Origin of the sequence: Bradyrhizobium cytisi (assembly GCF_008123515.1) — a bacterium.
Taxonomy (GTDB): Bacteria; Pseudomonadota; Alphaproteobacteria; order Rhizobiales; family Xanthobacteraceae; genus Bradyrhizobium; species Bradyrhizobium cytisi.
Map to the genome: position 1 here is coordinate 115,344 of NZ_VSSR01000021.1, position 57,671 is coordinate 173,014.

47 protein-coding genes and 1 pseudogene (2 of these 48 cut by a window edge) are annotated in these 57,671 nt (G+C 64.6%); 31 read left to right on the top strand and 17 right to left on the bottom strand.

Features of this window, described 5'->3' with window-relative positions:
- From ahcY to FXB38_RS13105, 4 genes are all read left to right on the top strand, one after another.
- Positions 1–378, top strand: partial view of an adenosylhomocysteinase gene (gene ahcY / locus FXB38_RS13095; protein WP_148751264.1) — the 3' portion only. The gene continues 1,044 nt to the left of window position 1, outside the view; the window shows 378 of its 1,422 coding nt (coding positions 1,045–1,422); the start codon falls outside the window, past its left edge; it ends in the stop codon at positions 376–378.
- Positions 379–538: 160 nt separating this feature from the next.
- A complete protein-coding gene (locus tag FXB38_RS13100) occupies positions 539–1,999 on the top strand; it encodes a flavin-containing monooxygenase (protein ID WP_148751265.1) in 1,461 nt (486 codons plus the stop codon).
- Between the two features lie 193 nt (positions 2,000–2,192).
- Positions 2,193–2,348 carry a hypothetical protein gene (locus tag FXB38_RS42695; RefSeq protein ID WP_187434840.1) on the top strand — a complete coding sequence of 52 codons (156 nt, stop codon included), beginning with the start codon at positions 2,193–2,195 and terminating at the stop codon, positions 2,346–2,348.
- Positions 2,349–2,492: 144 nt separating this feature from the next.
- Positions 2,493–3,422 (top strand): aspartyl/asparaginyl beta-hydroxylase domain-containing protein, encoded by a 930-nt coding sequence (locus FXB38_RS13105; protein ID WP_148751266.1) that lies wholly within the window; start codon positions 2,493–2,495, stop codon positions 3,420–3,422.
- 70 nt (positions 3,423–3,492) lie between these two features.
- Here the strand turns inward: FXB38_RS13105 and FXB38_RS13110 are convergent, their stop codons facing one another.
- Positions 3,493–4,320: an amino acid kinase family protein gene (locus tag FXB38_RS13110; RefSeq protein ID WP_148751267.1), complete on the bottom strand. Its 828-nt coding sequence runs from the start codon at positions 4,318–4,320 to the stop codon at positions 3,493–3,495.
- An 11-nt stretch (positions 4,321–4,331) separates the two neighbouring features.
- Positions 4,332–5,144, bottom strand: a complete 813-nt coding sequence (locus FXB38_RS13115) for an amino acid kinase family protein (protein ID WP_148751268.1) — start codon at positions 5,142–5,144, stop codon at positions 4,332–4,334.
- 137 nt (positions 5,145–5,281) lie between these two features.
- Here FXB38_RS13115 and FXB38_RS13120 point away from each other — a divergent pair, with 137 nt between their 5' ends.
- Both FXB38_RS13120 and FXB38_RS13125 read left to right on the top strand, forming a co-directional pair.
- Positions 5,282–5,740: a YybH family protein gene (locus FXB38_RS13120; RefSeq protein ID WP_148751269.1), complete on the top strand. Its 459-nt coding sequence runs from the start codon at positions 5,282–5,284 to the stop codon at positions 5,738–5,740.
- Positions 5,741–5,887: 147 nt separating this feature from the next.
- Positions 5,888–7,228, top strand: coding sequence for an MFS transporter (locus tag FXB38_RS13125; RefSeq protein WP_148751270.1), 1,341 nt, complete (start codon positions 5,888–5,890; stop codon positions 7,226–7,228).
- Between the two features lie 64 nt (positions 7,229–7,292).
- Here FXB38_RS13125 and FXB38_RS13130 read toward each other — a convergent pair whose 3' ends face one another.
- The 3 genes from FXB38_RS13130 to galE form a co-directional block, all read right to left on the bottom strand.
- Positions 7,293–7,994, bottom strand: a complete 702-nt coding sequence (locus FXB38_RS13130) for a fumarylacetoacetate hydrolase family protein (RefSeq protein WP_148751271.1) — start codon at positions 7,992–7,994, stop codon at positions 7,293–7,295.
- A 35-nt stretch (positions 7,995–8,029) separates the two neighbouring features.
- Positions 8,030–9,832 (bottom strand): ABC transporter ATP-binding protein, encoded by a 1,803-nt coding sequence (locus tag FXB38_RS13135; RefSeq protein WP_148751272.1) that lies wholly within the window; start codon positions 9,830–9,832, stop codon positions 8,030–8,032.
- A 119-nt stretch (positions 9,833–9,951) separates the two neighbouring features.
- Complete coding sequence (gene galE / locus FXB38_RS13140; protein ID WP_148751273.1) at positions 9,952–10,965, bottom strand: UDP-glucose 4-epimerase GalE; 1,014 nt, start codon at positions 10,963–10,965, stop codon at positions 9,952–9,954.
- Positions 10,966–11,091: 126 nt separating this feature from the next.
- Between galE and FXB38_RS13145 the strand changes: the two genes are divergently transcribed.
- Entirely contained in the window at positions 11,092–12,129 is a 1,038-nt protein-coding gene (locus FXB38_RS13145; protein ID WP_148751274.1) for a glycosyltransferase family 4 protein, read from the top strand.
- Between the two features lie 216 nt (positions 12,130–12,345).
- Here the strand turns inward: FXB38_RS13145 and FXB38_RS13150 are convergent, their stop codons facing one another.
- Together FXB38_RS13150 and waaF are read right to left on the bottom strand one after the other, a co-directional pair.
- Positions 12,346–12,876 carry a D-glycero-alpha-D-manno-heptose-1,7-bisphosphate 7-phosphatase gene (locus FXB38_RS13150; protein WP_148751275.1) on the bottom strand — a complete coding sequence of 177 codons (531 nt, stop codon included), beginning with the start codon at positions 12,874–12,876 and terminating at the stop codon, positions 12,346–12,348.
- Positions 12,869–13,939 carry a lipopolysaccharide heptosyltransferase II gene (gene waaF, locus FXB38_RS13155; RefSeq protein ID WP_148751276.1) on the bottom strand — a complete coding sequence of 357 codons (1,071 nt, stop codon included), beginning with the start codon at positions 13,937–13,939 and terminating at the stop codon, positions 12,869–12,871. Before waaF ends, FXB38_RS13150 begins: the two co-directional genes overlap by 8 nt.
- Before the next feature lie 159 nt (positions 13,940–14,098).
- Between waaF and rfaD the strand changes: the two genes are divergently transcribed.
- From rfaD to FXB38_RS13175, 4 genes are all read left to right on the top strand, one after another.
- Positions 14,099–15,079: an ADP-glyceromanno-heptose 6-epimerase gene (rfaD, locus tag FXB38_RS13160; protein WP_148751277.1), complete on the top strand. Its 981-nt coding sequence runs from the start codon at positions 14,099–14,101 to the stop codon at positions 15,077–15,079.
- 28 nt (positions 15,080–15,107) lie between these two features.
- A complete protein-coding gene (gene rfaE1 / locus FXB38_RS13165; RefSeq protein ID WP_148751278.1) occupies positions 15,108–16,592 on the top strand; it encodes a D-glycero-beta-D-manno-heptose-7-phosphate kinase in 1,485 nt (494 codons plus the stop codon).
- Positions 16,589–17,878, top strand: a complete 1,290-nt coding sequence (locus FXB38_RS13170) for an O-antigen ligase family protein (RefSeq protein WP_246229862.1) — start codon at positions 16,589–16,591, stop codon at positions 17,876–17,878. Before rfaE1 ends, FXB38_RS13170 begins: the two co-directional genes overlap by 4 nt.
- Before the next feature lie 83 nt (positions 17,879–17,961).
- Positions 17,962–19,884, top strand: a complete 1,923-nt coding sequence (locus FXB38_RS13175) for an SDR family NAD(P)-dependent oxidoreductase (protein ID WP_187434841.1) — start codon at positions 17,962–17,964, stop codon at positions 19,882–19,884.
- Here FXB38_RS13175 and FXB38_RS13180 read toward each other — a convergent pair.
- Positions 19,862–20,635, bottom strand: coding sequence for a glycosyltransferase family 2 protein (locus tag FXB38_RS13180; RefSeq protein ID WP_148751280.1), 774 nt, complete (start codon positions 20,633–20,635; stop codon positions 19,862–19,864). The genes FXB38_RS13175 and FXB38_RS13180 overlap by 23 nt on opposite strands.
- 103 nt (positions 20,636–20,738) lie before the next feature.
- Positions 20,739–21,698: a lysylphosphatidylglycerol synthase transmembrane domain-containing protein gene (locus FXB38_RS13185; protein ID WP_148751281.1), complete on the bottom strand. Its 960-nt coding sequence runs from the start codon at positions 21,696–21,698 to the stop codon at positions 20,739–20,741.
- Between the two features lie 151 nt (positions 21,699–21,849).
- Here FXB38_RS13185 and FXB38_RS13190 point away from each other — a divergent pair, with 151 nt between their 5' ends.
- The 8 genes from FXB38_RS13190 to FXB38_RS13225 all read left to right on the top strand — a co-directional run bounded on the left by FXB38_RS13190 (position 21,850) and on the right by FXB38_RS13225 (position 30,808).
- Positions 21,850–22,839, top strand: coding sequence for an NAD-dependent epimerase (locus tag FXB38_RS13190; RefSeq protein WP_148751282.1), 990 nt, complete (start codon positions 21,850–21,852; stop codon positions 22,837–22,839).
- Positions 22,840–22,846: 7 nt separating this feature from the next.
- Complete coding sequence (locus tag FXB38_RS13195; RefSeq protein WP_187434842.1) at positions 22,847–24,259, top strand: mannose-1-phosphate guanylyltransferase/mannose-6-phosphate isomerase; 1,413 nt, start codon at positions 22,847–22,849, stop codon at positions 24,257–24,259.
- A 182-nt stretch (positions 24,260–24,441) separates the two neighbouring features.
- Positions 24,442–25,446, top strand: a complete 1,005-nt coding sequence (locus FXB38_RS13200) for a Gfo/Idh/MocA family protein (protein ID WP_148751284.1) — start codon at positions 24,442–24,444, stop codon at positions 25,444–25,446.
- A gap of 52 nt (positions 25,447–25,498) precedes the next feature.
- Positions 25,499–26,650, top strand: coding sequence for a DegT/DnrJ/EryC1/StrS family aminotransferase (locus tag FXB38_RS13205; protein WP_187434843.1), 1,152 nt, complete (start codon positions 25,499–25,501; stop codon positions 26,648–26,650).
- A 47-nt stretch (positions 26,651–26,697) separates the two neighbouring features.
- On the top strand, positions 26,698–28,224 hold the full coding sequence (gene murJ, locus FXB38_RS13210; RefSeq protein WP_148751286.1) for a murein biosynthesis integral membrane protein MurJ: 1,527 nt from the start codon (positions 26,698–26,700) through the stop codon (positions 28,222–28,224).
- Between the two features lie 249 nt (positions 28,225–28,473).
- A complete protein-coding gene (locus FXB38_RS13215; RefSeq protein ID WP_148751287.1) occupies positions 28,474–28,878 on the top strand; it encodes a YjiS-like domain-containing protein in 405 nt (134 codons plus the stop codon).
- Between the two features lie 287 nt (positions 28,879–29,165).
- On the top strand, positions 29,166–30,206 hold the full coding sequence (locus FXB38_RS13220; RefSeq protein WP_148751562.1) for a glycosyltransferase family 2 protein: 1,041 nt from the start codon (positions 29,166–29,168) through the stop codon (positions 30,204–30,206).
- Complete coding sequence (locus tag FXB38_RS13225) at positions 30,206–30,808, top strand: class I SAM-dependent methyltransferase (RefSeq protein ID WP_148751288.1); 603 nt, start codon at positions 30,206–30,208, stop codon at positions 30,806–30,808. The genes FXB38_RS13220 and FXB38_RS13225 overlap by 1 nt, the downstream gene beginning before the upstream one ends.
- A 25-nt stretch (positions 30,809–30,833) precedes the next feature.
- Here FXB38_RS13225 and FXB38_RS13230 read toward each other — a convergent pair whose 3' ends face one another.
- A complete protein-coding gene (locus FXB38_RS13230) occupies positions 30,834–32,375 on the bottom strand; it encodes a hypothetical protein (RefSeq protein WP_246229866.1) in 1,542 nt (513 codons plus the stop codon).
- Between the two features lie 275 nt (positions 32,376–32,650).
- Between FXB38_RS13230 and FXB38_RS13235 the strand changes: the two genes are divergently transcribed.
- From FXB38_RS13235 to FXB38_RS13245, 3 genes are all read left to right on the top strand, one after another.
- Positions 32,651–34,960 (top strand): xanthine dehydrogenase family protein molybdopterin-binding subunit, encoded by a 2,310-nt coding sequence (locus FXB38_RS13235; RefSeq protein WP_148751289.1) that lies wholly within the window; start codon positions 32,651–32,653, stop codon positions 34,958–34,960.
- Positions 34,961–35,059: 99 nt separating this feature from the next.
- Positions 35,060–35,509, top strand: coding sequence for a cytochrome c (locus tag FXB38_RS13240; RefSeq protein ID WP_148751290.1), 450 nt, complete (start codon positions 35,060–35,062; stop codon positions 35,507–35,509).
- A 347-nt stretch (positions 35,510–35,856) separates the two neighbouring features.
- Positions 35,857–37,140, top strand: a complete 1,284-nt coding sequence (locus FXB38_RS13245) for a cystathionine gamma-synthase family protein (protein WP_148751291.1) — start codon at positions 35,857–35,859, stop codon at positions 37,138–37,140.
- Positions 37,141–37,248: 108 nt separating this feature from the next.
- On the opposite strand, the gene FXB38_RS13250 is transcribed toward FXB38_RS13245, so the two are convergent.
- On the bottom strand, positions 37,249–37,668 hold the full coding sequence (locus FXB38_RS13250; RefSeq protein ID WP_148751292.1) for a CHRD domain-containing protein: 420 nt from the start codon (positions 37,666–37,668) through the stop codon (positions 37,249–37,251).
- A gap of 153 nt (positions 37,669–37,821) precedes the next feature.
- On the opposite strand from FXB38_RS13250, the gene FXB38_RS13255 reads away from it, so the two are divergent.
- Complete coding sequence (locus tag FXB38_RS13255; RefSeq protein ID WP_148751293.1) at positions 37,822–38,748, top strand: c-type cytochrome; 927 nt, start codon at positions 37,822–37,824, stop codon at positions 38,746–38,748.
- On the opposite strand, the gene FXB38_RS13260 is transcribed toward FXB38_RS13255, so the two are convergent.
- Both FXB38_RS13260 and FXB38_RS13265 read right to left on the bottom strand, forming a co-directional pair.
- Positions 38,745–38,990, bottom strand: coding sequence for an Lrp/AsnC ligand binding domain-containing protein (locus FXB38_RS13260; RefSeq protein WP_129271476.1), 246 nt, complete (start codon positions 38,988–38,990; stop codon positions 38,745–38,747). The genes FXB38_RS13255 and FXB38_RS13260 overlap by 4 nt on opposite strands.
- 114 nt (positions 38,991–39,104) lie before the next feature.
- The gene (locus tag FXB38_RS13265; RefSeq protein WP_148751294.1) at positions 39,105–41,084 is read right to left on the bottom strand and encodes a hybrid sensor histidine kinase/response regulator; all 1,980 of its coding nucleotides are present in this window, start codon (positions 41,082–41,084) and stop codon (positions 39,105–39,107) included.
- Positions 41,085–41,364: 280 nt separating this feature from the next.
- Here FXB38_RS13265 and thiD point away from each other — a divergent pair, with 280 nt between their 5' ends.
- From thiD to FXB38_RS13285, 4 genes are all read left to right on the top strand, one after another.
- Positions 41,365–42,165: a bifunctional hydroxymethylpyrimidine kinase/phosphomethylpyrimidine kinase gene (thiD, locus tag FXB38_RS13270; RefSeq protein ID WP_148751295.1), complete on the top strand. Its 801-nt coding sequence runs from the start codon at positions 41,365–41,367 to the stop codon at positions 42,163–42,165.
- Positions 42,166–42,380: 215 nt separating this feature from the next.
- Complete coding sequence (locus FXB38_RS13275; RefSeq protein WP_148751296.1) at positions 42,381–43,193, top strand: UDP-2,3-diacylglucosamine diphosphatase; 813 nt, start codon at positions 42,381–42,383, stop codon at positions 43,191–43,193.
- Positions 43,193–44,236, top strand: coding sequence for a glycosyltransferase family 4 protein (locus tag FXB38_RS13280; protein WP_148751297.1), 1,044 nt, complete (start codon positions 43,193–43,195; stop codon positions 44,234–44,236). The genes FXB38_RS13275 and FXB38_RS13280 overlap by 1 nt, the downstream gene beginning before the upstream one ends.
- 66 nt (positions 44,237–44,302) lie before the next feature.
- Entirely contained in the window at positions 44,303–45,286 is a 984-nt protein-coding gene (locus FXB38_RS13285; protein ID WP_148751298.1) for a threonine/serine dehydratase family protein, read from the top strand.
- 74 nt (positions 45,287–45,360) lie between these two features.
- On the opposite strand, the gene FXB38_RS13290 is transcribed toward FXB38_RS13285, so the two are convergent.
- Positions 45,361–47,142, bottom strand: a complete 1,782-nt coding sequence (locus tag FXB38_RS13290; protein ID WP_148751299.1) for a caspase family protein — start codon at positions 47,140–47,142, stop codon at positions 45,361–45,363.
- Positions 47,143–47,390: 248 nt separating this feature from the next.
- Positions 47,391–48,677 carry a hypothetical protein gene (locus FXB38_RS13295; RefSeq protein ID WP_187434845.1) on the bottom strand — a complete coding sequence of 429 codons (1,287 nt, stop codon included), beginning with the start codon at positions 48,675–48,677 and terminating at the stop codon, positions 47,391–47,393.
- Positions 48,678–48,752: 75 nt separating this feature from the next.
- On the opposite strand from FXB38_RS13295, the pseudogene FXB38_RS13300 reads away from it, so the two are divergent.
- Positions 48,753–49,941, top strand: a pseudogene (locus FXB38_RS13300) (MFS transporter).
- Here the strand turns inward: FXB38_RS13300 and dgcA are convergent.
- Positions 49,911–50,906 carry an N-acetyl-D-Glu racemase DgcA gene (gene dgcA / locus FXB38_RS13305; protein WP_148751301.1) on the bottom strand — a complete coding sequence of 332 codons (996 nt, stop codon included), beginning with the start codon at positions 50,904–50,906 and terminating at the stop codon, positions 49,911–49,913. The pseudogene FXB38_RS13300 and the gene dgcA overlap by 31 nt on opposite strands.
- A gap of 134 nt (positions 50,907–51,040) precedes the next feature.
- Between dgcA and FXB38_RS13310 the strand changes: the two genes are divergently transcribed.
- From FXB38_RS13310 to FXB38_RS13320, 3 genes are read left to right on the top strand one after another with little or no spacing between them, the layout of a single operon-like run.
- Positions 51,041–52,174 (top strand): MlaE family ABC transporter permease, encoded by a 1,134-nt coding sequence (locus FXB38_RS13310; protein WP_148751302.1) that lies wholly within the window; start codon positions 51,041–51,043, stop codon positions 52,172–52,174.
- Positions 52,175–52,176: 2 nt separating this feature from the next.
- A complete protein-coding gene (locus tag FXB38_RS13315) occupies positions 52,177–52,959 on the top strand; it encodes an ABC transporter ATP-binding protein (protein ID WP_187434846.1) in 783 nt (260 codons plus the stop codon).
- A 16-nt stretch (positions 52,960–52,975) separates the two neighbouring features.
- Entirely contained in the window at positions 52,976–53,857 is an 882-nt protein-coding gene (locus FXB38_RS13320; RefSeq protein ID WP_148751304.1) for an MlaD family protein, read from the top strand.
- Positions 53,858–54,084: 227 nt separating this feature from the next.
- Here FXB38_RS13320 and FXB38_RS13325 read toward each other — a convergent pair whose 3' ends face one another.
- Positions 54,085–57,671: the 3' portion of an apolipoprotein A-IV repeat region-like domain-containing protein gene (locus FXB38_RS13325; RefSeq protein WP_148751305.1), read on the bottom strand. Its footprint extends 2,116 nt past the window's final position; the window shows 3,587 of its 5,703 coding nt (coding positions 2,117–5,703); its start codon lies beyond the right edge, outside the window; the stop codon is at positions 54,085–54,087.

The window sequence follows — 57,671 nt, forward strand, 5'->3', positions numbered from 1 at the left end:
ATCGCGTCTCTGCGCAATCTGAAGTGGACCAACATCAAGCCGCAGGTCGACGAGATCGAGTTCCCCGACAAGCACCGCATCATCATGCTGTCGGAAGGCCGGCTCGTGAACCTCGGCAACGCGATGGGCCATCCGTCCTTCGTGATGTCGGCGTCCTTCACCAACCAGACGCTGGCGCAGATCGAGTTGTTCGCCAACAACAAGGACGGCAAGTACAAGAAGGAAGTCTACGTGCTGCCGAAGACGCTCGACGAGAAGGTCGCGCGCCTGCATCTCGCAAAGATCGGCGTCAAGCTCACCGAGCTCCGCAAGGACCAGGCCGACTATATCGGCGTGAAGCAGGAAGGTCCGTACAAGAGCGATCACTACCGCTACTGATCCGCAGATCACATCGATCATCGACGCAAAGCCCTGGAGCGATCCGGGGCTTTGTTGTTTCGGCGCATGGAATTCAATTCGCTTTGCAGTCGCTGCGCGGCTGTTTGGCGATTGACGGCCAGCAGCGACGGGCGGACTATCGCCGCGGGCGGAGGAAACCATGCAACAAGAGCATTTCGACGTGCTGATCGTCGGTGCCGGCCTGTCCGGTGTCGGCGCGGGCTATCATCTTCAGACCAAGTGCCCGGGTAAGAGCTACGTCATCCTGGAGGGGCGCGACTGCATCGGCGGCACCTGGGACCTGTTTCGCTATCCCGGCATCCGCTCCGACAGCGACATGTTCACGCTCGGCTATTCCTTCAAGCCGTGGACCGATCCGAAGGCGATCGCCGGCGGGCCGCAGATCCTGAACTATGTGCGCGAGACCGCAACCGAGAACGGCATTGAGGCGCACGTCCGCTTCCGCCATCGCGTCAAGCGCGCGGCATGGTCGACGCAGGAAGCGCGCTGGACCGTCGAGGTCGAGCGTACCGCAGGGGAGGGCGCGACCGAGCTCGTGCGCTTCACCTGCAATTTCCTGTTCATGTGCTCAGGCTATTACAAATACGAGGCGGGCTATACGCCGGAGTTCAATGGCGTCGCGGATTTTGCCGGCCGCATCGTGCATCCGCAGAAATGGACCGAGGACATCGACTACGCGGGCAAGCGCGTCGTCGTGATCGGCTCCGGCGCGACCGCGGTGACGCTGGTGCCGGAGCTCGCCAAGACCGCGGCGCAGGTCACCATGCTGCAACGCTCGCCGACTTATGTGGTGTCGCGCCCGGCGCAGGATCCCGTCGCCAACGAATTGCGCCGTAATTTGCCGGCGCGGCTGGCCTATCACCTGATCCGCTGGCGCAACGTGATGTGGGGGATGTTCTTCTTCCAGCTCAGCCGGCGGCGGCCGGACAAGGTGAAGAACCTGATCCTCGGGGGCGTGCGTATGGCGCTCGGGCCGGACTACGACATCGCCACGCATTTCACGCCCCGCTACAACCCCTGGGACCAGCGGCTCTGTCTCGTGCCCGACGGCGATCTTTTCAAGGCGATCCGCGAAAAGCGCGCCGCCGTGGTTACCGATGAGATCGACACCTTTACCCGCGACGGCATCCGCCTGAAGGACGGCAGCGAGCTTGCGGCCGACATCATCGTGACGGCGACGGGCCTGGTGCTCCAGGTGGTCGGCGGCCTCGAGATCAGCGTCGATGGCCGCGCCGTCGATTTCGCGAGCACGCTGACCTATAAAGGCATGATGTATGCCGATGTGCCGAACATGGCTTCGGCCTTCGGTTACACCAACGCGTCCTGGACGCTGAAATGCGATCTCACCTGCGAATATGTCTGCCGTCTCATCAACTACATGGACCGGCACAATTTCCGTCAGTGCATGCCGCACAATGACGACCCCGAGATCACCGCGCAGCCGTCGCTCGATTTCACCTCTGGCTATGTCCAGCGCTCGGTCGCGAAGATGCCGAAGCAGGGCTCGAAGCAGCCGTGGCGGCTGTACCAGAACTACGCCTTCGACATCGTCTCGTTGCGGTTCGGCAGGATCGACGACGGCGTGATGCGATATTCCTGATCACGCCGCCGCCGCTTCTATGCCTTGCGCGGAGTGAGCTCGCTGAGTTGTCGCGTCGCGGCTGCCAATGCGTTGTTTTGCGTATACGGCCACCCGGCTGAATCGGGGATGGTTCCGAACAGTTAACGCCGGATTAAGGGATGAGTCCTAGCCTGTCTCGGCCGGGGTTACTCGCAAGGCCGAGGTGAGCCCAATGGAAGCCCAGAAGATCGCGGTCGACGCCGTCGTCGCGCTGACCGATTGCGACCGCGATGCCGTCGTCGCCTTCATCCGCCGGCTCTATCTCGCCGGCGTCACCGACCCCAAGCGCCTGACCTTCAAGGGTCTCCAGGCGTTGGCGCGGGCATGAATCGGGTCGTTTCGGTCCGCTTCGGCCCGATCTCTCCTCGGATGTTCTCCCCAGAGTGACCGCAACCCAGCGGTGAATATCTTGCCGCTCGGGCTGGGTCGCGTTAGATCACGTCCCCGGTTGTGTCACTCGGGAACTTGGGGAATGCTAAAGCAGCTTTTTGCGCCGCAACTTGTCATTTTGTATGTGCTCGCGGCCTCGACGATTTACGTTCACTTCCGTGGCAAGCAGCGGTTGCGCTTCGCGCGCCAGCTCGGCGATCACTCGACCTATCTCGCCCCCTACAATGTGCTGATGTACGCGGGCTCGGCCGTGCCGAACAAGCCCGTCATCTCCGTCGAGCAGTTTCCCGAACTGAAGCCGCTCAGCGAGAACTGGGAGACCATCCGCGACGAGGCCGTCCGCCTGTTCGACGAAGGTTTTATCCGCGCGGCAGCGAAGAACAACGATTGGGGCTTCTATTCGTTCTTCAAAAGCGGCTGGAAACGCTTCTACCTGAAATGGTACGACGACTTCCTGCCCTCGGCGCGCACGCTGTGCCCGAAGACGGTGGAGCTGCTCAATTCGATTCCGAGCGTGCATGGCGCGATGTTCGCGATGCTGCCGCCGGGCGGCAAGCTCGGCGCGCACCGCGATCCCTTCGCGGGCTCGCTGCGCTATCATCTCGGCCTGGTGACGCCGAACTCGAACAAGTGCCGCATCCTGGTCGACGGCGTCGAATGCGTCTGGCGTGACGGCGAGGCCTTCATGTTCGACGAGACTTTTATTCACAGCGCGGAGAATGCGACCGACGTCAACCGCATCATCCTGTTCTGCGACGTCGAGCGTCCGATGAAATACGGCTTCATGACCGCGATCAATCGCTGGGTTAGCCATCGCATCGTCAAGGCATCGGCAACCCAGAACGTCGACGGCGAGAGCGTCGGCGTGCTCAACAAGGTGTTCGGCAAGCTCTACGAGATCCACCTCGGCAGCCGCAAGATCAAGGAGTGGAACCGTAACGTCTACTACACGCTGAAATATTCGCTGACGGCGTTGATCCTCGGCCTGATTGTGCTGTCAGCGCTGCGGTGACGATCTCGGAATCAAAAAGCCCCGGAGCGATCTCCAGGGCTTTCTGTTTGTGGATACGCTCCAGCCGCAATCAGGCAGTCTTAGCGCCTGTCTGAATGGTCGAGCCCACATGCTGCCCGCGCAGTGCCGCGCTGATCCGGCCGGGCACGAGGCCGTTGACCACCTGCACGCGCGCGATGTGCCGTGCATTCGCCATCACCTCGAGCAGCGCAGGATCGAACGGCAGCGTGCCCCTCAGCTTCGCGAGTTCGGCGAAGCTGGTTTCTTTCAGCAGCTCGGCCGTTTTGCCATCAGCGCCATTGGGATCATTGGTGTAGACGCCGTCGACGTCCTCCACGATCGTGAGGCCGGCGGCCCCAAGCGCATCGGCGAGTAGGAAGGCGCCGGTGTCGGCGCGATGCAGCGGGATGCGCGAGGTCGGGAATTCGTGATGGTGGTAGGGCGGGAAGGCGCTGCCGACGACCGCGCGCGCCGCCGCGAGGTGGATCGCGAGCTGGCTCGCAATGGTCGGATGCTCGACATAGGAGACGCCCTCGGGTGCAAGCAGGCTCGCCAGGATATGGCCGTTCTGGCCGGCCTCGCTGGCGGCGAGCGGCGCGAGCGAGCCGACCGGCAGGCCGAGGTCGAGACCGACGCTGTAGAGATGGCGAGCACGGATGCCCGCGCCGGTCAGGATCAGCAGGCGATGCTCGGGCAGCAGCGATCGCAATTCATCGACGAGCGGCAGGATCGCCTCATGACCGCGATCCATGATGCGGCCGCCGATCTTGATGACCTGCAGCCAGGGCAGCAGCTTGATCGGGCGATTGCCGGCGACAGGACGGGTGAGATCGCTGTCCAGAAGGGTCTGGCGGGCGAGCGGCGAGGCGACGTGCTTAATCTGGTTGGTGTCAGCCATAACTGCTCTCTTCAGCTCGCGGTGATGATGGTGCCGACATGCTCGCCCGCGAGCGCGCGGGTGAGATTGCCGGGGACGAGGCCATTCACAACCTGCACCTGACTGACGTGGCGCGCCGCGGCGAGGAGATCGAGCACCGGGAATTCCAGGATGGAATCCTGCAGACCCTTGGCCTTCATTTCCGCCACCGAGATTTTCGGAATGAAGGTCGCATTCTTCGATGTTTTCGGGTTTGCTGTGTAAAGGCCGTTCTCGTCCTTCACATAGATCATCGCCTTGCAGCCGAACTGCTCGGCGACGAGGAAGCATCCGGCGTCGGTGCGGTAGGGCGGGATCACGCCCTCGGCCGCCGGCCGCATCCACAGGCTATAGGGCGGCATGCCACTGAAGATCACCGCGTTCACTTCGGCGAGGAACAGCGGCACGGACGATAGCCCGGCGCTGCTGACCGCAGAGATGCCGTGCTTGGCAAGCAGCTGTCCAAGCATCGCGGCGTTCTGGTCGGCCACGGAAGCGCCGAGCTGCGACAGCACGCCGGCCGGCAGGCGAAGCCCGGCGGCGATCGAATAGAGATGCCGCGCGCGGGTGCCGGCGCCGGTGCCGATCAGGAGCTTGTGGGCTTTACGGGCCGCAACAATCTCCTCGACGATCGGATAGACTGCGGCCCGACCGCGATCGATCATGCTCTGTCCGCCGATCTTGATGACGGTTGCGTCCGGCAGGATGCGGAAGTCCGAAGCTTTCTCCGCGGCGGCGACAAGCTGTGGGTCGGTGAGCGAGCGCTGCATCAGCAGCGCTTCAAGCTCGGTGGTCGTGGTCGACATCAGAGACACCTCTCGTTGTCAATGCATTCTCTGCGGCGACCCCTCCGGTCCTAACCGCGTGTGGGAGTCTTGCTGGATAGTTCGGCCCGTGGCAACAAAGATTGCCGGGATTGAGTTGCCCGAATATGGAGCAGGCGATGGCCTCCTTGCCGACCGCGAATACCGATATAACGCAGTTCTTTCGTCAGTGGCTGGAAACCTTCGCGGATTATGTCCGCGAGGTCGACTATGCCTCTGCGCGGCCGCTCTTCCATCCTGACGCGCTGGCTTTCGGCACGCATAACGATGTCATCCCCGGCCTCGATCAATGGGTCGCGACGCAATGGGACAACGTCTGGCCGAAGACGACCGACTTCCGCTTCGTGCTCGATCAGATCGCGATCCTGGCATCCCGCGACGGCACGATGGCGACGGTGATCGCGCCCTGGACGAGCACGGGCTATCATCCCGATGGCAGCGCATTTCCGCGTCCCGGCCGGGCGACGATGGTGTTTTCAAGAGACCGAGATGGTTGGCTGTGTGTGCATTCCCACATGTCGCTCAATCGCGGTGTGCCGCAGACGAGCCACGCCAATCGGCCTGTGAAGGCTTGGTAGAGGGCGGTCACCGCGGGCTCCATCGGCGACTAAAGTCTTAGCCTCTCGTTCCAGCCTGCTGGAACCATTGGAACCTGATATCGTTTGTTCCGCAACGAACAATCGATGAAAATGCGCAAGTGGGGGTCTATCGGAGGGAGCATTCCGATGGCAACACTCGACCTTGATGTCACCCAACTCACCACATCCGAGCATCAGCGCCAGCTTCGTCGCGCCGTGATCGCCTCCACGATCGGGACTGCGATCGAATGGTATGATTTTTTTCTCTACAGCACCGTCACGGGTCTGGTTTTCGCAAAGCTGTTCTTTCCGCACTCCGATCCCTGGGTCGGCACGCTGGAGGCGTTTGCGATCTACGCGGTCGGCTTCGTCGCGCGCCCGATCGGCGCGGCCATCTTTGGGCACTATGGCGACCGCATCGGACGCAAATCCACTTTGATCGCGACCCTGCTCTTGATGGGACTGGCGACTGCCGCAGTGGCCGTGGTGCCGACCTATGCAAGCATCGGCATCTGGGGCGCCGCGATCCTGACCGTACTGCGATTCATTCAGGGCGTTGGCGTCGGCGGCGAGTGGGGCGGCTCGGTGCTGATGTCGATGGAATGGGCCCGCAACGATCAATCCCGAGGATTGATCGCATCATGGCCGCAATTCGGCGTGCCATGCGGCCTGTTTCTCGCCAATCTTGCCGTGCTGGCGTTCAGCCAGATGGCGGGCGATCAGTTCCTGGCGTGGGGGTGGCGCATTCCGTTCGCGCTCAGCATCATCCTGGTCGGTGTCGGCCTCTACATCCGGCTCGGCATTCTCGAAACGCCCGTGTTCTCAAAGCTCGTGGCTGAACGTCAGGTCGAGCGCACGCCGATGCTGACCGTGATCCGGGAATATCCGAAGGAGATTCTGCTGTCCGCGTTCGCGCGCATGTCGGAGCAGGCGCCGTTCTACATCTTCACTGCCTTCGTGTTCTCCTATGGCATCGGTACCCTGCACGTTTCGCGCGACTTCCTGCTGACCGCGGTGCTCTCGGCCTCGGTGCTGTCCTTTGTCTCGATCCCGCTCTGCGGCCACATCTCCGATCAGATCGGCCGCAAGAACATGTACATGCTCGGCGCTGCCGCCACGGGCATTTTCGGCTTCATCTATTTCGCGATGCTCAATACCGGATCACCGACCATCATCTTCCTGGCGATCATCCTGTCGCTGATTCCGCATGACATGCAGTATGGGCCGCAAGCCGCGTTGATCGCCGAGAGCTTTACCGGGCGCCTGCGCTACAGCGGCTCCTCGCTCGGCTATCAGCTCGCATCCGTGATCGCCGGCGGCCCCGCGCCGCTGATCGCCGCCTGGCTATTCGGCACGTTCCACTCGGCGATCGCCATTGCGGTCTATATCGCGATTTGCGCAGTCATAACGCTGGCCGCAACCGCGATGATGACCGATTACACCGGGAAGGACATCAACGCGGCGGGCGCGCACGAGCGGCGAATTTGAGACCACAAAAAGCCCCGGACGCCATCTCCGGGGCTTTGCTTTTCCCGTGATCTCGAGGTCAGCCTTACTCCGGCTGGCCGATGCTCACCTTCAGCGTGCCGACGCCGTCGACGCCGCATTCGAGCTTATCGCCGGGCTGGAGCTGCGACACGCCCGCCGGCGTGCCGGTCATGATGATGTCGCCGGCGGCGAGCTTCACCTGCTGCGACAGCTGCCAGATGATTTCCGGCACGTTCCAGATCAGCTCGGTGAGGTCGCCCTTCTGGGCTTCCTTGCCGTTGACCGTGAGCCAGATCTTGCCCTTGGCGGGATGGCCGATCTTCGAGGCCGGCTGCACCGCGGAGGCGGGCGCCGAGCCGTCGAACGACTTGCCGATCTCCCACGGGCGCTCCTTCTTGCGCGAGGCGATCTGGAGGTCGCGGCGGGTGAGGTCGATACCGACGGCGTAGCCGTAGACGTGGTCGAGCGCCTTGTCGGCGGGGATGTTGAGGCCGCCGCTCTTCATCGCGACGATCAGCTCGACCTCGTGATGCAGATCCTTGGTCAGCGGCGGATAGGGGATGGTGGCGCCATCGGGCACCAGCATGTCGGCGTGCTTGGCGAAGAAGAACGGCGGCGCGCGCTCGTCATTGCCCATCTCGCGGATGTGCTCGAGATAGTTGCGGCCGACGCACCAGATGCGGCGCACCGGATAACGGCCGGCCTCGCCGACGACGGGAAGCGAAGCCTGCGGCGGAAGCGGAATGACGTAGGAGGCGGCGTTCATGAAGCGATCTCGCTGCTCTTGAGGTGGACAGAACTCTATGCGGTGGCGCTGATCGGCGCCAGAGCGCCGGCATCGTGATGCTGCAGGCGGAAGAACGAGGCGTAGCGGCCCGAGCGGCGCAGCAGCTCGTCATGCCGGCCCTGCTCGACGATCTCGCCGCCTTCGACCACCAGGATCGCATCCGCATGCATGATGGTGTGCAGCCGGTGCGCGATCACGATGGTGGTGCGGTTCTGGCAGAGATGCTCGATCGCCTGCTGGACCTGGCGTTCGGACTCGGAATCGAGCGCGGCGGTGGCTTCGTCCAGCAGGATGATCGGGGCATTCTTGAGCAGCGCGCGCGCCACCGCGATGCGCTGGCGCTGGCCGCCCGACACTTGGGTGCCGTGCTCGCCGACCGGGGTGTCGTAGCCGAGCGGGAAGCTCATGATGAAATCATGCGCGCAGGCTGCCTTCGCCGCATCGATGATCTCGCTCTCGCTCGCGCCTGGTTTGCCGAAGGCGATGTTGTTGCGGATGGTGTCGCGGAACAGATAGACGTCCTGGCCAACATAGGCGGTCTGCGCCCGCAGCGATTTGCGCGACACCGCCCCGATCGGCTGGCCGTCGATCACGATGTCGCCTTGCGTCACCTCGTAGAAGCGCAACAGCAGCGCCAGCACGGTCGACTTGCCGCCGCCAGAGGGGCCGACCAGCGCGGTGACCTTACCGGGCTCGGCGACAAAACTCATGCGGTTGAGCACGGTCTCATTGGCGCGATAGCAGAAGCTGACGTCGCGCAGCTCGATCCGCGCATCGGAGAGCTTGAGGGCCGGCTTGTCGTCGTCGGAATGCTCGCTGGCCGGGCTGTCGACGACCTCGAGCAGCATGCGCGCGCCGACGAGCTGGCTGTTGAGGTCGATGTTGAGCCGCGCCAGCCGCTTGGCCGGTTCGGTCGCCATCAGGAAGGCGGTCATGAACGAGAAGAACGCGCCGGGCGTGGCGTTAAGCGCGACCACGCTGTAGCCGCCATAAAGCAAGCAGCCGGCGACCGCGAAGCCGCCGAGCATTTCCATCAGCGGGTTGGAACGGTTGGCGACGCGGGCCATCTTGTTGGCGTTGCGCTCGACGACCGCGATGTTCTCGTCGATGCGCTTCTGCATGGTCTCTTCGAGCGTGAACGCCTTCACCGTGCGGATGCCCTGCAGCGATTCCTGCATCGTTTCCATGATGTCGGCGGTGCCGGTGAACTGGTTGAAGGCGAGGCCCTTGATGCGCTTGACCAGCTTGCGCAGCACCAGCATCGCCGGCGGCACCGCGACGAGGCCGATCAGCGACATCAGCGGATCCTGCCACACCATCACGCCGATCATGGCGAGCAGCATCAGCAGATCGCGCCCGATGGCGTTGACCAGCATGTTGAGCACATCGGTGATCGACTTGGCGCCGGCCGTCAGCCGGGCCAAAAATTCGGACGAATGCCGCTCGGAGAAGAAGCCGACGCTCTCGCGCATCAGCTTGGCAAACAGCTGGCGCTGGTTGGTGGCGAGGATGGCGTTGCTGATCTTGGTCAGGATCACCATGTGGCCATAGGTCGCCACGCCCTTGATGAACAGCAGGATCACGGTGACGCCCGAGAACATCGCGATGCCCGGGATGTTCTTGTCGACATAGGCCTGGTTGATGACCTGGCCAAGCACGTAGGTCGCGCCTGCGGTGGCGCCTGCGGCCGCCGCCATCAGCGCAAAGGCGACGAGGTAGCGCCGCCAGTAGACGACGCCCTGTTCCGTGACCAGGCGGCGAATGAGGACCATCGCCTCATAGGGATCGTCGGTGATTTTCTTTGGAAACTGGGCCATCCGTAGTCCATTGACGGCCAAGGCGAAAAGCCTGCCCGCGCGTCAGGGATCGAATGGCCTCTGTGCCCGCTAAAGCTACGCTTTTCAAGCCCAATTAAGGGCTTGCGCCTGGAGAGGTTTTAGGCCGAGACGGCGTGGCGGAGCTCGCCATGGCGCTCGCGGAACAGCTTGTCCTCCCAGGCCAGCGCGTGCGCCGCGATGGTCTCGAGGTCCTCAAATTGCGGTTTCCAGTCGAGCAGGCCGCGGATGCGGCTGGTGTCGGCCACCATGGTCATGATGTCGCCGGGCCGCCGCGGGGCGTATTGCACGGCGAAGCTGCGGCCCGACACCCGCCGCACGGCGTCGATGGTTTCGAGCACCGAATAGCCGCGGCCATAGCCGCAGTTCAGCGTGGTCGAGGCACCGCCATTGCGCAGGTAAGCCAGCGCCGAGCGATGCGCCTGCGAAAGATCCGTCACGTGGATGAAGTCGCGGATGCAGCTGCCGTCCTGGGTCGGGTAGTCGGTGCCGAACACGTCGATCTTGGCGCGCTGGCCGGTCGCGGCTTCCACCGCGATCTTGAGCAGATGCGTGGCGCCGGCGGTGGCGAGGCCAATGCGGGCCTGCGGGTCGGCACCGGCGACGTTGAAATAGCGGAGCACGACGTACTGCATGCCGTAGGCGGCGGCGACATCGTGCAACATGATCTCGGTCATCAGCTTCGACGAACCGTAGGGCGACAGCGGCCGCGTCGGCGCGTGCTCGGGCACCGGCACCTGGTCCGGATTGCCGTAGACGGCGGCGGTCGAGGAGAAGATGAAGCGGCTGATGCCGCGCTTGACCGCGACGTTGAGCAGGTTGCGCGCGGTCATAAAATTGTTGCGGTAGTAGCCGAGCGGATCGCGCATCGACTCCGGCACGACCACCGAGCCGGCGAAATGGATGATGCTCTCGATGCTGTGCTGGGCGATCACACCCTCGAGTAAATTCTCGTCGCCGGCATCGCCAATGAACAGCGGCACGCCTTCGGGCAAGTAAGCGGAGAAGCCGGTGGAGAGATCGTCGATCACGACGACGTCCTCGCCGGCTTCCGCCAGCGCGAGGACCGTGTGACTTCCGATATAGCCGGCGCCGCCGGTGACTAGCACAGTCATGATCTCACCCGTCTTCGATCAACGCACCAAGTTAACGTTTGCGCAGTGAAGAGGGGGTTTCGGCAGCCCTGAACTGGTCACTATGCTTAATGTTGCGTATAGGGAGCGCACCAGACGGAGCATGACGTGGCGAATTTCCCGGACGATCTGCAGGTGATCGTACCAAATCTGCACAGGCGCTATTCCGGGGTCACCGCGACCAACCGGATGGTGGCGCCGCGGCTGGCAAAACTCTATCGCGCCGCATGGTTCGGATCGGACGCGCCGGAGGGGATTGTGCGGCTGGGCGCCGCCGATGTCCTGAAACTGTGGCGCCGCAAGTCGCCGCTGATCTGGCATGCGCGCCGCAACAACGAGATGATCGCAGGCGTCGTGCTGCGCGCGCTCGGCTGGCCGCTCAAGCTCGTCTTCACCTCGGCGGCGCAGCGGCATCACAGCTGGATCACGCGTTGGCTGATCCGGCAGATGGACGCGATCATCGCGACGTCAGACATCTCGGCCTCGTTTCTCAAAGTGCAATCGACCGTGATCCCGCATGGCGTAGACACCGATGTCTATGCGCCGCCAGCAGATCGCGCCGCCGCGTTCGCGGAAAGCGGCTTGCCGGGCCGTTACGCCATCGGCTGCTTCGGCCGCGTGCGTGCGCAGAAGGGCACCGATGTGTTCGTCGATGCGATGTGCCGATTGCTGCCGCGCTATCCGGATTTCACGGCAGTCATCGTCGGACAAGTCACGGCCGAGCAGACGCCGTTTGCGAATGATCTGAAGAAGCGCATCGAAGCAGCGGGCCTCCAATCGCGCATCGTCATCACCGGCGAATTGCCGATCGAGGATGTGCAGCGCTGGTATCAGCGGCTGACGATCTACGCCTTCACCTCGCGCAACGAAGGCTTTGGCCTGACGTTGATCGAGGCGATGGCCGCCGGCAGCGCGCTGGTCGCTGCGCGCGCCGGTGCGGCCGAACTCGTGGTCGAGGATGGCGTGAGCGGCGTGCTGATCCCGACCGGTGATGCGGAGGCGCTGATGGCTGCGCTCGAGCCGCTGATGCGCGACGTGGCTCTCGCGACCGCGATGGGCGAGCGCGGTCGCGAGCGCGTGCTCGAAAAGTTCAGCCTCGATGCCGAGGCGGCACGGATCGGCGAGGTCTATCGTCCGCTGCTCTGAGCGAGCGCCATCGCGACAGCAGATCGAAAACGCGAAAACAACCCCATGCACAGTAGCGGGGGGCGGCAAAATCAACGGCTTGCCGGGCGCGCGCGATGCAAATGCGGATTTTGCGAATTTTGGTTGACGCGTCGGGCAAAACACCTCTAGAGTGCCAACATCACGAACCGTCGACAAATTCAAACTGGCCACTGAGGCCCGCCGCATTACAGCCCTCTACCCCCGCCTGATCCGCGCCAGCACCTCTTTCACGAACGCGTCGAGGTCGCCGCCTGGAAAGAGAAAGCCCGGCAGCCCGAGCGCCTTGCCGGCCTCGATGTCCCGGGGCTGATCTCCGATTACGAAGCTGCCGTCGAGCTGCACGGGCCAGTGCTGGACGAGATCGCGCAACATGCCGGGCGCGGGCTTGCGCCAGTCATGCTCGGCGATGTAGCCGGCGACTGTTCCTTGCGGATGATACGGACAGAAGCGGATGTCATCGACACGAGCGCCTTCGCGGGCGAGCTCGTCGCGCATCCAGCCGTGCAGCCGGTTCACGTCCTCTTCGGTGAAGAGGCCGCGCGCGACGCCGGACTGGTTGGTGAAGACGAACACCCAATAGCCGGCCTCATTGAGACGGCGGATGGCTCTGGCGACGTTGGGCATCCAGCGGATGCGGTCTCGCGTGCCGATATAGCTATCGTCATGGTTGATGACGCCGTCGCGATCGAGGAATGCGGCGGGCTTCGCTGCGCGGCCGTCAGACATTTGCAAGTCCCTGCGTCCTGGCAAGCACGTCTCTTGCGATCTCGACCACGTCCTGTGCCGTGATGTCACGCATGCAGCGGTGGTCGTTCATCTTGCAGATCGTGCTCTGGCAGGGCTGGCAGGCGAGCGCGCTCTTGGTCTGGACCACGGTCGCGGCGAGGCCGTTGAGGGGCGCCCAGAGAGAGGGGCTGGTCGGGCCGAAGATGCCCATGGTGGGCGTGTCGAGCGCGGCCGCGATATGCATCAGGCCCGAGTCGTTGGAGATCGCGACGCCGGCCGCGGCCATGGCGAGGACGCCGTTGCGCAGATCGTTACCGGTGAGATCCCTCACCCCCGCGCCACCGGCCGCGACGATCTCCTGGGCGAGGCCCTTTTCTGCGGGGCCGCCGACCACCCAGACCTCGAGCCCACGCTCGACCAGCAGGCGGGCAGCCTCCGGATAGGAGGTCCAGCGTTTTGACGCCCCGACCGAGCCGGGGGCGAGCGCCACGGCGGCACCGGTGCTGAGACCATTGGCCTGCCGCCAACCGGCGATCTCCTCGGCCGGCACCCGCAATTGCGGCACCGGCCATTCCGGGGGCAGGGGCGCGCCGTCGGGCTGGGCCAGCGCGGCGTTCTTGTCGATGAAGCGGGGCAGCTTCTTCTCGCCCCAGCGCCAGCGGTTGAGCAGGCCGAACCTGAATTCGCCGACGAAGCCGACCCTTTCAGGGATGCCGGCCAGCGCCGGTGCAATGGCCGCCTTCCAGGTCCGCGGCAGCACCAGGGCGGTGCCGTAGTTCCGCTCGCGCAGGAGCCGCGCCAGGCCGAGCTGGCGGCCGACGGCGAGGCGGCTGCGGGGCAGGTCGCAGACGAGCCCAGCGCGCACGCCGGGCATGTAGTCGATCAGGGGGGCGCACAGGGACGTGGTCAGGAGATCGACCGGCCGATTCGGCCATCGCTCCTTCAGCACCCTGACAACGGTGTGATTCCGGACGAAATCGCCGATCCACATATAGGGGACAATCAGGATCGGGCTTGTGTCGCTCCGATCCTCAGTTCCGCCAAATTGTGAATCTATATTCATTCGTTAATTGTGCCGCGGGCGCTCTGATGTGGCGGTTCGGTTAGCCGCTCCCGGCCGGCAGGTAAAGCCGCAGAAGTGGGGTCCCAAAATGCTTACACTTTGGCAGATGATGCGCTAGGGCAGGTATCGGGGCCGCAAAAATCGGGCAGGGTGATTGGAATGTTGCTGGTGACCGGCGGGGCCGGTTTTATCGGATCGAATGTCGTCGCGGCGCTGAACGACGCCGGCCGCAGCGACATCGTGGTCTGCGATCTCCTCGGTAGCGACGGCAAATGGCGCAATCTCGCCAAGCGGCAACTTGTGGATATCGTTCCCCCGGCCGAGCTTCCTGACTGGCTGAAGGGCCGCAAGCTCGATGCCGTGATCCATCTCGGGGCGATTTCCGAGACCACCGCGACCGACGGCGACCTCGTGATCGAGACCAATTTCCGCTTCTCGATGCGCCTGCTTGACTGGTGTACGGCCAATGCGGTGCCGCTGATCTACGCGTCGTCGGCTGCGACCTATGGTGACGGCGCGGAAGGTTTTGACGACGATGCCTCGCTGCCGGCGCTGAAGAAGCTGCGGCCGATGAATCTCTACGGCTGGAGCAAGCAGCTGTTCGATCTCGCGGTCGCCGAGCGCGTCGCGCGCGGCGAGAGGCTGCCGCCGCAATGGTCGGGCCTGAAATTCTTCAATGTGTTCGGCCCGAACGAATACCACAAGGGCACGATGATGAGCGTGCTGGCGCGCCGCTTCGACGACGTCAAGGCGGGCCGCGTCGTGCAGCTGTTCAAGTCGCATCGCGATGGCATCGCCGACGGCGACCAGCGCCGCGATTTCATCTATGTCGACGACGTCGTGCGCGTGATCCTGTGGCTGCTGGCGACGCCATCGGTGTCGGGGCTGTTCAATGTCGGCACCGGCAAGGCGCGCAGCTTCCGGGAGCTGATGCTGGCTGCCTATGCCGCGCTCGGCACCAGGCCCAATATCGACTATGTCGACATGCCCGAGCAGATCCGCGGCAGCTATCAATATTTCACCGAGAGCAAGGTCGATCGTCTCCGCCGCGCCGGCTATAACGGCGGCTTCACGACGCTCGAGGACGCGGTGAAGGCCTATGTCGCCGATTATCTCGACCGGCCCGACCGTTTCCGTTAAGGCCCCAAGGATCTGAGGCCCAATCACCATGCCGACGCCCATTCTCGATTTCGATGCCCTCGGGCAAGCTATCTCCAGCCGTACCGTGCTCTGCATCGGCGACGTCATGCTGGACGAGTTTGTCTATGGCGAGGTGTCGCGGATTTCGCCGGAAGCCCCGACGCCCGTCATCGCGGCCCAGCGCAGCGAGATCCATATCGGCGGCGCCGGCAACGTCGCGCGCAATATCGCCTCGCTCGGCGCGCGCTGCATCTTCGTCGGCCTTGTCGGCGAGGACGATGCAGGGGCGCGGCTCAAGGCCGCGCTGGCGGACCATGCCGGCATCGAGAGCGTGCTGGTGTGCGACCCGTCGCGGCCGACCACGCGAAAAGTCCGCTTCGTCTCCGAGCACTTTTCCACGCATATGCTGCGGGCGGATTGGGAGCAGGCGATAGCGGCCTCCGACGAGGTCGAGACCAGGCTGATCGAGGCGATCCTGCCACAGATCGCGCGCGCCGACATCGTGCTGCTGTCCGACTACGCCAAGGGCGTGCTGACCGCGCGCGTGATCCGCCACACCATCGACGCCGCGCGAAAGCTCGGCAAGCCCGTGATCGTCGATCCCAAGAGCCTGAACTGGGCGATCTATCGCGGCGCCACGTTGCTCACGCCCAACCGCAAGGAATTTTCGGAAGCCACCCGCAGCCGCGCCGACACGGTGCAGAGCATCGTCGATGCCTCGGAAGACGTGATGCGGCTGGCCGATTGCGAGGCGATCCTGGTCACCCAGGGTGAGCACGGCATGACGCTGGTGCCGCGCAAGGGTGAAGCCGTCCATGTTCCGGCTTTCCCGGTGAAGGTGCGCGACGTCTCCGGCGCCGGCGACACCGTGGCCGCCGCGCTCGCGGTCTCGATCGCGGCGGGCGCGGATTGGGACACGGCGCTGCGCTTGGCGAGTGCGGCCGCCGCCGTCGCTGTCGGCAAGCAGGGCACCGCCAGCGTAAGCGCCGACGAACTGCGGCGGAAGATCCTGCCGCATGCCACTCTCGCGGCCGAGGAGAAGGTCGTGAGCGCGCCTGATACGCTCGAGGCCCGGCTCGCCGAATGGAAGGGGCAGGGGCTGCGCGTCGGCTTCACCAATGGCTGCTTCGACATCCTGCATCCCGGCCACGTCAAGGTGCTGACCGCGGCGCGCGCCGCCTGCGACCGCCTGATCGTCGGGCTGAACAGCGACGCCTCGGTGCGGCGGCTGAAGGGCGCGGATCGCCCGGTCCAGGACGAGCGGGCGCGTGCCGAAGTGCTGGCCGCGCTCGAAGCCGTCGATCTCGTCGTGATCTTCGAGCAGGACACGCCGATCGACCTGATCGCGCGCATCACGCCGAGTGTGCTGGTCAAAGGCGGCGATTACACCCGCGAGCAGGTGGTCGGCCACGAGGTCGTCGAGGCCGCGGGCGGCACGGTCGTGCTGGTCGACATCCTCAAGGGCTTCAGCACGACGGCGCTGGTCCATCGCGCGCGCGGAGAGACGAAGTGACGGAGCTCGTGCGGGACACGATGTGGGGGACGACGCTGCGGCGCTTGCGCAGTCCGGCGGCATGGTCCGAGACGGTCGACCTGTTTGCCATCCTGACCGCGGCCTCGCTGCCGTGGTCGACGTCGCTGGCGGCCATCTTCAACGTCACGATGCTGATTTGCATGGTGCCGTTTCTCGACGTCAGGGACTTCCTTCAGTCGCTGAAGCGACCGGTCTGCGCACTGCCGATCGCCCTGTTCCTGCTCGCGCTCGTCGGCACGCTGTGGTCAGGGGCGCCTTGGGGAGCGCGGCTCTACGCCGTGAACCCGACGACGAAGCTGCTCGTGCTCCCGGTCCTGATCTATCATTTCGAACGCTCGTCGCGCGGGCACCTTGTGTTCATCGCATTTCTGGTTTCCTGTGCGCTGCTCTCAGTGATGTCCTGGCTCGTGGTTTTCCATCCCACGTTCTCCCTGAAGCCGCCTGACGAACCCAACTCGCGCGGCATCTTCGTGAAGAACTACATCGACCAGAGCCAGGAGTTCACGCTGTGCGCGGTCGCGCTCGCGTTTCCGATCGTGAAGCTGCTGCAGCAGAACAGGGTCTGGCTGGCCGGGCTGCTGGCGGCGGTCGCGCTCAGCTTCTTCGTCAACATGGCCTTTGTAGTAATCTCGCGCACCGCACTCGTGACCGTACCGATCATGCTGGCGGTGTTCGGGCTGCTGCATTTGAAATGGCGCAGCATCCTGATCATCTTCGCAGCTCTCGTAGCCCTCGCCGCGCTGACGTGGAAGACCTCGTCGACGCTGCACAACACGATTGAAACATTCTCCGTTCAGTACGAGCTCTACAAGGACAAGGGCATCCCGACATCGATCGGACTTCGGCTCGAGTTCTGGCGCAAATCGCTGGGTTTCTTTGCCGAGGCGCCGGTCGTCGGTCATGGAACCGGCTCGACGCGCGGCCTGTTCGAGCTGGCTGCGACCGGCGGCCCCTACCAGGCCTCAAGCGAGGTGATCGGTAATCCCCATAACCAGACGCTGAACGTGGCCGTGCAATGGGGCGTTGTCGGCATCATCATCCTGTATGCGATGTGGGCGGTGCATCTCCTCCTGTTCCGCGGCGACGCGCTCGCCAGCTGGATCGGCTTGCTGGTCGTTGTCCAGAACGTATTCACCTCGCTGTTCAATTCCCATCTTTTCGACTTCCATGAAGGGTGGATGTACGTGCTCGGTGTCGGTGTGGCCGGCGGCATGGTGCTCAATTCGCGCCGGAACGGCCGCAGCCCGGGAGAAGCCCGCGCCTGAGCTTCGGAGCGCTGGCAAGTCCCGGCGAGATGCGCTATCAGCGCGGTCAGGTTGTATGCAGCATTGGAGATATTCGGCCGCAGATGACGCGTCTTTCGCATCTTACCTTGCGTAACTTCCTGATCGCGCTTCACGACCTGGTGGCGACGGCCGCGGCCCTGTTCGTTGCGTTCTATCTGCGCTTCGAGGGTGGCGCGGGCTTCACGGCCCGCCTGCCGCTGCTGCTGCAGATACTGCCATATTTCCTCGCCTTCAGCGTGGTCGTCTTCTACGTCTTCAACCTGACGACCACGAAGTGGCGCTTCATCTCGCTGCCTGATGCGCTCAACATCATCCGCGTCGCCACGGTGCTCACCGTCGCCCTTCTCGTGCTCGACTATGTCTTTGTCGCGCCGAACGTGCACGGCACCTTCTTTCTCGGCAAGATCACCATCGTCCTTTACTGGTTCCTGGAAATCTCCGCGCTGAGCGCGCTGCGGCTGACCTACCGCTATTTCCGCTATACCCGCGTGATGCATCACGTCAGGACCGAAAATGCCGCGACGACGCTCCTGATCGGGCGCGCTGCCGATGCCGAGGTCGTGCTGCGCGGCGTCGAGAGCGGCGCCATCAAGCACCTCCGTCCGGTCGGGGTGCTGTCGCCGTCCCGGGCCGATCTCGGCCAGCTGATCCGCAACGTGCCGGTCGTCGGCGCGATCGACGACATCGAGGACGTTATCGCCAGCTTCGCCAAGCGCAACAAATCGATCGCCCGGGTGGTGATGACACCCTCGGCCTTCGAGCCGGAATCGCATCCCGAATCCGTGCTGATGCGGTCGCGGCGGCTTGGCCTGATCGTCAGCCGCCTGCCGTCACTCGAGCAGGGGGATATGCCGCGGCTCACCTCGGTTGCGGTCGAGGACCTGCTGCTGCGGCCGAGCGAGACGATCGACTACGTGCGGCTGGAAGCCCTGATCAGGGACAAAAGCGTCATCGTCACCGGCGGTGGCGGCTCGATCGGCTCGGAGATCTGCGAGCGCGTGGTTGCGTTCGGCGCGGCGCGTCTTCTGATCGTCGAGAATTCGGAGCCGGCCCTTTATGCGGTCACCGAGGCGCTCGTTGCGCGCGGTTCCGGCGCCGAGATCGAAGGCCGGATCGCCGATATCCGCGACCGCGAGCGCATCACGCGTCTGATGGCGGAGTTCAAGCCGGACATCGTGTTCCATGCCGCCGCGCTCAAGCACGTTCCGATCCTGGAGCGGGATTGGAGCGAGGGCGTCAAGACCAACATCTTCGGTTCGATCAACGTGGCCGATGCCGCGCTTGCGGCAGGCGCCGAGGCCATGGTGATGATCTCGACCGACAAGGCGATCGAGCCGGTCTCGATGCTCGGCCTGACCAAGCGATTCGCCGAGATGTATTGCCAGGCGCTCGACCACGACCTCGTGGCGCAGGCCGGCGGCAGCAGGCCGGCGATGCGCTTCATCTCGGTCCGGTTCGGCAATGTGCTGGCCTCGAACGGGTCGGTGGTGCCGAAATTCAAGGCGCAGATCGAGGCCGGCGGTCCTGTCACCGTGACGCATCCCGACATGGTCCGCTATTTCATGACGATCCGCGAGGCCTGCGATCTCGTCATCACGGCCGCCACCCACGCGCTCGGCGCCAAGCGTTTCGACGTTTCGGTCTACGTGCTGAACATGGGCCAGCCGGTGAAGATCGTCGATCTGGCGGAACGGATGATCCGGCTGTCCGGTTTGCAGCCCGGCCACGACGTCGAGATCGTGTTCAGCGGCATGAGGCCGGGCGAGCGGCTGAACGAGATCCTGTTCGCCTCCGAGGAGCCGACCGTCGATATCGGGGTCGCAGGCGTCATGGCGGCAAAGCCGAACGAGCCGCCGATGCAGACGTTGCGCAAATGGATATCCGCGCTCGAGCTCGCCATCGCGCACGATGATCGCGCCACGATCAGGACCATCCTGAAGGATGCGGTTCCGGAGTTCGGCCTCAACGCGAGCGCTGCATCCTGAGGGACGCCGGCGAGCGGAGCTGAAAGATCCGCCGGGCAAAGCGCAGGAAGAACGCGGCGTCGACGAACGGCGCGTTCAGATGCTGCCGGCGCGACCGCAGGCATTCCAGATTGGCGCGCAAGGTCACGCGCCAGCCACTGGTGCTGATGCCGCCCATCTGGAAATCGGCGATGACGCGCGGAAGGTAGGCGACCCTGTAGTCGTTCAGCGCCAGAGCACGCAGCATGTAATCGTAGTCGGCGGTCGTGACGTAGCTCAGATCGTAGTCGCCGACCGTCTCGGCGACCTGGCGCCGCATGTAGAACGTCGGATGCGGCGGGACCCAGCCGAGCTGAAACGAGTAGCGACCGTAGTGTCCGCCACGCCAGGCACGCACGAGGGTCTTGGATTGGTGATCGGTGACCATGTCGAGGTCGCCATAGACGACATCGGCCTGCTCCAGCGCCGCCGCGATCGTCGCCAGCGCGCTGTTGTCGTGGAACGTGTCGTCCGAATTGAGGAAGCCGATCGCGTCGCCCTTGAACAGATGCAGCCCCTTGTTCATGGCGTCGTAGACACCCTTGTCGGGCTCGGAGATCACGCGGATCTCGCTGGAGCCGAACGACTCCACGATCTTCAGCGTCGCATCCTTTGAGGCACCGTCGACCACCAGCATCTCCTTGTCGGGATGCGTCTGGGCGAGGAAGGATTCGATGGTGGCGCCGATCGTCGCCTGGGAGTTGTAGCTGGCCGTGATGACGCTGATCTTCATTCCGGATCCGTGATGCTACGCGCCGGAGATTATAGGAAATAACCCCGAGGGTTGATAGATCGGCGCAGAAGTCGCGGTGCTTCCGTGCCGGACCTGTGAACGCTTATTCACGCGCTGCGATCGGAGCCGAGCCGTGCGCGGCTTTCTCCGCGCTGAGGATCCAGACCAGGCCGCCGAACGCGCCGACGATGAAGGAGACCGCGCCGAACAGCAGCGAGACGTTGACGCCTTCGTTGGCGGCCAACCCTGCGAAACCGAAGGCCAGCCCCATGCTGGCCTCGCGCACGCCCCAGCCGGCGATCGAGATCGGCATCAGCGTGATCAGCATCACCGGCGGCACCAGCAGGAAGACCTGCACGAAGCTGACCGGCGCTGCGATCGACTGCACCACGCACCAGGCGATGACGACGGCAAGCACGTGAACCAGCAGCGACAGGATCGCGATAACAGGTCCGCGCGTGCGGTTGAAGATCACGCGGTTGGCGATCACCGCGCAGGCGTGGATGTGGTGGGTGGCCCACCACGCCTTCAGCCACGACCATTTCAGCGCGCCGAAGATCAGGAAGCCGATGCCGCCGGCGAGTGCGGCGAAGTCGACGAGCAGCAGCGCCGAGCGGCCGTGCGGATCGGCGATGAGCGTGTAGCTCCAGGGCAGGCTCGCGACGATGAGGACGGCCAGCGCGACCAGGCCGATCGCGCGATCGACGAAGATCGAATAGGTCGCCGCGCGCCATCCGGCGCCGGTGCGCGCCACCAGCCATAGCCGGACCGCATCGCCGCCGATTGCGGACGGCAGGGTCTGGTTGAAGAAGGAGCCGATCACGTTGTAGCGCATCGCGCGGCCGAGCTCGAGCGGCGCACCGCATGCGGCGCTGACCTCGCGCCAGCGCAGCACGCCGACGAAGATTTGCAGGAACGTCACCGCGATCGCCATGCCGATCCAGAACAGGCTGGTCGCGGTGAAGCGCGAGAGCAGCTCGGTCAGATCGACCTTGCGCAGCGCCAGATAGAGCAGCGCCGCGGAGATCAGGATTTTGGTCGTCGACAGAAGGATTCGGCGCATCTCGCCCGCTTGAACAGGGTTTCGGGAGCAACCCGACGCGAGGCGCCGAATTCGGCCGCTTTGGTATGGTTTTGGCGCCGATCTTGCAATAGCTGTCATTGAGGCGCCGCGGGCTCACGTTAAGGATGGCTTGGGATCGCTTGGGAACAGGATGACGGATCAGGCGATTTTGGTCACGGGAGCCGCCGGTTTCATCGGCTTTCACACCGCCCGGCAGCTGCTGGCCGAGGGGCGGTCCGTGGTCGGGCTCGACAATCTCAACAGCTATTACGATCCGGCGTTGAAGCAGGCGCGGCTTTCGCTGCTCGGCAACGAGTCCCGTTTCTGCTTTGTCCAGGCCGATCTCGCCGATCGCGAGACGATGGCGGCGCTGTTTGCGCGGCATCGCTTTTCAGAGGTCGTGCATCTCGCCGCCCAGGCCGGCGTGCGCCACTCGATCGAGCATCCGCAGAGTTACGCCGATTCCAATCTGCAGGGCTTTCTCAACGTGCTCGAGGGCTGCCGGACGTGCGGTTGTCGTCATCTCGTCTACGCCTCGTCATCGTCCGTTTATGGCGCCAACACCAAACTGCCGTTTTCCGCGCAGGACCGGACCGATCATCCTGTGAGCTTCTACGCTGCGACCAAGAAGGCCAACGAGGTGATGGCGCAGTCCTACAGTCATCTCTACCGGCTGCCGGTCACGGGCTTGCGCTTTTTTACCATCTACGGCCCGTGGGGCCGGCCTGATATGGCCATGTTTCTGTTTGTAAACGCCATCATGGCGGGCCAGCCGATCCGGCTCTTTAACCATGGCAAAATGCGCCGCGACTTCACCTATATTGACGACGTGACCCGTGTAGTGTCCAAGCTGATCGATCTTGTGCCTGCGGACAATCCGTCTGCCGCAAATGCGCCGTCTCGGGTCTACAATGTCGGAAATCACCGTCCCGAAGAGCTGGTGGATGTCGTCGGACTTCTGGAGCGGGAGCTGGGTCGGACGGCGGTCAAAGAATTGCTGCCGATGCAGCCGGGAGACGTGGTGGAAACGTTCGCGGATGTCGAGGATTTGATGCGCGACACCGGCTTTGCACCGTCAACGCCGATCGAGCACGGGGTCCACAAATTTGTCACCTGGTATCGCGACCACTTCAAGGTTTGAAATGACGATGGACAAACGCATTATCCCCCTGATCATGTGCGGCGGCGCCGGCACGCGGCTGTGGCCGGCTTCGCGCGAGGTGCGCCCGAAGCAGTTTTTGCCGCTGTTCGGCACGCGCTCGACCTTCCAGGACACGCTGTTGCGCGTCTCGGACGCTTCGCTGTTCGATCGCCCGATCGTCATCACCAATGCCTCCTATCGCTTCATGGTGCTGGAGCAGCTCGCCGAGATCGGCATCGAGGCCGACGTGATCCTCGAGCCGATGCGGCGCGACTCCGGTCCTGCGATTGCCGCCGGCGCGGCGTTCGCGCAGAACCGCAGCAGTGAAGCGATCGTGCTCGCGCTCGCTGCCGACCATGTGGTGCAGGACAAGGCCGCCTTTGTTGCGGCGTGCCGCGAGGGCCTCGTTGCCGCGAGCACCGGGCGCATCGTCACCTTCGGCGTCAAGCCGGAGCGGCCGGCGACCGAATACGGCTATATCAGCCCGGGTGAGGTGATCTCCGGTGAGGTGCACGCGGTCGCGCGCTTCGTCGAGAAGCCGGATGCCGTGAAGGCTGCCGACTACGTCAATTCGGGCTATCTCTGGAACAGCGGCAACTTCATGTTTCCCGCGGCCCTGCTGCTCGACGAATATCGCAAGGTCGATGCGGCAAGCGTGGAGGCGGTGTCCAATGCGGTTGCCGGCGCGGGGCGCGATCTCGGCTTCGTGACGCTCGAGCCGCAGGCTTTCGGCGCGGCGAAGGCGATCTCGATTGATTATGCGGTGATGGAGAAGACCTCGCGCGCAGCCGTGGTGCCGGTGTCCTGCGGCTGGTCCGACGTCGGCTCCTGGCACGCGGTGTGGGAATTGTCGGACAAGGACGCGCAAGGCAACGCCTCGCATGGCGCTGCGGTGTTCGAAGACTCGCGCAACTGCAACGTCACGACGGATTCGGCGCTGGTCGCACTCGAAGGCGTCGATGATCTCGTCGTGGTGGCGACTGCGGACGCGGTCCTCGTATCGCGCCAGAAAGACGCCAACGGGCTCAAGCGGCTGGTCACAAAACTCAAGACCGTTGCGCCGAAGGTGACCGAGGAGCATCTCAAGGTGCATCGGCCCTGGGGCAGCTACCAGTCGGTCGACAATGGCGAGCGCCATCAGGTCAAGCGCATCGTGGTGAAGCCCGGCGGGCGGCTGTCGCTGCAGAAGCATCATCACCGCGCCGAGCACTGGATCGTGGTCCGTGGTGCCGCCCGCGTCACCGTAAACGAGACCGTGAAGACGGTGCACGAGAACGAGTCGATCTACATCCCGATGGGCGCGGTCCACCGGATGGAGAATCCCGGCAAGATCATGCTGGAGCTGATCGAGGTCCAGACCGGCTCCTACCTCGGGGAAGACGACATCATCCGGATTGAAGACGACTATCAAAGGTCGTAACCAGCAAGCTCCGAATCATGCGATCCGGGCCTGAAAACTCCGCTTCATGCGGCTTAAGGCCCGGAGAACGTGTAATTTTTTGAATCAAATCGTGTCCGGGCAGTTTTGCCGGCATTCGCCACAAATGTGGCACCCGTGCTAGAAGCGGCCCGGGGATTTGCGGTGAATCGGGGTTCGATCAGATGAGTTCCAAAGGGTCACAACCGGCAAAGGCCGGCTTGCGCGTCGGCGTCATCGGCGCCGGCGTGATGGGCAGCAACCATGCGCGCGTGCTGAGCGGTCTGCCCGGCATCAGCCTGGTCGGCATAGTCGATCCTTCGCCGGCGCACCGCGCGCGCGCCACCGAGCTTGCCGGCTGCCAGGGCTTCGAGACCATCGAGCAGCTCTTCGCCGAAGGCGTCGATGCCGTCACCATCGCGGCGCCGACCCATCTGCATCACGAGGTCGCGCTCGCCTGCATCGCCAAGAACATCCATGTGCTGGTCGAGAAGCCGATCGCGTCCACGGTCGCCGAAGGCCGCGAGATCGTCGCTGCCGCGCAAAAGGCCGGCGTCACCCTGATGGTCGGCCATGTCGAGCGCTTCAATCCGGCGGTTGCCGCCGTCAAGCAGGCCATTGCGGGCGAGGACATTCTCTCGATCGCGATCACCCGCGTTGGTCCGTTTCCGCCGCGCATGTCCAATGTCGGCGTCGTCATCGATCTGGCCGTGCACGACATCGACCTGATCCGCTGGTTCACCGAATCCGACATCGTCGAGGTGCAGCCGCAGCTGTCGAGCGCGGTCGCCGAGCGCGAGGACATCGCGCTGCTCCAGTTCCGCACCGCCAGCGGCGTGCTCGCCCACATCAACACCAACTGGCTGACGCCGTTCAAGGCGCGCAGCGTCACGGTCGCGACCCGCGGCAAATACGTGATGGGCGATCTCTTGACGCGTCAGGTCACCGAATGCTTCGGGTTCAAGCCTGACGGCAGCTACTCGATGCGGCATCTGCCGGTCGGCCATGACGAGCCGCTCCGCGCCGAGCTGATCGCCTTCCTCAAGGCCGTGCGTCACGGCGAGACGCCGGCGGTCACCGGCGACGAGGGCGTCGCCAGCCTCGAGATCGCGACGCAGTGCCTCGAGACGCCGTCGCGGCCCGCAGCCACGTCGGCCGCCCTCAAGGGCCCGCGCCGCGTCGCCGGCTAAAACCATTTCCATGTCGACCGCTCAAAACCCGCAAGAAAATCGACAAGGCGCCATGAACCAGCATCTGCGTTCCGAACCCATTCCCTTTGTCGACGTGGCCTCGCAGCGCCGCCGGCTCGGCGCCTCGCTCGATGAAGCGGTCAAGCGCGTTCTCGACCACTGCCAGTTCGTCAATGGTCCTGAGGTCGCCGAGCTCGAGGCGCAGCTTGCGGCCTATTGCGGCGCCAAGCACGTCATCGGCTGCGCCAGCGGCACCGATGCGCTTCTCATGGTGTTAATGGCGAAGAACGTCGGTCCCGGCGATGCCGTGCTGTGCCCGTCGTTCACCTTCATCGCGACCGCGTCGCCAGCGGCGCGAATGGGCGCGACGCCGGTCTATGTCGATGTGGACGAAGCGACCTTCAACATGAGCCCGGAGTCGCTCAAGCGCGGCATTGCGACCGCGCGCAAGGCTGGCCTGAAGCCGGTCGCGGTCATTCCGGTCGATCTGTTCGGACAGCCTGCCGACCACGATGCCATCGCCGAGATCGCCAGCGACGAAGGCCTGTTCGTGATCGATGATGCCGCGCAAGGTTTTGGCGCAAGCTACCAGGGTCGCAAGCTCGGCACCTTCGGGCTCGCCACCACGACCAGCTTCTTCCCGGCAAAGCCGCTCGGCTGCTTCGGCGACGGCGGCGCGATCTTCACCGATGACGACGAGCTCGCCGCAACGCTGCGCAGCATCCGCGTGCACGGGCAGGGTGTCGACAAATACGATAATGTCCGCCTCGGCCTGACCGGCCGGATCGACACCATGCAGGCCGCGATCCTGATCGAGAAGCTGAAGATCTTCGACGACGAGATCGCCGCCCGCAACAAGGTCGCCGAGCGCTACGCGCGGGGCCTGTCCAACGTCGTGACCGTGCCGCGTCTGGCGCCGGGCAATACCTCGGTCTGGGCGCAGTACACGATCCGTCTCCCTGAGGGGACCGACCGCGATGGCTTCGCTGCCGCGCTAAAAGCCCAGGGCGTGCCGACCGCGATCTATTACGGCAAGTCGATGCATCAGCAGACCGCCTACAAGCAGTATCCGGTCGCCGACGGCGGCCTGCCTGCTTGCGAGAGCCTGTCGCGGGACGTCATCAGCCTGCCGATGCACGCCTATTTGACCGAAGCCGATCAGGAGCGAATCATCGCCGCCGTACACGGCGCGCTTTCGGCCTGATTTGCCCTGATTTTGCAGCGAGCCGTCTCTTCCTCTAAAACAGACGCATGCTCGGACGCATCTTCACGGTCGGTGGTTATACGCTGCTCTCGCGGCTGACGGGATTTGCCCGCGACATCATGCTCGCGGCGATCCTCGGCGCCGGCCCCGTGGCCGACGCCTTTTTTGTGGCGCTGCGGCTGCCCAATCATTTCCGCGCGATCTTTGCCGAAGGCGCCTTCAATGCCGCCTGGGTGCCGGCCTATGCCCATGTCCATGGCGAGCGCGGGGAGGGGGCGGCGCGGCTGTTCGCCGACCGCATCTTCACGCTGCTGCTGGCCTCGCAGGTTGTGCTGCTGACCGTCGCCTGGCTGTTCATGCCGCAGGCCATGAGCATTCTGGCGCCCGGCTTCGGCGATGATGCCGAACAGCGCAAGCTCGCGATCGAGCTGACCCGGATCACCTTTCCCTATCTGCTGCTGATCACGCTGGTGACGCTCTATGGCGGCATGCTCAACGTGATGCAGCGCTTTGCCAGCGCAGCCGCCGCGTCGATCTTCCTCAACGTCGCGATGATGATGACACTCGCGCTCGCCGCCTGGTTTCCGACCGCGGGCCACGCCGCCGCCTGGGGCGTCCTGATCTCGGGCTTCCTGCAGTATTTCCTGCTCGCAGGCGATCTCGCCCGCCATGGCGGCCTGCCGCGCTTTGCACCGCTCAGGCTCGACGAAGACGTCCGCGGCTTCTTCAGGGCACTGGGACCTGCGACGCTGGGCTCGATGGGCACGCAGGTCGCGCTGTTCGCCGACACCATCATCGCGACCTTCCTGCCGGCGGGCGCGCTCTCGGCACTCTACTACGCCGATCGTCTCAATCAATTGCCGATCGGCGTCATCGGCATCGCGATCGGCACGGTGCTGCTGCCGGAGATGTCGCGGCGGATCACGGCCAACGACCATGACGGTGCGATGAAGGCGCAGCGCCGCGCGTTCGACTTCACGCTGCTGTTCTCGGTGCCGTTCGTCGCGGCCTTCCTCACCGTGCCCGACGAGATCATGCGCGCGCTGTTCGCCCGCGGCGCGTTCTCCAGGGACGATGCGGTTGCCGCAGGCAGCACGCTCGCGGCCTATGCCATCGGCCTGATCCCCTTCGTGCTGATCCGCAGCGCGGTCGCAACCTTCTATGCGCGCAAGGATACCGCGACGCCGGTTCGCGCGTCGCTGTCGGGTATCGCGGTCAACGTCGCGCTGAAACTCGCTTTGATGGGATCGTTCGCCCAGATCGGCCTGGCGCTGGCAACAGCAATCGGGGTCTGGACCAATCTGCTGCTGGTGCTGTTCTTCGCCGTGCGCCGCGGCTTTCTCGTGCTGGACCGCGCCTGGCTATTGTCGCTCGCCAAATTCCTGCTGACTGGACTGATCCTCGCCGCCGCCTTCTGGCTGATCGCACGCTTTGGGGGTTCTGCGCTGGGCGCCATGCACTTCCGGGACGAAGTGATGCTGGTCCTGTTGGCCGCCGGCGGCACCATAGTCTATGCGCTTGCGATTCTCGTATTGTTTGGCCGCAACTGGCTGGTCGCGCTGGTGCGCGGCTAGCTCGCCTCCAGGGTGCAGCTGGCCTCCGCACATCTCTTGATTTTGTACGATTGCCGTGCTATGAGCCGCTCATGATCAAATGGTCGCGCAAAGTCAACTTCTCGCACATGACCCGCTTCGGCTGGGCCGTGGAAGGAGTCGCGCGCTAGGAATTCGTCGACGACATCTTTTCCACCAGGCCCCGCCGGCATCGGACGGGGCCTTTTGTTTGGCCACGCTTCCCTGCCGGCACGACAGCAGGAGCGTTCGATGCCACCCCAACTGACGAACACCTCACCCGGGATTGAGGGCGACGCCGCGAGGCGCGGCCTCACCCTTACGATCTTGTCGGCGAAGAGCGCAGTCGACCAAGCACTGGCAGCACGCCTCAAGGCGTCCGCTGCGGCGCTGGACGACGCTTTGCAGGATAAGGATGCTGCCGGACCAGCGGGCGGATCGACGCCAAGCGTCCCGGGCTTGCTCAGGCGATATTGGCTGGCGTTTCAGGAGCGGCGGCGGCGCCGGAGCCTGCGCGTCAACTTGCACGAGTTGAGTGACAGGGAGCTGATGGACATCGGCTTGACGCGCGGTCAAATCGACTACCTCACACCTCAGCGAGCGATCGATACGCTGAGGGATAGCACGATTTATCTCTGGAGCCGCCGTGGGATGTAGCGGATTTACCGCCAGAGGCGGACATGCGTTTTGAGAGCAAGCAGCGGCTAGCACGGCTGCTTGTTCTCACATGCCGTTGCATCGCGACACAACGTTTAGATAGCGCCTAAACATTTGATTAATTTAGCCGCGGCGGCTTCGACGAATCGAGCCTCTGTGGCTCCATAAATTGATGAACAATTAACCGGGCCTCATTGATTATCGCACGCAGCACTTCGCACCGATTCATTGCCGGACAGGCTGCCAAACCCATGGAAATTCAGGACGGGACGCCACGCCCCGGCAGGATGTTTCTGTCCATCGTTGTACCCTGCTACAACGAAGAGGAAGGCTTGCGCGAATTCCACCATCAGATGACGGCCGCGGCGCGCGCGCTGTGCGGTCAACGGTTCGAGCTGATCCTGGTCGATGACGGCTCGACCGACAACACCTGGAAGCTGATCAACCAACTCTCGGCGGAAGACCGCAACGTGGTCGCGGTAAGGCTCTCCCGCAACCACGGACATCAACTGGCGCTGACGGCGGGGCTTTCCACTGTGCGCGGTGACCTCGTGCTTGTCATCGACGCCGACCTGCAGGACCCGCCGGAACTGCTGACACCGATGTACGAGATGATGGCGCGGGAAAGCGCCGACGTCGTCTACGGCCTGCGACGCAGTCGCGCCGGCGAAACCCGCTTCAAGAGGAAATCGGCCGAGGCCTTCTATCGCCTCCTCGCCCGGATCACCCGCGTCCACATCCCCGTGGATACGGGCGACTTCCGCCTGATGAGCCGCCGCATCTCCGACCAGCTGGTGCAGATGCCGGAGCACGATCGTTTCATCCGCGGGATGGTGGCCTGGCTCGGCTACAAGCAGGTCGCCTACGAATACGACCGCAATCCGCGTTATGCCGGCAGCACCAAATATCCGCTGGCAAAGATGATCGGCTTTGCGGCGGACGCACTGGTCAGTTTCTCGATGGTGCCGCTGCGGATTGCGACCTATGTCGGCGCGCTCCTGACCACCGTCCTCACTTTTGTCGGTATCGGTGCCGTCATCAGCTGGATCTTTTCAGGCACCGTGCCGGGATGGACCAGCCTGACCCTGCTGGTCGTGATGATCTCCTCGGTCCAGCTCCTCGTGCTCGGGCTGATCGGCGAATATGTCGGTCGCATCTACATTCAATCGAAGAACCGTCCGCTGTTCGTGATCTCGCACATTCACCGGCGCGGACGGCTGCCGCACAGCGCGACCGACGGCCGGGACGATCAGGAAACGGCGCCGTTGATGACGTTGCTGGCCCAGTCGGAATCGAACAGGCGCAGCGAAATATATGAGGCCTCCTGATGAAGGCGATGATCCTGAGCCATCCCGTCCTCTATCAGGCCTATCAGGCTGCCGGCGGCTTCTTCGGCGCGCGGGTCAAGGCGATCGCGGATTACCTGACCATGCGGCCGGGCATGCGGGTGATCGACATCGGGTGCGGACCGGGTCATATCCTGCAATATCTGCCCGAAGGCACCAACTATAACGGCTTCGACATCGACGAAACCTATATCGCCTACGCGAAGCGATCGTTCGGCCATCTCGGCACCTTTCATTGCCGTTATTTCGATGCCGCCGCCGCCCGGGAATTCGCCGGCGCAGACCTCGTCATGATGAACGGCGTCTTGCACCATATCGGCGACGAAGATCTGAGGTCCACGCTCGCCAACATCCGCGACGTCCTGAGAGACGACGGCGTCCTGTTTACGACCGATCCCTGCTATCGCGAAGGCCAGTCGCCGATCGCGAAATGGCTGCTCGACAACGACCGCGGCGAGTTCATCCGCGATCAGGACGGCTACTCCAGGGTGCTCGGCAACGCGTTTGCGAGGGTGAAGCTCGCCATCCGAGAAGACTTGTCGCGCCTGCCCTATACGTTCGCCATCGGCGTCGCACAGAAATAACGGCCGGCGCGCCGGCTAACACGGATCATTCAGTCCGGCGCAGGATGTCGATCCCCTCGACGGATCGTACCAGCGAATACGGTTTGAGAAGTTGCGACAGTTCGGCATCGGCGCGCACCCAGTCCCCCCATCCGTCGCGCAGATTGTCAACCAGGACGATGTCGGGCGGCAATTTCCTGAAATCCTCGATCAACCATTTGCGCTCGAGCGCCAGATAGTCGTTCAGCCGGGCGGCCGTCGCGGCGTCGACCGAGGTCTTTTCGCGCGTCAGCCGCCCGAATACCCTAAGCCACAGATTCTCCTGACGAGAAACCCAGACGCCGCCGACATCCCGCACCAGCGGGTGACCAATGGCGGCCTCGCCGCTCAGCACGAGGATCCGCGGATGCGGCATGAGACCCTCGATGGCTTCCCTGACCGGCCCGACATAGACTTTGCCGTTGAACCATTGCGCGCCGAACAAGAAGGTCGCGGCCAGGATCAGCGGCGCCGCCAGGCCAAGGCGGCGGCGCGACGGCGCGTCGCCCGCGACCAGCAGCGCGTATCCCATCGCGAGCATGGCGACCGCCACCATCGGATAGGAATGATAGGCCCAGCCGCGCCGCTGCAGGAAAAACGAGATCGCAAAGCCGCCAGCGGCAAGAACAGCCGCAACCAGCAGCGAGTCGGGCGTTCGTCCCCACGTCGTCAACAGCACCGACAGCATTGCGACGGCGAAGAGCAGCGAGGCCGCATTCAGGAAGATGACGGAGAGCGGCATCGACCAGGACAGATACGTATCGCGCACCAGCGGATAGGTCACCGTGAAATATTCGGGATAGAGGAGGTAGGTGCCGATACTGACGGCGGCTACCAGCACGCCCGCGATGATGTTTTCCGGCGCAAACAACACAAGCCACGAACGCGCGCGAACGGCGCTCGCCAGCATGCACAACGCCACCGGCACAGCGAAGAACGGCTTGAAGGCGAGCGTGATCCCGGCTCCCAAGCCGGCAATCAGGATCGCCCACAGCGGAACCGAAACGCGATCGCTGCGCAGTGCATAAACCGCGAGCGCAGGCAGGAAGGTCAGCGTAGCCATATGTTCGCGCTGGCCGAACACGTGCATTGGCAAGAGGGTCACGACGGCCGCGGCCCAGACCGCGAACGGTCCCCAGTTCGCCTGAGCCCATGCCGGCGACAGCCGCACGATCCGCGACACGGCATAGAGCGAAGCTACCGCCAGCAGCAGAAGCTGAACATCGATGACGTGTCTCGGATCGACGCCGAGCAGGCGGCCCAGCGCAACGCCGGGGAGATAGGCAAACGCCGCCATCGGCGGATTGATCTCGATAATATCGCCGTAGAGGTGCTGGCCATCCAGCATGCGCTCGCCGACCACGAGCAACCAGCTGACGTCGGTATTCAGCGGAACGAACTCCCGCATCAGGAGTGCGAGCCCAAACACGGCGCCGATCAGCAGCCAGGGCGTCGGGGCCGACCGTTCGCGGTCATGCGGGCTGACATGCGCCTGGCGGGAAACGTCTGCGATCTTCGAACTGCTCTCCGAACTCATGTCCAAACTCATGGGCCTATCCTGCGAGGAAACGCAGCCACGCTACCCGAGGTGCGTTAACGAGTGACTTTCGCGCCAAACTACAGCGCGGTCGGAGTGCCTGAAGAGTTCGATGGCAATTTTGGGGCTTGATTGAACGAACGTAGGGCGTGGAAAGCCCTGGAAGGCACACTGCTGCACGATCTCCAAAGATGCCACTTATGGGGGCGAATTCCTAAAGCCATTTGCGCTCTCCCTCGTTCCACGGCAATATGGTTGGCAAAACAACCATAGGACGGGACAAGACAATGGCGGCTCCCATCAAGTTCGGCGTTGGCCAAAGCGTGCTGCGCAAGGAGGACGACGCGCTGATTCGCGGCAAGGGCCGCTATACCGACGATTACGCGCCGCAGGCCGCGCTTCGCTGCCTGATGCTGCGCTCGCCGCACGCGCATGCCAAGTTCACCATCGATGCGGCCCGCGCCCGCACCCTTCCCGGGGTGGCGCTGATCCTGACCGCCGCTGAGGTTGCGGATCTCGGCAATCTGCCCTGCCTGTTCAATCTCGAGACCGATCCCTTCACCGGCCCGCCTTACCCGATCCTTGCCAAGGACGAGGTGCGCCATGTCGGCGATTCCGTCGCCTTCGTCGTCGCCGAGACCATCGATCAGGCCCGCGACGCGATCGAGGCGATCGAGGTCAAATGGTCGCCGCTGCCATCGGTGACCGGCCTCGTCAACGCCGTCAAGAAGGGCGCGCCGCAGGTCTGGCCGGACAAGCCCGGCAACGTGCTGTTCGATGTCTCGATCGGCGACAAGGCCGCCACTGAAGCTGCGTTCGCCAAGGCGCATACGGTCGCCGAGATCTCCATCGTCAATCCGCGCGTGGTCGCGAGCTTCATGGAGACGCGCGCGGCGGTCTGCGAATACGACGCCAAGAACGATCATCTCACGCTGACAATCGGCAGCCAGGGCAGCCACCGCCTGCGCGACATCCTGTGTCAGAACGTGCTGAATATCCCGACCGAGAAGATGCGGGTGATCTGCCCCGATGTCGGCGGCGGCTTTGGCACGAAACTGTTTCCCTATCGTGAATACGCCCTGGTGGCGGTCGCGGCGCGCAAGCTGAAGAAGGCGGTGAAGTGGTCGGCCGACCGCTCCGAGCACTTCGTGGGCGACGCGCAGGGGCGTGACAACGTCACCACCGCGAAGATGGCGCTGGCCGAGGACGGCAAGTTCCTCGCGATGGATTGCGACCTGATGGGCGACATGGGCGCCTATCTCTCGACCTTCGGGCCCTACATCCCGCATGGCGGCGCCGGCATGCTGCCGGGCCTCTACGACATCCGGGCGTTCCACTGCCGGGTGCGCACCATCTTCACCAACAGCGTGCCGGTCGATGCGTACCGCGGCGCGGGCCGCCCTGAAGCGGCCTACGTGATCGAGCGCCTGGTCGATGCCTGCGCGCGAAAACTCGACATGACGCCGGATGCGATCCGCCGCAAGAATTTCATCCAGCCGAAAGCGCTGCCCTACAAGACCGCAACCGGCAAAGTCTACGATTCCGGCGACTTCGCCGCGCACCTGAAGCGCGCGATGGAGATCGCCGACTGGAAGGAGTTTCCCAAGCGCGCCAAGGCGGCCAAGAAGAATGGCCTGATCCGCGGCATCGGGCTTGCGAGCTATGTCGAGGTCTGCGGCGTGATGGGGGAAGAAACCGCCAATGTGCGGCTCGACCCCAATGGCGACGTCACCGTCTTGATCGGCACCCAATCAAGCGGGCAGGGCCACCAGACGGCTTACGCGCAGATCGTCGCCGAACAGTTCGGCTTGCCGCCGGAGCGCGTGCACGTCCGTCAGGGCGACACCGCCGAGATTGCGACCGGCCTCGGGACAGGCGGTTCGGCCTCGATTCCCACAGGGGGCGTCTGCGTCGAGCGCGCCTCGAGCGAGCTAGGCAACAAGCTGAAGGAGTTCGCCGCGCAAGCACTGGAGGCGAGCGTCGGCGACCTTGAAATCACCGACGGCGTGATCCGCATCGCCGGCACCGACCGCTCGATCTCGTTTGCCGATTTGGCCAAGCGGCCCGGCGCCGATCCATCGAAGTTGAACGGCAGCGCGACCTTTGCCAGCGCTGACGGCACCTATCCCAACGGCACGCATCTGGCGGAGGTCGAGATCGATCCGGCCACCGGCATCATCAAAATCGTCAACTATGTGATCGTCGACGATTTCGGCAAGACGCTCAATCCGCTGCTGCTTGCGGGGCAGGTGCATGGCGGTGCCATGCAGGGCATCGGCCAAGCGCTGATGGAGCAGGTGATCTACGGCGCGGGTGACGGCCAGCTCATCACTGCCACCTACATGGATTACGCGCTGCCGCGGGCGGCCGACGGCCCGTCCTTCGTGTTCGAGACCGCCAACGTCCCCTGCACCACCAATCCGATGGGAGTGAAGGGCGCGGGCGAGGCCGGCGCGATCGGCTCCTGTCCGGCGGTCGTCAACGCCATCGTCGATGGGCTTTGGCGCGAATACAAGATCGACCACATCGACATGCCGGCGACACCGGAACGTGTTTGGATCGCGATCAACGAGCATCATCGTCGCCATAGCCTGTAAAGCTTGGCCCCCCGCGGCGGGAATAATCGGCCGCCGCCGGGTTCTAACCATGAATGACCTTCCCCCCAAAACCGACTTGCGAGCCGGAGAAACAAGCCGATGAAACGAATTTTGATTGTCGCGGGCACCCTCATTCTGGGTGCGGGCGCCGTCATGGCCCAGCAGGAGATTGCCGTCCAGCAGGACAACCTGATGCGCTCGCAGGCCAAGAGCATGTACGGCGTGATCCTCAAGATGACGAAGGGCGAAATCCCCTACGATCAGAAGGCCGTCGACGCGGCGATCGCCAGTCTCGAGGCCGACGTCGCCAAGATCGCAAAGACCTTCGAGGTCAATCCCAAGCAGGACGTGGTCAACGCAACTTACGGTGCTTCGCCCAAGGTCTGGCAGAACAAGGCCGATTTCGACTCCAAGATCCCGCCGGTGCAGAAGGCGATCGCCGAGGTCAAGGGCAAGATCACCGATGTGGCGAGCCTGAAGGCCGCCTACACTGCGATGAATGATCGCTGCACCGACTGTCACGAGACGTATCGGCTGAAGCTGAAGTAGAGCGGCGCGGGCGCATCACTACAAGTTCGGTGTCATCGCCCGCCTTGTGCGCACTTGCGCACTGGGGCGGGCGATCCAGTACGCCGAGGCGGTTCGGGGAACGTTTGATGTCTCTAGAATACTGGATTCCCCGCTTTCGCGGGGAATGACAGCAGTGGGTGAGGCTTCGCAATCGCGTTCATGCTGCTGCATCACCGGCGCGCAGCTCATCAGCAAATTCTCCTCTCATGGCCTGACGGATCGCCGTCAGAGTGGTTATGTTTGCTCGCGCCGCTGCAGCGTTGATGCCTCACGATGTCTGGAGTTCCAACGCGCGGCGCGGATCTCGAGCAACAGCGAGGCAGGCCATGGTCAAACCGTTCCCGTCGAAAACCCATATCGGCAACCATATGCTGCATCCGGAAACGCTGATGCTGACCTATGGCTATGATCCGCAGCTGTCGGAAGGCGCCATCAAGCCGCCGGTGTTCTTGACCTCGACCTTCGTGTTCAGGACGGCCGAGGACGGCCAGGACTTCTTCGATTTCGTCGCGGGCCGGCGTGAGCCGCCGGAGGGCATGGGCGCGGGCCTGGTCTATTCGCGCTTCAACCATCCCAACAGCGAGATCGTCGAGGACAGGCTCGCCATCTATGAGCGCACCGAGAGCTGTGTCCTGTTCTCATCCGGCATGGCGGCGATCGCGACCACGATCCTGGCTTTCATACGCCCTGGCGATGTCATCCTGCACTCCCAGCCGCTCTATGGCGGGACGGAAACCCTGTTGACGAACACGCTTTCGCGTCTTGCGATCGGCGCAGTCGGCTTTGCCGACGGCATCGATGAATCGGCGGTCGGCCATGCTGCGGAGGAGGCCATGCGCAAGGGCCGGGTCGCGATGATCCTGATCGAAACGCCGGCCAACCCGACCAATGGCCTGGTCGACGTCGCGATGATGCGCCGCGTCGCCGAGACCATTGGAAAGGCCCAGGGCCACACGCCGATCATCGCCTGCGACAACACGCTGCTCGGCCCGGTGTTTCAGCGGCCGATCGAGCATGGCGCGGATATTTCGCTGTACTCGCTGACCAAATATGTCGGCGGTCATTCCGACCTGATCGCGGGCGCGGCGCTCGGCTCGAAGGCGATCATGAAAAGCATCAAGGCGCTGCGCGGCGCGATCGGCACCCAGCTCGATCCGCATTCCTGCTGGATGATCAACCGCTCGCTCGAGACCTTGAGCCTGCGCATGGAGAAGGCCAACAGTAACGCGCGCCTCGTCGCGGACTATCTGCGCGACCACGCCAAGGTCGCCAAGGTCCACTATCTCGGTCATCACGACGAGGCCTCGCCGGCCGGACAAGTGTTCGCGCGGCAGTGTCTCGGCGCGGGATCGACATTCTCGTTCGACATCGTCGGCGGCCAGGCGGCGGCGGAGAAATTTCTCAACGGCTTGCAGATCTTCAAGCTCGCGGTCAGCCTTGGCGGAACGGAGTCGCTGGCGAGCCTGCCGGCGACGATGACCCATTCCGGCGTGCCCGCCGACATCCGCCGCAAGATCGGCGTGCTGGATTCCACGATCCGGCTGTCGATCGGCATCGAGCACCCGTCGGATCTGATCGCGGATCTCACGCAGGCGCTGAGCGCGGCGTAGGGACAGGCATGCTGTGAGCAAGCGTCCCGTCTGACACGCTCAGCCGGAATCGAAAAGGCCGGACGCGCAACTCGCGCCCGGCCCCCGCGGAAAAAATTGCAACAAAGCTTACTTGGTCACCTGGCCGCGGATTTCGCCGCCCGGGTTGGCCGCGGTGTGAATGTTGACGTAGAGCTTGCCGGCGAGCAGATCGGAGGCCTGCGCGTCGGTCAACGTCGCCGAGCCCTCAGCCGGGCTGTTGGCAGCACCCGGGATCGGCACCGCGACGCCGGCATTCTTGCCGGCCTCGGCGGGGCCATGGAAATGGGCGGCGGTTGCGGGGCCGGAGAGGCCGGAATAGCTCAGCTTCCAGGATAGCTTCTTGGTGGCGGCGTCATAGTCGAGATCGGCCGTGCCGGTGCCGCTGCTGGTGGTGGCGGGCACTTCGGACTTGCCGTCCAGCGTCGCCTTCAGTTTCTCCGCGCTGGCCGAGCCTGCGAATGCGACGGCGGCTCCGAGCGCCAGCGTGGCAAAAAGCGCTTTGTTCATGGGTCTCTCCCTGTTGACGCCTGATTGCGGTCAACTTGCAAACAGTGCGGTTCCGACTTTATTCCCGGATTCCGATCAAACCATCTAAATTATTCGTGGCTGGAGCGGCTGCGGGATGATCCGTAAATTCGCCGGAGCTCGATGGGATCCTCAATGCCGCGACGAATAATTTCTGTCATTTTGATTGCTGCTGTTGCAGCACTTGTCGTCTACTGGTGGCTGACCGCGCCGACCGCTTTGGCCTTGCCGGCGCCGATGCGCGGGCCTGATCTCGCCAATGGGCAGGAGCTGTTCAATGCCGGCGGCTGCTCGTCCTGCCATGCCGTGCCCAACCAGCCCGACCGTCTCAGGCTTGGCGGTGGCCTGGCGCTGGGCTCGCCGTTCGGAACGTTCTATGCCCCGAATATTTCGCCCGATGCCGCCGACGGCATCGGCCGCTGGAGCGAGGCCGATTTCGTCAATGCGGTGATGCGCGGCATCTCGCCTGCGGGTACGCACTACTTCCCGGCATTTCCCTACACGTCCTATCACATCGTCAAAGTCGACGACGTTCGCGATCTCTTTGCCTATCTGAAGACGCTGCCGCCGGTGTCCGGCCGGGTGCGCGACCACGATCTGCCATTTCCCTTCAACATCCGCCGCAATGTCGGCATCTGGAAATTGCTGTTCATGGAGGTCAGGCCGTTCATGCCGGATGCAGCGCGATCCGCACAATGGAATCGCGGCGCCTATCTCGTGAACGGTTTTGGCCATTGCGCCGAATGCCACAGTCCGCGCAATTTTCTCGGCGGCGTCATCACTTCGCAGCGCTTCGCCGGCGGCCCCAATCCCGAAGGCGAGGGCTGGGTGCCGAACATCACGCAGAAGGGTATTGGCGGCTGGAGCGAGAAAGATATTGCCGACTTCTTAGAGACCGGCGACATGCCCGAAGGCGACAGCGCATCGGGCTCGATGCGGCCGGTGATCAAGAACCTCGCGCAGTTGACACCGGAGGATCGCGCCGCGATGGCGGCGTATCTGAAGTCGTTGCCGCCGGTCGACGGTCCGACGCCGCCCAAACGCAAGGAGGCTGGCGGTTAGCTGGTGCCGAACGCCTTGAAGGTGATGATGGTGAGCGTGTCCTGGATGCCGGGCAGCACCTGCACCTTCTCGTTGATGAAGTGGCCGATGTCGGTGTCGTTGTCGACATAGAACTTCACCAGCAAATCGTAATGGCCGGCTGTCGAGTAGATCTCGGAGGCGATCTCGGCTTCGGCAAGCGCATTGGCGACCGTATAGGACTGGCCGAGCTTGCATTTGATCTGGACGAAAAAGGGAACCATTGCAGTCACTCCGAAGGGGTATTCTTCCGGCTAATAGGCCAAAACCGGCCGGATTTAGCAAGCGGACTTGCGGCCTGCGGGGACAAGCCGCCCGCGCGCAAATACGGTTTTGCCCTACGAAGTCACAGTCACCGCGGCGAAGGCGTGCCTGAGCCGCTGGGCGAGCTCGGCCTTGCGATAGGGCTTGGTCAGGACCACTGCGTCGGCTTGCGCGCGGCCCTGCTCGACCAGGGTCTCCAGCGCATAGCCTGAGGTGAACAGCACCGGCAAGCCGGGCCGAATCCGCCGGGCCTGATCGGCGAGCTCCCAGCCACTCATTCCGCCGGGCATGACGATATCGGTGAACAGCATGTCGATGCCGGGATCGGTGCGCAGCCGTTGCAATGCCTCCTGGCCGTTGACGGCGGCGACGACGCCATAGCCGAGAGCTTCCACCTGGAGGATCACCGAGGAGCGCACGAACGGATCGTCTTCCGCGATCAGGATCTTCTCGTGCCCGCGCGGCGCGGCCTCCTCGCCTTCCAGCACATCGGCCAGCGATTGTCCGGCACCAGCACGCGGCAGGTAGATCCGAACCGTCGTTCCCAGGCCCTGTTCGCTATAGATCGAGACGTGACCGTCTGACTGCTTGGCGAAGCCATAGACCATGCTCAGCCCGAGCCCTGACCCCTTGCCGACCTCCTTGGTGGTGAAGAATGGCTCGAATGCGCGCTCGATCACCTCGGGCGTCATGCCTTCGCCGTCATCAGTGACGGAAAGCAGCGCGTAGGCGCCCGACGCCACTTCCGGGTGCAGGGCGCGATAGTCATCGTCGATCGCGGCGAGTTCCGTGCTCAGCGTCAGGTGCCCGCCTGACGGCATCGCGTCCTGCGCATTCAGCGCAAGGTTCAGCACGGCGGATTCGAGTTGGGCGCGGTCGGCAAAGGCCAAGATCGTGCCGGGCCCGAAGGCCGTCTTGATCTCGATGTTCTCGCGCAAGGTGCGCTTGAGCAGCTTGAGCATGGACCCGAGCAGCTCGCGGCAATCGACCGTCTGCGGCTGGAGCAATTGGCGGCGACTGAACGCCAGCAGCCGCTGCGTCAGCTCCGCGCCGCGTTCGCCGGACTCGCAGATGTCGTCGGCAAATTGCCGCAAATCGGGCCGCGTCTTGAGCTGCTCGCTGAGATGCTCGGCGTTGCCAATGATCACGGTCAGGAGATTGTTGAAGTCGTGCGCGATGCCGCCGGAAAGCTGGCCGACCGTCTCCATCTTCTGCGCCTGCTGGAGCTGTTGCTCAGTCAGCTTGCGCGCGGTCAGATCGTGGATGATGCCGACGTAGATCAGTTCGCCGTCCTGCCACGCCTGGCCGACCGACAGACCCATCGGAAAGCTCGATCCGTCCTTGCGCAGGCCGGCGGCTTCGCCGGTCGCGAAGCGCCGCGCATGACCGGTGGATGAGGGCCTCTCCTGGTTGGACATCAGCATGCCGATGTCGAGATTCATGACCTCGGCGGCGTGATAGCCGAACAGCCGTTCGCAGGCGGGATTGAACAGGAGAATGCGGGCTTGCGCGTCGAACAGGATGACACCGTCGACGGCGGTCTCGACGACCGCGGTGAGACGCGTCACGCTTTCGCGCATCGCGCGCTGGGCGTCTCCGACCTGCCGCAGCAGCAGCGTCGCGTCCCGGCTCTTGATCTCCTCCTCCTCGAGCGCAGCCTGAACCTTCTGCAGCTCAAACGGGGAGGGGATGGTTAGGATTTTCGGCAAGAGCGGCCAAAGTGCACCGGCGGTGAAGATGGAGGCCGCAGCCGTGACCGCCTTGACCAGGCCCTCGATGCCGTAGATCGGGACCCAGAGCGTGTAGATCGACAGCACATGGGTCAGGCCGCAGGCCATGATGAAGATCGCGAACGCCCAGTAGACCCAGCCGAATTGGAGGTCTCGCCGCTTGGTGACGAGAATGGTGAGAGCGAACGGGATCGAGAAATAGGCGGCGGCTATGATGGCATCGGAGACGACGTGGAGCCAGATCAGCTCAGGTTCCCACAACAGGCAGATGCCGTGCGGTGAGAACATCGAGGAGTCGAGAATGCGTTCGAAGTAGGCCCACATGATACAGTCCCGAGAGGGTTGCAGGCCGGGGGCGGCCCGCAACATGGCATCGCCAGCGAATCGATCAATCTTTCACTGATTTGGATGGACCCGCCAAGGCCGGGCGATGACTAGGTCTTATTTCTCCGGATGTGCACGTTTCCGGGACGACGATACTGCGTGGCACCGCGCGTGCACGATTCGCGGCTTGCTGGTGCTCCGAGCGCGCGGTAGGAGAAGCCATGACTTCGAAATGCCTGACTTTGAAACGCCTGGCTTCGAAAACCCGGAAAACCGCCCGATGACCACGCCCGTGGCGCTCACCATCGCCGGCTCGGATTCGAGCGGCGGCGCCGGCATTCAGGCCGACCTGAAGACCTTTGCCGCGCTCGGCGTCTACGGTGCCTCCGCGATCACGGCGCTGACGGCGCAGAACACCAAAGGTGTCAGCGGCATTCACGCGGTTTCCGCGGCGTTCGTCACCGCGCAGATCGATGCGGTGCTCTCCGATCTCGACGTCGGCGCGGTGAAGATCGGCATGGTGGCGCAGGCCGAGACTATCGATGTGATCGCCTCTGCGCTGGCGCGCTGGAAGCCTCGCAATATCGTGCTCGATCCCGTGATGGTCGCAACCTCCGGCGACCGCCTGCTGGCGTCCGAAGCCGTCGAGGCCCTGCGCAAGAAGCTGATTCCGCTGGCCTCGGTCGTTACGCCAAATCTGCCCGAGGCCGCCGCTCTGCTCGACGGGCCGCTTGCGCGAAGCGAAGCCGAGATCGAGAGTCAGGGCCGCCGCCTGCTCGCGCTCGGCTGCCACGCTGTCCTGATCAAGGGCGGGCACGGCGAGGGCGCCGAGAGCATCGACTATCTCGTCGATGCCGGAAACACGATTGCGCTTGCCGCGCCGCGCGTCGCCACGAAGAACACCCATGGCACCGGCTGCTCGCTCTCGTCGGCGATTGCGGCGGGTCTCGCCAAGGGCGAGACCCTGGAGCAGGCGGTGCGCAACGCCAAGGCCTGGATCAGTGTTGCGATTGAAGCTGCCGACCGCTTCAGCGTCGGCCACGGCCACGGGCCGATCCATCATTTCCACAAGTTTTACTGACGCCGGCTGCGAGCTGCGTGTCGGCCCCGCCGTTAACCAGCAGGACCAGGGTGTTCCGGGCTTTTGCGGGCAACCAATGCCGCCTCATGTCGCCTGATTGTCGCATGCGACTGATATTCGCGGGGAGGGCGAGGCGAGGTTTGATTCGTAGCTGAGGTGCCTCAAAGGTCCAATTGGTCATCCCCCTGTCACGGGACATTGTTACAGGCTGTCGCATGGGAAGTTACGATGTGAGTGACGAGAGCCCTGAAAGGCGCTTTCGCACCTTGTTCATTTCCGATGTCCATCTCGGAGCCCGCGGCTCGCAAGCCGACCTGCTGCTGGACTTCCTGCGCTACCACGACGCCGACACCATCTATCTCGTCGGCGACATCGTCGACGGCTGGGCGCTGAAATCGAGCTGGCACTGGCCGCAGTCGCACAACGACCTGGTACAGAAGCTGCTGCGCAAGGCGCGCAAGGGCGCCAAGGTCATCTACGTGCCCGGCAATCACGACGAGTTCCTGCGCAACTATTACGGCACGCATTTCGGCGGCATCGACGTTGTCGAGAACACCGTCCACACCGGCGTGGACGGCAAGCGCTATCTCGTCATCCACGGCGACATCTTCGATCTCGTGGTGCAGAACGCGCGCTGGCTCGCCCATCTCGGCGACAAGGCCTACGACTTCGCGATTCAGATGAATCGCTTCGTCAACTTCTTCCGCCGCATGTTCAAGGTGCCCTACTGGTCGCTCTCGCAGTGGGCGAAGCAGAAGGTCAAGAACGCCGTGAACTATATCGGCGCGTTCGAGCAGGCGCTCTCCGCCGAGGCACGGCGCCATGATGCCGACGGGGTGATCTGCGGCCACATCCACTACGCCGTGATCCGCGACGAGAATGGCATCCGCTACATGAATTGCGGCGACTGGGTCGAGAGCTGCACCGCGCTGGTCGAGCACGATGACGGTCGTTTCGAGATCATCACCTGGTCCGACCACGCCCAAAAGCCTGCAGCCGTACCGCAGGTGGCAGCAAGGGCGGCTTGATGCGTATCCTGGTCGCGACCGACGCCTGGCACCCGCAAGTCAACGGTGTGGTTCGGACGCTGACCAAGCTTGCTGACGCCGCCAAGACGCTCGGTACCGAGTTTACGTTCCTGACGCCGCAATCGTTCCGTACCTTTGCGATGCCGAGCTATCGCGACGTGCGGCTCGCGATGCCGCGCCCGGCGCGCATCGCAAGACTGATTGAGGAAGCGCGGCCCGACAGCATCCACATCGCGACGGAAGGGCCGATCGGCCTGATGGTCCGCCGCTATTGCCGGCAGCGCAAGCTGCCGTTCACGACCAGCTTTCACACCCGCTTTCCCGAATATGTCCGCGCCCGCGTGCCGGTCCCGGAATCCCTGATCTGGCGGGCGCTGCGGCGCTTCCACAGCGCCAGCCGCGCCGTGATGGCGGCGACGCCAGCACTCGCCCGCGAGCTCAGCGAGCGCGGCTTTGCCAATGTCGTGCTGTGGCCGCGCGGCGTCGACACAAAGCTGTTCCACCCTCGCGCCATCGATCTCTGCCTCCCGGCACCGGTGTTCCTTTCCGTCGGCCGGGTCTCGGTCGAGAAGAATCTCGAGGCGTTTCTCGACCTCGATCTGCCCGGCACCAAGGTGATCGTCGGCGATGGCCCGGCGCGCAACACGCTGGAAGAGGCCTATCCCGACGCGATTTTCCTGGGCGAAAAGCACGGCGAGGAGCTGGCCGACATCTATGCGGCAGCCGACGTCTTCGTGTTTCCGAGCAGGACCGACACGTTCGGCCTGGTCCTGCTCGAGGCGCTCGCGAGCGGCCTGCCGGTTGCGGCGTTCCCGGTGAAGGGGCCGCGCGACGTCATCGGCGATGCGCCGGTCGGCGCGCTGGACAATGACCTGCGCAATGCCTGCTTCGCGGCGCTCGATGTCTCCAGGCCAGCCTGCGTCGAATTCGCCGCCAATTACACCTGGGAAGCCTCGGCGAGGGCATTTGTGGACAGCATCCGGGCGGCCGGCGCGGTGCTGCCCGGCCGGACCGGCACGGAACAGCCGCGCTTCGTCGCCTGAACGGATAAAAATCCTCGCGCGGAGGTGTCTTGCCGGCGCCGCGTCCGCCGCGATAACATCGCCCCCATGTCCGAACAGCCCCTTCCGATCGGCCCCGCCGATATCGATGCCGCAGCGCGCGTGCTCGCGCCTTTCGCTGTCCGCACCCCGCTGTTGTCCTTTCCCGTGCTCAACGAGCGCGTTGGCGCGAAAGTGTTCCTGAAGCCGGAGATGCTCCAGCGCACCGGCTCCTTCAAGTTCCGTGGCGCCTTCAACAAGGTGTTCTCGATCCCGCAGGACAAGCGTGCCGGCGGCGTCGTCGCGTTCTCCTCCGGCAATCACGCCCAGGGCGTGGCGGCGGCGGCCAAGATACTCGACATGCGGGCGACCATCGTGATGCCGGCGGACGCGCCGCTCTCGAAGCGTGAGCGCACCAAATCCTATGGCGCCGAGGTCGTGCTGTACGATCGCGACCGCGACGATCGCGAGGCGATCTCGCGCGGCATCGCCGAGAAGCGCGGCGCGACGCTGGTCAGGCCCTATGACGATCCTTTCGTGATCGCAGGGCAGGGCACCGCGGGCCGCGAGATCGCGGAGGACATGGCAACGCTCGGCCTCTCACCTGACATCGTGGTGGCGCCGGCCTCCGGCGGCGGCCTGATCGCAGGCGTCGCAACGGCCGTGAAGGCGCGCTACCCACTAGCCGAGATCGTGGTGGCCGAGCCCGAGGCGTTCGACGATCACGGCCTGTCGCTGACCGCAGGCCATCGCGAGCCGCACGCGCCGGCGGGCCGCACCATCTGCGACGCGCTGATGGCGCTGATCCCGGGCGAAATGACCTTTGCGATCAACAGCAAGCTTCTGGCGCGCGGCGTGACCGCGTCGGACAAGGAAGTCGGCGCGGCCGTCGCCTTTGCCTATCGCGAGCTGAAGCTCGTGGTCGAGCCCGGTGGTGCGGTGGGCCTTGCCGCGCTGCTTGCGGGGCGTCTCGACGTCGCCGGCAAGAACGTGGTCATCGTGCTCTCCGGCGGCAACGTCGATGCGGATCTGTTCGCTGAGCTGGTGGCCTGAGGTCTCGAGCTTTTGACATGAAGAAGGGGCAGAGCGTCGCCGCACTGCTCCTTTGTCGCGTGCGGTCGCCGCCATCAATGCATGAAGCCGCGGTGGTTGTTGCCGCCATTCATGTTTGACTGGTTCATCGATTGACGGACATTGTTGCCGCCGCCATTCCCCATCGCATTGAACTGCGGCCGGTTGTTATTCTGCACCTGCACTTTGTTCACCGGGTTGTTGTCGAGCTTCACGCCGTTGTTGATGCGGATCGGATTGTTCTGGCTTTGAACGTTGGTCACCTTCACGTCGATGGGCTTGGCATCGACAGTCGAGCTGCCCTTGCCGGTCGTCACGGGCATGCTCACGATCTTGCCAGGAGGGGTGTTGGCAGTGCCGGCATGGCTGTTGCCGGTGTTCTGGGTGGTGGTGGTCACCGGCAGTGTGGTGATCTTGCCGATGCCGCCAGTGTTCGTCGTCGTGCTGGTCGGCGCGGGCAGAGTGACGATCTTGCCCGGGATCTGCGACGGCGTGCCATTCTGCGAATTGCCGGCAGGCAGGGTAACGATCTTACCGATTCCGTCGACCGGCTTCTGCACGACCGGCGGGTTGACGTTGATCTGAGAGCCGCCGTTGCCCTGCTGGATCAGCGGCATGTATTTGGGCTGGCCGAGATTGCCGATCTTGAGCGTCGGGGCAATGTTCTGCGGAGCCAAAAACTTCGTCGCCTGCATCAGGGGGATCAGCTTCGGCTGCGTCTCGAGCTTGTGCGCCATCAGCGCATATGGGCTGTTGCCGTAGCTGTCGTAGAAGGCCTTGTAGCCGATCGGCGAGTTCGCGAGCACCGCCTGGTGCCAGGCCTGCGAGATCAGCAAAATCGACAGCAGCCAGCGGATATGATCGCACAGCGGGTCGTGCGGATACATCTGGAGGAACTCCTGATAGTACTCCGGCCGTCCCTCGGACACGACGTAGTCATAGGCCTGTCGCGTTGAACGGCTCGGCAGGTTCGAGGCCATCTGCACCACCGGCGCATTCACCGGCGCGCGATTGGCGGCAACGGCCGTGTCGCCGAAGAAGGTGAAGTCGGAGGTCAGCGAGGAGCTCTCCCACGGAATCTGCGCGCCGCTGGTGGTCTGGTTGACCTGGAGCCGCACGCGCTTGAAGAGCTGCTCGATCGGCACGTTGGGCTCGCGCGCGACGTTCAGGAAGGCCTGCGTATAGGGGCTGTGGCCGGCATTGCCATCGAGCGCTTCGGCGCCCGGCGCGGTCGAATAGCCGACGATGGAGCCGTTCGGCGCATCGACGATGGCAAGGCCGCGGCCGGCGTCGTTGACGTCAGGGAACGGGTTGTTGCGGCAGGCATCGAGGATGACGATGCGCATCCGGCTCGGGATCGTCTCCAGCGTCGACATCACGTCGACCAGGCGGACCGAATCGTTGACGAGCTCGGTCTGGTTCGACACCTTCGCGTCAACAGGGACGAGATAGTTCTCGCCGGCGAGCTGCACGCCGTGACCGGCGTAATAGACCATCGCCACCGTGTTCGGACCGCGCGCGGAGACCTTGGCCGAGAAATCCTGCACCACGCGCAGCATGTCGTTCTGACCGAGATCGGTCGCCGAGATCACCTCGAAGCCGGCCGAGTTGAGGAACTGCGCCATCGACTGCGCGTCATTGTCGGGATTGGCGAGCTGCGGCGCGTTCTGGTAGTTCGAATTGCCGATCACCAGCGCCACTCGCTGCTCCGGGCCTTGCAGCGCGGCAGGCGCAGCCGGTTCGACAGGGGCGACCTGTGCGGAAACGGGGCCGCAGCCGAAGCCGAACAGGCTTCCCAGCAGGCCGGCAGTCATCAGGGCGGATTTCAGACGGAACATGGCGGGCTCCCTCGGGGCTCATCTCGATGCGAGATTGGTTGCGAGGAAGCTAGGCGGCGTTCGATCCCTGGTCCGTGATCGCGATCACCGTCGGATCCTGCGTGATCTAGATCACGCGTAAGGGCGTGGGGCGCTTGCCTCGCGCTCCGTCATTGCGAGCGGAGCGAAGCAATCCAGAATCTTTCCGCGGCGGCAGTCTGGATTGCTTCGCTCCGCTCGCAATGACGGTGGAAAGAGTGCGAGCGCCTTTACGAGAAGAACGCGATCTTCTCGGCCTGGGTCATGCGGCGGATCGGCGCCAGCGCGTCGTTGGCCGCAGGGCGGGGCTTTTGCACGATGCCGCTGGCGAGAATGGTGGCGCCGAGCGAGGGTTCGGGCAGGGGGGAGGGCATCGGCAGCGACGCGGTCGGTGCTGCGCCGTAGGTTGCTGCGGCCGTCATCATGGAGGCCGGTTGCTCCATCGCTTCGGCTGCGGCTTCGGCGATGGCATCGGTGAGACGCGCGAGCGATTCCATCGCGATCGGGGCTTCGACGACCGGCTCCTCAACAACCGGTTCCTCGACATGCGGCGCGATTGGCGCCTCCATGGCGACCGGCTTCGCGACCCCCGCGGCCATCGGCTCCGGCTTGGGAATAGCCGCTTCCATCTCCATCGGCTCGACGATCTCGTCGAACTCCGGATCAGGCGCAGCCATCTCCAACGCGATCGCCGCGAGCACGGCGTCGTCTTCGGCCTCCGCGGCGGCATCGAACGAGAACTCGTCCGTGATCTCGGCGACGGAAGCGGGATCGGCGAGGCTGTCCTCGACCGCAGCAAAACTCTCTTCGACGGCGGCGTGGCTTTCGGCAATCTCGGGCGCGATCGCGACGTCCATCGTCGCGTTCTCGGCGATGCTGCTCGCGTCAGCGGTCGCCTCGGGCTCCGGCGCGATGTCCTGCCGGGTCTCCGTCAAAGCCACGGATGCTTCGCTCGCCATCGCAACGGGCGCTCCGACGCCGTCAGCGTCCGTCTGCTCGACCCGGTCCCTGAGCAGATCGAAGGCGGCCTTGAGGTCGGCGCGCGGGTCGATGGTCGACACCTGGGCGCAGGCCGCTTCGATCGAGGCGAGCTGCGAATCAATCAGGTCGCAGATTCGCCCGTCGGCGCCGATCTCGCGCCAGCGCCAGGAGATCTCCTTGATGATGCGCACGCCGCGCGGAATCGGCGCGAGGCTCGCCTCGAGCACGGCCGGATCGCAAGCCTTGCCGGCGGCGCTTTCTGCGTCCTCGACCGCGCGGCGGATCGCGACCAGCGCCTCGGGCAGGCGGTCCTCGACGACGGGTTGTCGCTGTGCCGCAAGGGTTTCTTCGATTTTGGCGACCGCGTCGAGCACCATGCTGGTGTCGGCATTGCGGTTGCGCTTGGCGTACTCGCCGAGGAACCAGCGGCCGCGCGCGGTCTCCATGAAGGCTTCACGGATCGCGTCGTAATCCTGCTCGTTCGGCTCGGCCGCGCGGGCCGACATGGGCGAGAGGGCGAATGCTTCGTTGGCCATGACAGTCTCGTCGCGCAAATCACCGCGCGTTACTGTAACGATCACCACGATATCGACCGAATCGCAATTGGTTTGATGGCAGGCGAATCACAAATCCCCATCGCGACATCCGTCAAGCGGCGATTCACCGTGCGTCTTGCGCTGTTCTACGCGGCCGTGTTCGCGGTGACGGGCACGCATCTGCCGTTCTTCCCGGTCTGGCTCAAGGCGATCGGCGTCGATGCGGCCTGGATCGGGATCATCAACGCGCTGCCGGGGATCACGCGCTTCACCACGCTGCCCTACGCAACCGCCTTTGCCGAAAAGCGCCATGCGATTCGTGCCGGCATGATGGTTTCGGTCGTCGCGACGGCGGCGGGATTTGCGCTGGTCGGCGTGCAGCACCAGCCGCTGGCACTCCTGCTGATCTATGCGCTGACCTGCATCATGTGGACGCCGGTCGTGCCGCTGACGGATGCGTATGCGCTGCGCGGCGTCATTCGTTACGGCTTCGACTATGGGCCAATTCGGCTGTGGGGCTCGGCGGCCTTCGCGGCCGGCGCACTCGCCTGCGGCTATCTCGTCGACAGCATCGACACGCGCGAGCTGATCTGGGTCATCGTCGCTTGGGCTCTCGTTGCGGGCGTCGCGGGCCTGTTGCTCCAGCCGCTCGGCGATGTCAGGCGAAGGAGCGCGGAAAAGCCCGCTGGCAATGCCCTGCTGCGCGATGCCGGCTTCTGGTCGGTCATCATTTCGGCCGCGCTGATCCAGGGCAGTCACGCTGCCTATTACTCATTTTCGGCGATCAGCTGGCAGGCCCATGGGCTCGGCGGGTTCACAATCGCCGGACTCTGGACGCTGGGCGTGATCGCCGAGATCGTCGTCTTCGCGCTGTCGCCGCGCTTCTCGCTGCATCCGTCATCGCTGATGGCGATCGGCGGCGCAAGCGCGGTGCTGCGCTGGATCGTCACGGCGCAGGAGCCGTCGCTGGCGCTGCTCGCGATCGCGCAGCTCGGCCACGGCCTCACTTTCGGCATGACCATCGTCGGCACCATGAATTTGCTGGTGCGGCGCGTATCAGATTGCGCGGGGGCAGGGTTACTATGCTGCGTGCAGCGGCTTGCTGGGCGCGACGAGCTCGATCGCCTCAGGCGCGATCTACGCCAGCATCGGCGACAGCCTCTATTACGTCATGGCGGCGATGGCGGCGGCCGGCGCGATCGTGATCTGGTCGGCGCGGCATCGGCTCATGGCTCAGCCCCAGAGCGAAGCGTCCGGCGGATAGACCAGGCTCTCGTCATAACGCAGTCCATGATCGCGATCGCGCGCCAGCAACAACGGGCCGTCGAGATCGACGAAGCGCGCCTGCGGGGTCACCAGCATGGCGGGCGCCATCGACAGCGAGGTCGCGACCATGCAGCCGATCATGATCTCGAAGCCGAGCGCCTGCGCGGCATCGGCCATGGCCAGCGCCTCGGTGAGACCGCCGGTCTTGTCGAGCTTGATGTTCACGGCGTCGTAGCGCGCGCGCAAGGGGGCCAGCGAGTTGCGGTCATGCACGCTCTCGTCGGCGCAGACCGCGAGCGGCCGCTTGATCCGCGCCAGCGCGTCGTCCTTGCCGGCCGGCAGCGGCTGCTCCACCAGGGTGACGCCGACGGCGGCGCAGGCCGCGAGGTTGGCTTCCAGATTGGCCTCGGTCCAGGCCTCGTTGGCGTCGACGATCAGCTCCGACTCGGAGGCCGCCTTGCGCACGGCCGCGATCCGCTCGGGATCACCGTCGCCGCCGAGCTTGATCTTGAGCAGCGGCCGGTGCGCCGCCCTGGCGGTCGCCGCCGCCATGGCCCCAGGCGTGCCCAGCGAGATCGTATAGGCCGTGGTGCGCTCGCCCGGCACAGGGCGGTCGAGCAGGTTCCAGGCCCGCAGGCCCGAAGCCCTGGCCTCGAGGTCGATCAGGGCGCAATCCAGCGCATTGCGGGCCGCCCCTGGCGGCATGGCGGCTTGGAGGGCCTGCCGCGTCAGCCCGCCCGCGAGAGCCGCCTGCATGGCCTGGATCGCGGCCAGTGTTGCCTCGGGCGTCTCGCCATAGCGGGGATAGGGGACGCATTCGCCGCGGCCGATCAGTCCGTTTTGGCTCACCTCGGCCACAACGGTCACGGCTTCCGTCTTGGCGCCGCGGCTGATCGTGAAACTGCCGGCGATGGGAAACCGCTCGATTCGGGCGGCAAGCACAGGAACTTTGCTGGAAGTCATTTTGAACTCTGGCGAAATCTGAACCTGCTGGTTACCTCTAGCAACTAACATTAACCAGTTGGGGATACCTTTTCTGGGTAAGGGCGCGTGCGCAATGATTTGATTTTCTCCGCCCCGGCACGGGAGCGGACACCTTGAGCGGCGATCCAAAGCTGGAGCGGATTGCCAAAGGCAACGCGCTGGCCCTCTGCGCCACCGGAACCTGGACCGCGAGCTTCGCGCCGGTCCTGGAGCGGATGGTGGCCGACGCCGAGAAGCTCGCCGGCAGCCCCCAAAGCATCTTCATCGACGTCTCCGAGGTCGCCAAGCTCGACACGTTCGGGGCCTGGCTGATCGAACGGCTGCGTCGCACCCTGACCCAAGGCACCGTCGAGACTCAGATCGCGGGGCTGTCCGCGAACTATTCGAGCCTCGTCGACGAGGTGCGGCGGGTCCGCGCGACGCCCGTGATCGACACCACCTCGATCACCATCACCGGCATGCTGGAGCAGATCGGCCGCGCCGTGGCGGGCATCGGCGGCACCATTGCGAGCCTGATCGACATGCTCGGCGCGGTGCTCGCGGCGGGCGGGCGCGTGCTGATCCATCCGCGCTCACTCCGCCTGACCTCGACCGTGCATCATCTGGAGCAGGTCTGCTGGCGCGCGGTGCCGATCATCGTGCTGATCACCTTCCTGATCGGCTGCATCATCGCCCAGCAGGGCATCTTTCATTTCCGCCGGTTCGGCGCCGACATCTTCGTCGTCGACATGCTCGGCGTCCTGGTGTTGCGCGAGATCGGCGTGCTGCTGGTCGCCATCATGGTCGCGGGCCGCTCGGGCAGCGCCTACACCGCCGAGCTCGGCTCGATGAAGATGCGCGAGGAGATCGACGCGCTGCGCACCATGGGGTTCGACCCGATCGAGGTCCTGGTATTGCCGCGCATGCTGGCGCTGGTGCTGGCGCTGCCGATCCTCGCCTTCCTCGGCGCCATGGCCGCGCTCTATGGCGGCGGTCTCGTCGCCTGGCTCTATGGCGGCGTCGATCCCGAGGCGTTTCTGCTGCGCCTGCGCGACGCCATCTCGATCGATCATTTCATCGTCGGCATCGTGAAAGCGCCCGTCATGGCCGCGGTGATCGGCATCGTCGCCTGCGTCGAGGGCCTTGCGGTGCAGGGCAGCGCGGAATCGCTCGGACAGCACACGACCGCGTCGGTGGTGAAGGGCATCTTCTTCGTCATCGTGATGGACGGCGTGTTCGCCATCTTCTTCGCCTCGATCGGAATGTGACGATGGCGCAGGAAACTCAAAACGCGATTCAAGACCCCATCATCCGCGTCCGCGACATCACCGTGCAGTTCGGTGCGACGCGTGTCCTCGACGGCCTCAACCTCGACGTCCAGCGCGGCGAGATTTTGGGATTTGTCGGCCCCTCGGGCGCAGGCAAATCGGTGCTGACGCGGACCATCATCGGCCTGGTGCCGAAGATCGCGGGCTCCATCGAGGTGTTCGGCGTCGATCTGGATTCCTCCAACACCTCGCAGCGCCGCAATGTCGAGCGGCGCTGGGGCGTGCTGTTCCAGCAGGGCGCGCTGTTCTCCTCGCTCACGGTGCGGCAGAACATCCAGTTTCCGATGCGCGAATACTTACGCGTCTCGCAGCGGCTGATGGACGAGATCACCATGGCCAAGCTCGCCATGGTCGGCCTCAAGCCGGAAGTGGCCGAGCGTTTCCCCTCGGAACTGTCGGGCGGCATGATCAAGCGCGTCGCGCTGGCCCGCGCGTTGTCGCTCGATCCGGACCTCGTCTTCCTGGACGAGCCGACCTCCGGCCTCGATCCGATCGGCGCCGGCGACTTCGACGATCTGGTCAGGACGCTGCAGCGTACTTTGGGGCTGACCGTTTTCATGGTAACCCACGACCTCGACAGCCTTTACACGGCTTGCGACCGGATCGCCGTTTTAGGGAACGGTAAGATCATTGCGGCAGGGTCGATCGCCGACATGCAGGCCTCGCAGCATCCCTGGCTGAGGCAGTATTTCCATGGCAAGCGCGCCCGCGCGGTCGTGACTTGAGTAGCCGGAGCAGCTGATGGAAACGCGGGCGAATTACGTACTGATCGGATCCTTCACGCTGGCGGTGCTCGCGGCTGCGATCGGCTTCGTGCTGTGGTTCCAGTCGCTGCACACCATCAAGCAGCGCAGCCCCTTCCGCGTCGTGTTCGAGGGCCCGGCCGCGGGCCTGCGCAACGGCGGCAGCGTGAACTTCAATGGTATCCGGGTGGGCGAAGTGGTCTCAGTGAAGCTCGACAATCCGCGGCGGGTTGTCGCACTCGCCATGATCGAGAACAACACGCCGCTCCGCAAGGACACTCTCGTCGGCCTCGAATTCCAGGGCCTGACGGGTGTGGCCGCGATCTCGCTCAAGGGTGGCGAGGAGGCGGCTCCGCCGCCGCCGCTCGACGAGGACGGCATCCCGACGCTGACCGCCGACCCCAACAAGCTCCAGGACGTTACCGAGGCGATCCGCGGCACGCTACAGAACATCAACAAGATCGTCGCCGACAATCAGGAATCGGTGAAGAACTCGCTGAAGAATCTGGAGACCTTCACCAACTCGCTCGCCCGCAATTCCGAGAAGATCGACGGCGTGATGGCCAAGGTCGACGGCGTCATGCTCAAGGCCGACAACCTCATGCTCGGCCTCAACACGCTCGCCGGCGGCAAGGACGGTGGCGAGCTGTTCCTGACGGTCAAATCGATCCGCGAGCTTGCCGAGGATTTCGACAAGCGCTCGGGTGCGCTGATGACCGACGGCCGCCGTACGCTCGGCGACATCAGCCGCGCCGTGAACAACTTCGACCGCAACCCGACCCGCGTGCTGTTCGGCGCCAGCAACAGCGCACCGGCCGCCGCCGCGCCGTCGGCCGAGGCGCCGAAGCCGGCGCCGGCCAGCGAGCGCAAGCGGCAGTAGCGCCTCTCTCCTCCGTCATTGCGAGCGAAGCGAAGCAATCCAGACTGTCTCCGAGGAGGCAGCCTGGATCGCTTCGTCGCAAGGGCTCCTCGCAATGACGGAGCTTGTGGGGGCGTCGTAATTTCCCAACGCGCGGTGAACTGCCGGCGCAATAACGGCCAAAACAAAACGGAGCCCGACAGGGCTCCGTTTTTTCATCCGCTATTCGCCACTCGCGAGCTTTCGTTTTACCCCAGCCGGCCTGCCGCGTGAGCAAGCAGCGTATACACCAGGCCCGTCTCCGAGGTGAGGTGGCTGCGTAGCTCCTGCGGGCCGCGGCCGTCGCGGGCGACTTCGTCGAGCAGACGTTCGAACTCGCTGATGTAGCGGTCGACCGTCGCCTTGAAGTTGCGGTCGGCGCGATACTTGCGGGCGACCTCGTCAAAAGCCTTCTGGCCGGCGGGCGTGTACAGGCGCTTGGTGAAGGCCTTGTTCTCGCCGCGCTGGTAGCGGTCCCACATCTCGGTGGCGAGGTTGCGGTCCATCAGCCGGCCGATGTCGAGCGACAGCGATTCCAGCGGATTGCCGCCATTCTGCGGGGCCTGCGGCTGCGGAGCGGGTGCGGCCTGGCGGCCACGCGGGGCCTCACGACCGGTTGGAGCAGCCTGGTTGGCGTCCGTGCGGTTCAACAGATCCGACAACCAGCCGTCGCGGCCGGGATCGTTGCCGCCCGGTGCGACCGGCGGCGCCTCGGTGCGCCGCGAGGAGGCGGGCATGCCCAGGTCCGGCGGCGGCAGCGTGGAAGCGCTGCCTGTGTCGCGCGTGCGGGTCTCGTTACCCCGTCCGCCCGCACTTGCCATCACCGGCTCTTCCTGACGCTGGACGGCGACAGAAGCGCGGCCCGTCGTGGTGACGTCGAGGCCGCGGCCGTGCTGGGCCACGATGCGGTTGAGCTCGGCGAGCGCCTCGATCTGGTCGACGATCACCTTGCGCATCTGCGCAGTGCTCTCGGCGGCCTCCTGCGGCATCTCGAGCACGCCGCGGCGCAGCTCGTTGCGGGTGGCTTCGAGCTCATTGTGCATCTCGAACGCCATCTGCTTCATGCTGGAGACGAGGTTGCCGAACTTCTCGGCCGACTGCTTGAACATCGCATCCGCCTCGTCGGTGGTCTGGCGGTAGATGTCGTGCATGGCATCGATGGTCTGGCGATGCTCCTCTTCGGAGGCCGACCGCACCGCCTCGAACTGGCGGGTGATCGCGGCCGAACCTGCGCCGGCGGTCTCCGCGACCACGCGGGCGATGTCGCGGGCACGCTCCTCGGCCGCAGCGAGCGACTCATCGAGCAGCCCGGTGAAGCGCGACAGCCGCTGGTCGAGATCGGTGGTACGCAGGTCGATGGTGGTGACGAGCGATTCCAGCGCCTGCTTGCGCTCGGCGAGCGAGGCGGTGGTGTTCTTGTTGCTCTGCTCGACGACCTGGGCGGCATCGACGAGTGCCTTGCCGTGCGCGTCGAACTGCGTCGACAGCTCGCCGAGATCCTGGAGCGCCCGCGTGGTCTTCGTGTTGAAGACGTTGAGCTGGTCTTCCAGGTTCTGCGTCGCAGCGCCGTTGCGCGAGGTGACGTCGTTCATCGCCGAGACGAAGTCGGCGACGCGCGTCACCAGCGCCCGCTCGAGCGAGTTGAGGTTGTCGTGCGCACCGGTCAGCACCTCCTGCAGGAGGATGTTGCCTTCGCGCAGACGCTCGAACAGGGCGACCGTGTCGGTGCGCAGGATCTTGCTGGTCTCCTGCATCTCGGTGACGGCCGCAATCGAGACCTGGCGCGACTGGTCGATCGCCGCACGCGAGGCCTGTTCGAGGTCCTTGAGCGACCGGCCGACCGCGCTGGTCGCGACCTCGCTCGCCGCGTTGATGGTGCGGGCGACTTCGTTGCCGTTGCCCATCATGGTCTGCGAGAACGCCGTGCCGCGCGTCTCGATCGACTTCAGCGCGTCGGAGGTGACGCGGTCGATGTCGAGCGTGAGCTGGCTGGTCTTCGAGCCGATCGCATCCACGAGCGAGCCGCGCTTGGCGTCGATCATGTTCGAGAGGCGGTCGGCCTGCTGCTGCACGTAGGTGACGATCTCGTCGGTCTTGCCGGTCATGGCCTGGCCGAAGCTGCTCGAGGCGGAGAGCACCGAGCGCTCGACGTCGGCCGAGCTCGACTTGACCCGCGAGCTCGCTTCGTTGGAGGCGTTGATCAGCGCATTCTGGGCGTTGAGCGCGCTGGTCTGGATGTCGTTGGTCGCGTTCGCCGTGGCCGTGCTCAGCGCGCGCTCGATCTCGGTCGAGATCGTGCGGATCTGGCTTGCGGCATCTGCCGAGGTCGAGGTCAGCGAGGTCTGGGCCTCGCGTGCGCTGTTGAGGATGGTCGAGGCAGTGTCGGCGCCGACTGCGGTCAGCGTGCGCTCGATGTCGGTCGTCAGCGACTTGATCTGGCTCGCCGCATCGGTCGACGCAGTGATCAGCGTGCCCTGGGCCTCGCGCACGCCGCTGGTCAGCGCCTCGATGGTGGCGCCGCCGGCAGTCGCCAGCGCGCGCTGCATCTCGGCTGCGAGCGAACGGACCTGGCCGGTTTGTTCTGCTGAGACAGCAAGAAGGGTGCTCTGGGCGTCGCGGGCGCTGGCCGTGATCGTCTCGGCAGTGCTCTGGCCGACCTGCGAGAGCGAGCGGTGCACCTCGGCCGCGAGCGACTTGACCTGGCTCGCCGCATCCGAGGACGCGTTGACCAGCGTGCTCTGGGCTTCGCGTGCACCGGTCATGATGGTCTCGGCCGTCGAGGTGCCCGCCATCGAGAGCGAGCGCTGCACGTCGGAGGACAGCGCCTTGATCTGGTTGGCGGTCTCGGTCGAGGCCGCGATCAGCGTGCCCTGCGCATCGCGGGCGCCGGCGGTGATCGATTCCGCCGTGCTGGTGCCGGCGAGCGACAGCGAGCGCTGCACGTCGGCGGTGAGCGTCTTGACGTGGTTGGCCGCGTCCGAAGAGGCGGTGACGAGCGTGGTTTGCACCTCGCGGGCGCCGGCCAGGATCGAGGCCGCGGTGGCCGAGCCGGCTGCGGACAGCGTGCGTTCGACGTCGGCGGCGAGCCCCTTGATCTGGTTGGAGGCATCGCCCGAGGCCGCGACCAGGGACGACTGCGCCTCGCGGGCGCTGGTCAGGATCGAGTTCGCAGCACCGGTGCCGACCGCGGTCAGCGCACGCTCGACCTCGGCGGAGGTCATCTTGAGCTGGGCGTTGACGTCGGAGGAGACCGTCATCAGCGACTGCTGCGCGGTGCGCGCACCGGTCTGGATCGTCTCGCTGGTGTTGACGACGAGGTTGGTGAGCGAGCGCTCGGCGTCCTCGACATGCGAGCGGATCGCGGTCGAGATCATCTCGGCGCGGGACATCATGTCCTCGCTGGCCTGGCGGCCGCTGCTCTCGATGCGGCCGGCAACGGCCTCGACACGCGAGCCGAGCAGGTCTTCGAACTGCGCGACGCGCACGTCGATGTCGCTGGCAACCGAACCGACCTTGGTCTCGATCGCCTGGTGGATGTCCTGGAAGCGCGCCGTGACCGTGTCGGTCAGGTGCATGCTGCGACCGTCGATCAGGTCGGCGACGCTGGTGATGCGGCGGTCGACCGCCTCGATCGCCTGCGCGGTGCCGTCCGTGAGCGTCGAGGTCAGCAGGGTGAGGCGGGTGTCGATCGACTGCACGGCCTGCGTGGCGCCGTTGGTCAGCGCGGTCGTGAGGTAGGTGAGGCGGCTGTCGACGGACTCCAGCGCCTGCGATGCGCCGCTGTTGAACGTGGTCG

Coding starts and splice junctions, on each gene's coding strand:
- FXB38_RS13215 (WP_148751287.1), top strand. CDS start 28,474: ATGCCACCCCAACTGACGAACACCTCACCCGGGATTGAGGGCGACGCC.
- FXB38_RS13180 (WP_148751280.1), bottom strand. CDS start 20,635: ATGAAGATCAGCGTCATCACGGCCAGCTACAACTCCCAGGCGACGATC.
- FXB38_RS13175 (WP_187434841.1), top strand. CDS start 17,962: ATGACGCGTCTTTCGCATCTTACCTTGCGTAACTTCCTGATCGCGCTT.
- FXB38_RS13150 (WP_148751275.1), bottom strand. CDS start 12,876: ATGTCTGACGGCCGCGCAGCGAAGCCCGCCGCATTCCTCGATCGCGAC.
- FXB38_RS13275 (WP_148751296.1), top strand. CDS start 42,381: ATGGGAAGTTACGATGTGAGTGACGAGAGCCCTGAAAGGCGCTTTCGC.
- FXB38_RS13195 (WP_187434842.1), top strand. CDS start 22,847: ATGGACAAACGCATTATCCCCCTGATCATGTGCGGCGGCGCCGGCACG.
- FXB38_RS42695 (WP_187434840.1), top strand. CDS start 2,193: ATGGAAGCCCAGAAGATCGCGGTCGACGCCGTCGTCGCGCTGACCGAT.
- FXB38_RS13265 (WP_148751294.1), bottom strand. CDS start 41,084: ATGTGGGCCTACTTCGAACGCATTCTCGACTCCTCGATGTTCTCACCG.
- FXB38_RS13225 (WP_148751288.1), top strand. CDS start 30,206: ATGAAGGCGATGATCCTGAGCCATCCCGTCCTCTATCAGGCCTATCAG.
- FXB38_RS13315 (WP_187434846.1), top strand. CDS start 52,177: ATGGCGCAGGAAACTCAAAACGCGATTCAAGACCCCATCATCCGCGTC.
- FXB38_RS13120 (WP_148751269.1), top strand. CDS start 5,282: ATGGCCTCCTTGCCGACCGCGAATACCGATATAACGCAGTTCTTTCGT.
- waaF (WP_148751276.1), bottom strand. CDS start 13,939: ATGAATATAGATTCACAATTTGGCGGAACTGAGGATCGGAGCGACACA.
- FXB38_RS13280 (WP_148751297.1), top strand. CDS start 43,193: ATGCGTATCCTGGTCGCGACCGACGCCTGGCACCCGCAAGTCAACGGT.
- FXB38_RS13285 (WP_148751298.1), top strand. CDS start 44,303: ATGTCCGAACAGCCCCTTCCGATCGGCCCCGCCGATATCGATGCCGCA.
- FXB38_RS13260 (WP_129271476.1), bottom strand. CDS start 38,990: ATGGTTCCCTTTTTCGTCCAGATCAAATGCAAGCTCGGCCAGTCCTAT.
- FXB38_RS13205 (WP_187434843.1), top strand. CDS start 25,499: ATGAACCAGCATCTGCGTTCCGAACCCATTCCCTTTGTCGACGTGGCC.
- FXB38_RS13135 (WP_148751272.1), bottom strand. CDS start 9,832: ATGGCCCAGTTTCCAAAGAAAATCACCGACGATCCCTATGAGGCGATG.
- galE (WP_148751273.1), bottom strand. CDS start 10,965: ATGACTGTGCTAGTCACCGGCGGCGCCGGCTATATCGGAAGTCACACG.
- murJ (WP_148751286.1), top strand. CDS start 26,698: ATGCTCGGACGCATCTTCACGGTCGGTGGTTATACGCTGCTCTCGCGG.
- FXB38_RS13125 (WP_148751270.1), top strand. CDS start 5,888: ATGGCAACACTCGACCTTGATGTCACCCAACTCACCACATCCGAGCAT.
- FXB38_RS13190 (WP_148751282.1), top strand. CDS start 21,850: ATGACGGATCAGGCGATTTTGGTCACGGGAGCCGCCGGTTTCATCGGC.
- FXB38_RS13235 (WP_148751289.1), top strand. CDS start 32,651: ATGGCGGCTCCCATCAAGTTCGGCGTTGGCCAAAGCGTGCTGCGCAAG.
- rfaD (WP_148751277.1), top strand. CDS start 14,099: ATGTTGCTGGTGACCGGCGGGGCCGGTTTTATCGGATCGAATGTCGTC.
- FXB38_RS13100 (WP_148751265.1), top strand. CDS start 539: ATGCAACAAGAGCATTTCGACGTGCTGATCGTCGGTGCCGGCCTGTCC.
- FXB38_RS13105 (WP_148751266.1), top strand. CDS start 2,493: ATGCTAAAGCAGCTTTTTGCGCCGCAACTTGTCATTTTGTATGTGCTC.
- FXB38_RS13200 (WP_148751284.1), top strand. CDS start 24,442: ATGAGTTCCAAAGGGTCACAACCGGCAAAGGCCGGCTTGCGCGTCGGC.
- FXB38_RS13130 (WP_148751271.1), bottom strand. CDS start 7,994: ATGAACGCCGCCTCCTACGTCATTCCGCTTCCGCCGCAGGCTTCGCTT.
- rfaE1 (WP_148751278.1), top strand. CDS start 15,108: ATGCCGACGCCCATTCTCGATTTCGATGCCCTCGGGCAAGCTATCTCC.
- dgcA (WP_148751301.1), bottom strand. CDS start 50,906: ATGACTTCCAGCAAAGTTCCTGTGCTTGCCGCCCGAATCGAGCGGTTT.
- FXB38_RS13255 (WP_148751293.1), top strand. CDS start 37,822: ATGCCGCGACGAATAATTTCTGTCATTTTGATTGCTGCTGTTGCAGCA.
- FXB38_RS13110 (WP_148751267.1), bottom strand. CDS start 4,320: ATGGCTGACACCAACCAGATTAAGCACGTCGCCTCGCCGCTCGCCCGC.
- FXB38_RS13115 (WP_148751268.1), bottom strand. CDS start 5,144: ATGTCGACCACGACCACCGAGCTTGAAGCGCTGCTGATGCAGCGCTCG.
- FXB38_RS13320 (WP_148751304.1), top strand. CDS start 52,976: ATGGAAACGCGGGCGAATTACGTACTGATCGGATCCTTCACGCTGGCG.
- FXB38_RS13240 (WP_148751290.1), top strand. CDS start 35,060: ATGAAACGAATTTTGATTGTCGCGGGCACCCTCATTCTGGGTGCGGGC.
- FXB38_RS13230 (WP_246229866.1), bottom strand. CDS start 32,375: ATGAGTTTGGACATGAGTTCGGAGAGCAGTTCGAAGATCGCAGACGTT.
- FXB38_RS13220 (WP_148751562.1), top strand. CDS start 29,166: ATGTTTCTGTCCATCGTTGTACCCTGCTACAACGAAGAGGAAGGCTTG.
- FXB38_RS13250 (WP_148751292.1), bottom strand. CDS start 37,668: ATGAACAAAGCGCTTTTTGCCACGCTGGCGCTCGGAGCCGCCGTCGCA.
- FXB38_RS13295 (WP_187434845.1), bottom strand. CDS start 48,677: ATGGCCAACGAAGCATTCGCCCTCTCGCCCATGTCGGCCCGCGCGGCC.
- thiD (WP_148751295.1), top strand. CDS start 41,365: ATGACCACGCCCGTGGCGCTCACCATCGCCGGCTCGGATTCGAGCGGC.
- FXB38_RS13245 (WP_148751291.1), top strand. CDS start 35,857: ATGGTCAAACCGTTCCCGTCGAAAACCCATATCGGCAACCATATGCTG.
- FXB38_RS13290 (WP_148751299.1), bottom strand. CDS start 47,142: ATGTTCCGTCTGAAATCCGCCCTGATGACTGCCGGCCTGCTGGGAAGC.
- FXB38_RS13185 (WP_148751281.1), bottom strand. CDS start 21,698: ATGCGCCGAATCCTTCTGTCGACGACCAAAATCCTGATCTCCGCGGCG.